The organism is Enterobacter sp. Res13-Sevr-PEC09-46 (genome assembly GCF_015672585.1).
GTDB classification, from domain to species: Bacteria; Pseudomonadota; Gammaproteobacteria; order Enterobacterales; family Enterobacteriaceae; genus Enterobacter; species Enterobacter hormaechei_C.
Map to the genome: position 1 here is coordinate 1 of NZ_JADABR010000015.1, position 57,671 is coordinate 57,671.

47 protein-coding genes (1 of these 47 running past the window's edge) are annotated in these 57,671 nt (G+C 58.0%); 30 read left to right on the top strand and 17 right to left on the bottom strand.

Annotated features, from left to right (window positions below; all coding sequences use genetic code 11):
* Positions 1-23: 23 nt before the first annotated feature.
* The 8 genes from fliE to IMQ56_RS08085 are packed head-to-tail and all read left to right on the top strand — an operon-like array spanning position 24 to position 6,905.
* Complete coding sequence (fliE, locus tag IMQ56_RS08050; RefSeq protein ID WP_196063836.1) at positions 24-281, top strand: flagellar hook-basal body complex protein FliE; 258 nt, start codon at positions 24-26, stop codon at positions 279-281.
* 15 nt (positions 282-296) lie between these two features.
* Complete coding sequence (locus IMQ56_RS08055) at positions 297-1,151, top strand: CheR family methyltransferase (RefSeq protein ID WP_015571622.1); 855 nt, start codon at positions 297-299, stop codon at positions 1,149-1,151.
* Positions 1,148-2,209, top strand: coding sequence for a chemotaxis response regulator protein-glutamate methylesterase (locus IMQ56_RS08060; protein ID WP_023295295.1), 1,062 nt, complete (start codon positions 1,148-1,150; stop codon positions 2,207-2,209). Before IMQ56_RS08055 ends, IMQ56_RS08060 begins: the two co-directional genes overlap by 4 nt.
* Positions 2,199-2,585 carry a chemotaxis response regulator CheY gene (gene cheY, locus IMQ56_RS08065; protein WP_015571623.1) on the top strand — a complete coding sequence of 129 codons (387 nt, stop codon included), beginning with the start codon at positions 2,199-2,201 and terminating at the stop codon, positions 2,583-2,585. Before IMQ56_RS08060 ends, cheY begins: the two co-directional genes overlap by 11 nt.
* Before the next feature lie 5 nt (positions 2,586-2,590).
* Positions 2,591-3,232: a protein phosphatase CheZ gene (gene cheZ, locus IMQ56_RS08070; protein ID WP_015571624.1), complete on the top strand. Its 642-nt coding sequence runs from the start codon at positions 2,591-2,593 to the stop codon at positions 3,230-3,232.
* An 18-nt stretch (positions 3,233-3,250) separates the two neighbouring features.
* The gene (gene flhB, locus IMQ56_RS08075) at positions 3,251-4,396 is read left to right on the top strand and encodes a flagellar biosynthesis protein FlhB (protein ID WP_015571625.1); all 1,146 of its coding nucleotides are present in this window, start codon (positions 3,251-3,253) and stop codon (positions 4,394-4,396) included.
* A complete protein-coding gene (gene flhA / locus IMQ56_RS08080) occupies positions 4,396-6,489 on the top strand; it encodes a flagellar biosynthesis protein FlhA (RefSeq protein WP_023295296.1) in 2,094 nt (697 codons plus the stop codon). Before flhB ends, flhA begins: the two co-directional genes overlap by 1 nt.
* Entirely contained in the window at positions 6,486-6,905 is a 420-nt protein-coding gene (locus IMQ56_RS08085) for a flagellar protein FlhE (RefSeq protein WP_023295297.1), read from the top strand. Before flhA ends, IMQ56_RS08085 begins: the two co-directional genes overlap by 4 nt.
* On the opposite strand, the gene IMQ56_RS08090 is transcribed toward IMQ56_RS08085, so the two are convergent.
* The 5 genes from IMQ56_RS08090 to IMQ56_RS08110 form a co-directional block, all read right to left on the bottom strand.
* The gene (locus IMQ56_RS08090; RefSeq protein ID WP_196063837.1) at positions 6,902-8,272 is read right to left on the bottom strand and encodes an amidase family protein; all 1,371 of its coding nucleotides are present in this window, start codon (positions 8,270-8,272) and stop codon (positions 6,902-6,904) included. The genes IMQ56_RS08085 and IMQ56_RS08090 overlap by 4 nt on opposite strands.
* 53 nt (positions 8,273-8,325) lie before the next feature.
* A complete protein-coding gene (gene hisD / locus IMQ56_RS08095) occupies positions 8,326-9,621 on the bottom strand; it encodes a histidinol dehydrogenase (RefSeq protein WP_017692810.1) in 1,296 nt (431 codons plus the stop codon).
* On the bottom strand, positions 9,622-10,764 hold the full coding sequence (locus tag IMQ56_RS08100) for an ester cyclase (protein ID WP_015571629.1): 1,143 nt from the start codon (positions 10,762-10,764) through the stop codon (positions 9,622-9,624).
* Positions 10,765-10,869: 105 nt separating this feature from the next.
* Positions 10,870-11,841, bottom strand: a complete 972-nt coding sequence (locus tag IMQ56_RS08105) for a nuclear transport factor 2 family protein (protein ID WP_015571630.1) — start codon at positions 11,839-11,841, stop codon at positions 10,870-10,872.
* Positions 11,838-12,908: a LacI family DNA-binding transcriptional regulator gene (locus tag IMQ56_RS08110; RefSeq protein WP_196063838.1), complete on the bottom strand. Its 1,071-nt coding sequence runs from the start codon at positions 12,906-12,908 to the stop codon at positions 11,838-11,840. The genes IMQ56_RS08105 and IMQ56_RS08110 overlap by 4 nt, the downstream gene beginning before the upstream one ends.
* Positions 12,909-13,216: 308 nt before the next feature.
* Here IMQ56_RS08110 and IMQ56_RS08115 point away from each other — a divergent pair, with 308 nt between their 5' ends.
* The 12 genes from IMQ56_RS08115 (at position 13,217) to IMQ56_RS08170 (ending at position 37,402) form a co-directional block, all read left to right on the top strand.
* Positions 13,217-14,455 (top strand): MFS transporter, encoded by a 1,239-nt coding sequence (locus tag IMQ56_RS08115; protein WP_023295299.1) that lies wholly within the window; start codon positions 13,217-13,219, stop codon positions 14,453-14,455.
* 75 nt (positions 14,456-14,530) lie between these two features.
* Complete coding sequence (gene hisD / locus IMQ56_RS08120; protein WP_017692807.1) at positions 14,531-15,853, top strand: histidinol dehydrogenase; 1,323 nt, start codon at positions 14,531-14,533, stop codon at positions 15,851-15,853.
* 3 nt (positions 15,854-15,856) lie between these two features.
* Positions 15,857-16,621: an SDR family oxidoreductase gene (locus IMQ56_RS08125; protein ID WP_023304287.1), complete on the top strand. Its 765-nt coding sequence runs from the start codon at positions 15,857-15,859 to the stop codon at positions 16,619-16,621.
* 8 nt (positions 16,622-16,629) lie between these two features.
* Positions 16,630-17,373, top strand: coding sequence for an alpha/beta hydrolase (locus IMQ56_RS08130; protein WP_063137301.1), 744 nt, complete (start codon positions 16,630-16,632; stop codon positions 17,371-17,373).
* Complete coding sequence (locus IMQ56_RS08135) at positions 17,355-18,146, top strand: aldolase/citrate lyase family protein (protein ID WP_023295301.1); 792 nt, start codon at positions 17,355-17,357, stop codon at positions 18,144-18,146. Before IMQ56_RS08130 ends, IMQ56_RS08135 begins: the two co-directional genes overlap by 19 nt.
* An 11-nt stretch (positions 18,147-18,157) precedes the next feature.
* Entirely contained in the window at positions 18,158-19,333 is a 1,176-nt protein-coding gene (locus tag IMQ56_RS08140; RefSeq protein ID WP_063137302.1) for a hypothetical protein, read from the top strand.
* An 864-nt stretch (positions 19,334-20,197) separates the two neighbouring features.
* Positions 20,198-31,621 carry a BapA/Bap/LapF family large adhesin gene (locus tag IMQ56_RS08145; RefSeq protein ID WP_196063839.1) on the top strand — a complete coding sequence of 3,808 codons (11,424 nt, stop codon included), beginning with the start codon at positions 20,198-20,200 and terminating at the stop codon, positions 31,619-31,621.
* Between the two features lie 82 nt (positions 31,622-31,703).
* Positions 31,704-33,107 carry a TolC family outer membrane protein gene (locus tag IMQ56_RS08150; protein ID WP_023304292.1) on the top strand — a complete coding sequence of 468 codons (1,404 nt, stop codon included), beginning with the start codon at positions 31,704-31,706 and terminating at the stop codon, positions 33,105-33,107.
* Entirely contained in the window at positions 33,104-35,296 is a 2,193-nt protein-coding gene (locus tag IMQ56_RS08155; protein ID WP_045328302.1) for a type I secretion system permease/ATPase, read from the top strand. The genes IMQ56_RS08150 and IMQ56_RS08155 overlap by 4 nt, the downstream gene beginning before the upstream one ends.
* On the top strand, positions 35,277-36,476 hold the full coding sequence (locus tag IMQ56_RS08160; RefSeq protein WP_017382757.1) for an HlyD family efflux transporter periplasmic adaptor subunit: 1,200 nt from the start codon (positions 35,277-35,279) through the stop codon (positions 36,474-36,476). Before IMQ56_RS08155 ends, IMQ56_RS08160 begins: the two co-directional genes overlap by 20 nt.
* Positions 36,477-36,726: 250 nt before the next feature.
* On the top strand, positions 36,727-37,026 hold the full coding sequence (locus tag IMQ56_RS08165) for a type II toxin-antitoxin system RelE/ParE family toxin (protein WP_015571638.1): 300 nt from the start codon (positions 36,727-36,729) through the stop codon (positions 37,024-37,026).
* Positions 37,027-37,036: 10 nt separating this feature from the next.
* Positions 37,037-37,402, top strand: coding sequence for a HigA family addiction module antitoxin (locus IMQ56_RS08170; RefSeq protein WP_015571639.1), 366 nt, complete (start codon positions 37,037-37,039; stop codon positions 37,400-37,402).
* A 26-nt stretch (positions 37,403-37,428) separates the two neighbouring features.
* Here IMQ56_RS08170 and IMQ56_RS08175 read toward each other — a convergent pair whose 3' ends face one another.
* Together IMQ56_RS08175 and IMQ56_RS08180 are read right to left on the bottom strand one after the other, a co-directional pair.
* Complete coding sequence (locus tag IMQ56_RS08175) at positions 37,429-38,610, bottom strand: PLP-dependent aminotransferase family protein (protein WP_017382758.1); 1,182 nt, start codon at positions 38,608-38,610, stop codon at positions 37,429-37,431.
* Positions 38,611-38,630: 20 nt separating this feature from the next.
* On the bottom strand, positions 38,631-39,518 hold the full coding sequence (locus IMQ56_RS08180) for a LysR family transcriptional regulator (RefSeq protein ID WP_196063840.1): 888 nt from the start codon (positions 39,516-39,518) through the stop codon (positions 38,631-38,633).
* 97 nt (positions 39,519-39,615) lie between these two features.
* Between IMQ56_RS08180 and IMQ56_RS08185 the strand changes: the two genes are divergently transcribed.
* A complete protein-coding gene (locus IMQ56_RS08185) occupies positions 39,616-40,218 on the top strand; it encodes a short chain dehydrogenase (protein WP_017382759.1) in 603 nt (200 codons plus the stop codon).
* Here the strand turns inward: IMQ56_RS08185 and IMQ56_RS08190 are convergent.
* From IMQ56_RS08190 to IMQ56_RS08220, 7 genes are all read right to left on the bottom strand, one after another.
* Positions 40,215-40,946 (bottom strand): methyltransferase domain-containing protein, encoded by a 732-nt coding sequence (locus tag IMQ56_RS08190; RefSeq protein ID WP_017382760.1) that lies wholly within the window; start codon positions 40,944-40,946, stop codon positions 40,215-40,217. The genes IMQ56_RS08185 and IMQ56_RS08190 overlap by 4 nt on opposite strands.
* 125 nt (positions 40,947-41,071) lie before the next feature.
* Entirely contained in the window at positions 41,072-42,451 is a 1,380-nt protein-coding gene (locus IMQ56_RS08195; RefSeq protein ID WP_196063841.1) for an amidohydrolase family protein, read from the bottom strand.
* A gap of 1 nt (position 42,452) precedes the next feature.
* Positions 42,453-43,409, bottom strand: a complete 957-nt coding sequence (locus IMQ56_RS08200; protein WP_017382762.1) for a carbamate kinase family protein — start codon at positions 43,407-43,409, stop codon at positions 42,453-42,455.
* Positions 43,406-44,986, bottom strand: a complete 1,581-nt coding sequence (locus tag IMQ56_RS08205; protein ID WP_017382763.1) for a hypothetical protein — start codon at positions 44,984-44,986, stop codon at positions 43,406-43,408. Before IMQ56_RS08205 ends, IMQ56_RS08200 begins: the two co-directional genes overlap by 4 nt.
* Positions 44,987-44,997: 11 nt before the next feature.
* Positions 44,998-46,413, bottom strand: a complete 1,416-nt coding sequence (locus IMQ56_RS08210) for a DUF1116 domain-containing protein (protein ID WP_017382764.1) — start codon at positions 46,411-46,413, stop codon at positions 44,998-45,000.
* Positions 46,413-47,954: an acyl-CoA synthetase FdrA gene (fdrA, locus tag IMQ56_RS08215; protein WP_196063842.1), complete on the bottom strand. Its 1,542-nt coding sequence runs from the start codon at positions 47,952-47,954 to the stop codon at positions 46,413-46,415. The genes IMQ56_RS08210 and fdrA overlap by 1 nt, the downstream gene beginning before the upstream one ends.
* A gap of 108 nt (positions 47,955-48,062) precedes the next feature.
* Positions 48,063-48,668, bottom strand: a complete 606-nt coding sequence (locus tag IMQ56_RS08220; RefSeq protein ID WP_196063843.1) for an ankyrin repeat domain-containing protein — start codon at positions 48,666-48,668, stop codon at positions 48,063-48,065.
* 320 nt (positions 48,669-48,988) lie between these two features.
* Here IMQ56_RS08220 and IMQ56_RS08225 point away from each other — a divergent pair, with 320 nt between their 5' ends.
* Positions 48,989-49,918, top strand: a complete 930-nt coding sequence (locus IMQ56_RS08225; RefSeq protein WP_023295311.1) for a LysR substrate-binding domain-containing protein — start codon at positions 48,989-48,991, stop codon at positions 49,916-49,918.
* Here the strand turns inward: IMQ56_RS08225 and IMQ56_RS08230 are convergent.
* Positions 49,915-50,073 (bottom strand): YqaE/Pmp3 family membrane protein, encoded by a 159-nt coding sequence (locus IMQ56_RS08230; protein ID WP_003862203.1) that lies wholly within the window; start codon positions 50,071-50,073, stop codon positions 49,915-49,917. The genes IMQ56_RS08225 and IMQ56_RS08230 overlap by 4 nt on opposite strands.
* Positions 50,074-50,415: 342 nt before the next feature.
* Here IMQ56_RS08230 and IMQ56_RS08235 point away from each other — a divergent pair, with 342 nt between their 5' ends.
* On the top strand, positions 50,416-50,595 hold the full coding sequence (locus IMQ56_RS08235) for a hypothetical protein (protein WP_032669335.1): 180 nt from the start codon (positions 50,416-50,418) through the stop codon (positions 50,593-50,595).
* Between the two features lie 37 nt (positions 50,596-50,632).
* Here the strand turns inward: IMQ56_RS08235 and stpA are convergent, their stop codons facing one another.
* Positions 50,633-51,037 (bottom strand): DNA-binding protein StpA, encoded by a 405-nt coding sequence (gene stpA, locus IMQ56_RS08240; RefSeq protein WP_022651717.1) that lies wholly within the window; start codon positions 51,035-51,037, stop codon positions 50,633-50,635.
* A gap of 496 nt (positions 51,038-51,533) precedes the next feature.
* Between stpA and alaE the strand changes: the two genes are divergently transcribed.
* Complete coding sequence (gene alaE, locus IMQ56_RS08245; protein WP_015571653.1) at positions 51,534-51,983, top strand: L-alanine exporter AlaE; 450 nt, start codon at positions 51,534-51,536, stop codon at positions 51,981-51,983.
* Between the two features lie 32 nt (positions 51,984-52,015).
* Here alaE and IMQ56_RS08250 read toward each other — a convergent pair whose 3' ends face one another.
* Positions 52,016-52,360, bottom strand: a complete 345-nt coding sequence (locus IMQ56_RS08250; RefSeq protein ID WP_006811693.1) for a DUF2002 family protein — start codon at positions 52,358-52,360, stop codon at positions 52,016-52,018.
* Positions 52,361-52,518: 158 nt separating this feature from the next.
* Between IMQ56_RS08250 and IMQ56_RS08255 the strand changes: the two genes are divergently transcribed.
* The 6 genes from IMQ56_RS08255 to proV form a co-directional block, all read left to right on the top strand.
* The gene (locus IMQ56_RS08255) at positions 52,519-52,845 is read left to right on the top strand and encodes a DUF883 domain-containing protein (protein ID WP_017382769.1); all 327 of its coding nucleotides are present in this window, start codon (positions 52,519-52,521) and stop codon (positions 52,843-52,845) included.
* Positions 52,846-53,088: 243 nt separating this feature from the next.
* Positions 53,089-53,328, top strand: coding sequence for a glutaredoxin-like protein NrdH (gene nrdH / locus IMQ56_RS08260; RefSeq protein WP_017382770.1), 240 nt, complete (start codon positions 53,089-53,091; stop codon positions 53,326-53,328).
* Entirely contained in the window at positions 53,325-53,735 is a 411-nt protein-coding gene (gene nrdI, locus IMQ56_RS08265; protein WP_015571656.1) for a class Ib ribonucleoside-diphosphate reductase assembly flavoprotein NrdI, read from the top strand. Before nrdH ends, nrdI begins: the two co-directional genes overlap by 4 nt.
* Positions 53,708-55,852: a class 1b ribonucleoside-diphosphate reductase subunit alpha gene (gene nrdE / locus IMQ56_RS08270; RefSeq protein WP_032669334.1), complete on the top strand. Its 2,145-nt coding sequence runs from the start codon at positions 53,708-53,710 to the stop codon at positions 55,850-55,852. The genes nrdI and nrdE overlap by 28 nt, the downstream gene beginning before the upstream one ends.
* A 9-nt stretch (positions 55,853-55,861) precedes the next feature.
* Entirely contained in the window at positions 55,862-56,821 is a 960-nt protein-coding gene (gene nrdF / locus IMQ56_RS08275; protein ID WP_017382773.1) for a class 1b ribonucleoside-diphosphate reductase subunit beta, read from the top strand.
* Between the two features lie 333 nt (positions 56,822-57,154).
* On the top strand, positions 57,155-57,671 hold the 5' end (the start) of the coding sequence (gene proV / locus IMQ56_RS08280; protein WP_047718539.1) for a glycine betaine/L-proline ABC transporter ATP-binding protein ProV. The gene runs 686 nt beyond the window's last position; 517 of the gene's 1,203 nt are visible here — the first part of the coding sequence; it begins with the start codon at positions 57,155-57,157; the stop codon falls past the right edge of the window.

Sequence of the window (57,671 nt, forward strand, 5' to 3'; positions counted from 1 at the left end):
CTCAGTCACAGCAAATAGCCGGCATGAGCCGAAACCAGCCTGCCGCGCTGAAAAACACGCCGTCGTTCTCTGACATTTTATTCAACAGTATCAATGAAATTAATGAAACTCAGGTTAACGCGAAAGAAATGACGCAGCAGTGGATGTCTGGCAGTAGCGATATTGGATTAAATGACGTAATGCTGGCAATGCAGAAGTCCTCAATTTCTTTTAGCTTCGGTGTGCAAGCGCGCAATAAAATGCTCAGTGCCTACCAGGAAATCATGAATACCCCGGTATAAGGCCTCGCCCTGTCTATGAGTGAATTTAAAGACATTCCCGTGCGCTTATCGCCAAATAAGCTTACGTTATCCGATTCTGAATTACAGCGTATTGGGCAACTGATCTATCGCCGCGCCGGGATTGTAGTCAACGCACAAAAACGAGAGATGATTTTTAATCGTTTATCACGGCGGCTACGGGCGCTGGGGATTGACACATTTCTTGAGTACATCAGCATTCTGGAATCCCACAGCGAGCATCCGGAATGGCAGAACTTTGTCAACGCGCTGACAACCAATCTGACCTCTTTCTTTCGCGAAACCTACCACTTCCCGGTGCTCGCAGAACACGCCCGTCAGCGGCCCAACGGCTACCGCGTCTGGTGTACCGCCGCTTCCACCGGGGAAGAACCTTGCTCCATCGCCATGACGCTGGACGAGACTCTGGGGAGCGCGACGGGAGGGCCACGCGTCTGGGCCTCTGACATCGATACCGAGGTGCTGGCCAAAGCGGAGGCAGGGGTATACCGCATGTCCGACCTACACTCGCTGACCCTGGTGCAAAAACGCCACTATTTTTTGCGCGGCTCGGGTGAGAACAGCGATCGGGTGAAGGTAAAGCCAGAACTGCTGGCCGCTATTCACTATCAGCGGCTCAACTTGCTGGACAACAGCTGGCCGCTACCCGGACCGTTTGACGCCATCTTTTGCCGCAACGTGATGATCTATTTCGATGCGCCGACGCAGAAGCGTCTGCTTGAGCGCTTTGCCCGCATGCTGAAGCCAGACGGCCTGCTGTTTGTTGGTCACTCTGAACATTTTAATCATCCGCACATTCCACTCAGGCTTCGCGGCCAGTCGGTGTATGAACTTACGGAGGCCTTACGGTGAAACGGATACGGGTGCTGACAGTTGATGATTCTGCGCTCATGCGCAACATCCTGAGCGCAGTGATCAATCAACAGCCAGATATGGAGATGGTCGGCACCGCGCCAGACCCGCTGATCGCACGCGAGATGATTAAGCAGTTGAACCCCGACGTGCTGACGCTGGATATCGACATGCCGAAAATGGATGGGCTGGAGTTTCTCTCCCGTTTGATGCGCCTTCGTCCAATGCCGGTGGTGATGATCTCCTCGATGACCACCCGAGGCTCGAAGGCGACAATGGCCGCGCTGGAACACGGCGCCGTCGATTTTCTGGCCAAACCCGATCAGCGTATCGCCGGAAATCTGGAACTGTGGGGTGTGCAGGTCGCAGAGAAGATCCGCATTGCCGCGAAGGCAAAACTGGGACGTCAGGCTGAAGTGGCCTCGCCGATACTGCGGGGCATTACCGTGGATCCACAAAGCATTGTGGCGATTGGCTCCTCGACCGGCGGGACGGAGGCGCTGCGCCAGGTATTAACGCCGCTGCCAGCCAGCGTCCCCGGTATCGTCATCGCCCAGCATATGCCTGCTGGATTTACCCGCTCCTTCGCCCAGCGTCTTGATTCACTTTGCCAGATAAAGGTGCATGAAGCGGATGACGGCGAACCGGTACTTCCGGGTACGGCATTGATCGCCCCCGGCGATAAGCATATGGAGATCGTCCGTCACGGAAAAGGGTACGCCGTCAGGCTGACCGACGCGCCCCCCGTCAACCGTCATCGCCCGTCTGTAGACGTTCTCTTTAACTCCGTTGCACAGCTGGTGGGCGCACATGCCAGCGCCGCCATCCTTACCGGAATGGGAGCCGACGGCGCACGTGGGTTGCTGGCGTTGCGGGAGTCGGGGGCGTTTACCCTCGCTCAGAGCGAAGCGAGCTGCGTGGTGTTCGGTATGCCTCGCGAAGCGATTGCCCTTGGCGCTGCCCGAGAAATCGTCGATCTCAATAAAATTAGCCAGCGTCTGCTGGAAAGTTTCAGCCATAAACCACGACGTTCAGGAGAGAACACACATGTCGGATAAAAACCTGCGTTTTTTGGTGGTGGACGATTTTGCCACCATGAGACGTATCGTACGTAACCTGCTTCAGGATCTGGGCTATTCAAATATTGAAGAGGCGGAAGATGGCCAGGACGCGCTGAACAAGCTGCGCGCCGGTGAGTTTGATTTCGTTGTGAGCGACTGGAATATGCCCAACCTTGATGGCCTTGAGCTGCTGAAAACCATTCGCCTCGACCCGGCGATGTCAAAGCTGCCGGTACTGATGGTTACTGCGGAAGCAAAGCGCGAAAACATTATCGCCGCCGCGCAGGCGGGTGCCAACGGTTACATCGTTAAACCGTTTACTGCCGCCACGCTGGAAGAAAAGCTTGGCAAAATTTTTGAAAAACTCGGGTGAATACTATGACCACTCAGCCTGGCGAGATCGCGGAACCGCCAAAGGATCTCTTTTTGCGTATCGGTCAATTAACCCGGCTGCTGCGCGACAGTATGGCAAATCTTGGCCTGGAGCAGGCCATTAAAGAAGTCGCGGACGCGTTCCCCAACACGCGTGACCGTCTCAACTACGTTGTTGGCAAAACGTCTCAGGCCGCCGATCGCGCGCTGACGGCCGTCGAGGTGGCACGACCGCTCCAGGAAAGATTAGGTGAAAATGCCGGTAAGCTTACTGAACGGTGGGACGCCTGGTTTGAAGAGCCACAGCCGCTTGACGAGGCGCGAGAACTGGTGAAAGAGACACGTACCTTTCTGCTGGACGTGCCGGCCACCGCTCAGCAAACCAACCAACAGCTCACCGAAATAATGATGGCGCAAGACTTCCAGGATCTCACCGGCCAGGTGCTACAAAGCCTGATGCAGGTGATTCAGACCGTCGAAACCGAGCTGATCAGCGTGCTGGTTGAAAACATGCGCGAACGTGACGCGGGTATCGAACAGAGCGGTGACGCCCATCTCAAGAACGGCCCGCAGATTGATACCAGCGTCGCCGGGATTGTCGCCTCTCAGGAACAGGTGGATGACCTGCTGGAGTCGCTGGGCTTTTGATGACCCCAGGCCAACACTATGTCTGAAGAGAGCGAGAGCGACAAAACAGAAGACCCCACACCCCACCGAAAACAGAAAGCGCGGGAGGAAGGTCAGGTTCCGCGTTCGCGCGAGCTGACCACCCTTGCCATGCTTCTGGTGGGCTGGGGGCTTATCGTCGGCGCAGGTAGCCATCTGGCGACGCAGCTTGAATCTATTCTGCACAACGGGCTGACCTTTGATCGACTGCTGATCCGCGACCCGCAGAATATGTTACATCGTGCAGCCTCGCTGTTGAGCATGGCTTTTCTCGCCATTCTGCCCTTCGCCGGCGGGCTGTACGTGACCGCAATAACGGCACCGTCGATTATCGGCGGCCTGAACGCAAGCAGTAAGGCGCTAAAGGTTAATCTTAAAAAACTTAATCCCGTCACCGGTATCAAGCGTCTTTTCTCTGCCCAAATGGTATCAGAGATGATCAAAAGCATCCTCAAGGTGCTGTTGGCCGCCACGGGGGGAGGACTGTTTTTACTGCTCAATAAAAGCAGGTTCATCAATCTAATGTATGAACCGTTGGGCGGCGCGCTAAACGACATCAGCAACCTGCTGATTGGCTGCATGCTGTACGTGATTTTGTCACTGATCCCCATGGTGGCCTTCGACGTGATTTATCAGCTCTGGAGCAACTTTAAGAAGCTGAGAATGAGCCGCCAGGAGATAAAGGATGAATTTAAAAACCAGGAAGGTGACCCGCACATTAAGGGTCGCGTCAGGCAGATTCAGCGCCAGATGGCACAAAGCCGCATGATGGCCGAGGTGCCCACCGCCGATGTGGTCGTCAACAACCCGACCCACTATTCCGTGGCGCTGAAGTATCAGGAAGGCACCATGGGCGCACCGATCGTCGTCGCAAGCGGCAGTGGACTTATTGCCCTGCGCATCCGCGAGATGGCTGAAGAAAATCGGGTTCCGATGCTGGAAGCGCCACCGCTGGCGCGTGCGCTTTACCGGCACTGCGAGCCGGGTCAGCCGGTGCCCGGTGAATTATATAACGCTGTTGCCGAAGTCCTGGCCTGGGTATATAGCCTGCGCCGGTGGCGTAAAGGCTTTGGCTTGCGCCCAACAGAACCTAAAGATTTGCCGGTTCCCCCGGCGCTCGATTTTGCACAAGAGAGTAAAGAGTAATGGCTAATATCGCCACCAAATTACGTTTGCCCGGCATCAAGGAGACCCAGTGGCAGGTACTGGCCGGTCCAGTCCTGATCATGACGATCCTTGCGATGATGATCCTGCCGCTGCCAACCTTCGTGTTGGACTTGCTGTTTACCTTTAATATTGTACTGGCGATCATGATCCTTCTGGTCGCCATGTTTACCCAGAATACGCTGGAGTTTTCCGCCTTCCCGACGGTACTGCTCTTCTCAACGCTGCTTCGCCTGGCGCTAAACGTCGCCTCAACGCGCGTTATCCTGATGCACGGCCATAACGGCGCTGACGCCGCGGGCCAGGTTATCGAGGCGTTCGGCCACTTCCTGGTAGGCGGCAACTTTGCCATCGGCATTGTCGTCTTTATCATATTGATAATTATAAACTTTATGGTCATCACCAAGGGGGCCGGGCGTATTGCAGAAGTGGGTGCCCGCTTTACCCTTGACGGTATGCCCGGTAAACAAATGGCAATCGATGCCGACCTGAACGCCGGTCTGATCGGCGAGGAGGAGGCCAAACGCCGTCGAAAAGAGGTGACTCAGGAGGCAGATTTTTACGGCTCCATGGACGGTGCGAGCAAATTTGTGCGTGGCGATGCCATCGCAGGCCTGCTGATCATGGCAATAAACATTATCGGTGGCCTGATTATCGGCGTAATGCAGCATGATATGACCCTCAGCGCAGCGGGAGAAGCCTACACGCTGTTGACCATCGGTGACGGCCTGGTTGCGCAGATCCCTGGTCTTGTAATCTCCACCGCGGCAGGTGTCGTTGTAACGCGTGTGGTCAACGAGCAGGACGTAGGCGAGCAGATGGTCGGCCAGCTGTTTACCTCGCCTCGTGTGCTTGCCCTCTCTGCGGCCGTAATTGGTTTGCTGGGGCTAATCCCAGGCATGCCCAATCTGGTCTTTTTACTCTTTACCTCCTCACTTTTAGGCATTGCATGGTGGCTGCGGGGCCAGGAAGGTAAGGCGAAAAAAACGGGCTCCGCCCCCTCCGCCCCTACCCGAGCTGAAGCTGACGTGGCGCAGGTTAATGAAGCGACATGGTCTGACGTGCAGATGGAAGATGTACTGGGGCTGGAGGTTGGCTATCGACTGATCCCTATGGTCGATCATGAACAGCAGGGCCAGCTGTTAACCCGCGTACGGGGTATTCGTAAGAAGTTCGCGCAGCAGATGGGCTTTCTGCCGCCAGCAGTTCACATTCGCGATAATCTCGACCTGCCGCCGACTCACTATCGTATTCTGCTAAAAGGGGTGACGATTGGTAAAGGCGAGGTCCAGCCCGATCGCTGGATGGCGATCGATCCAGGCTGTGCTGAGGGAGAAGTGCCCGGTACGCCCTGTAAAGAACCAACCTTTGGACTTCCCGCTCTATGGATCGATGAAGTCCATCGCGAGCTGGCGCAGACGCTGGGCTATACCGTAGTCGATCCATGTTCCGTCGTCGCTACGCACCTGAACCACCTTATCAGCACCCACACGGACGAACTTTTCGGTCGCCAGGAGGCGCAGCAGCTGCTTGACCAGCTCACCAAACAGTCGCCGAAGCTGATAGAGGATTTGATCCCCGGGGTAATCAGCCTGACCACGCTGCACAAAGTACTGCAAAATCTGCTCTCCGAGCGCGTGCCGATCCGCGATATGCGGACCATCATCGACACGCTGGCTGAGTATGCCACTCCTCAGTCTGACGCTGACGAGCTGACGGCCCGCGTGCGCGCTCGCCTCTCCCGGGCGATTACGCAGCAGTGGTTCCCTGGCGACGACGATATCCAAATAATCGGCCTTGATATGTCACTTGAGCAGTTGCTGGTACAGGCAACCCAGAGCGGAAGCGCTATCGAGCCGGGAATTGCCGAGAATTTAATGAAACAGACCGAGCAGGCGTTGCAGCATCAGGAAGCGCTGGGTGCGCCGCCGGTTCTGCTGGTGAACCCGGCGCTGCGTTTGATGCTGTCCCGCTATCTTCGTCGCATCTTCCCTCAGCTTGCAGTGCTCTCCAGCCAGGAGATAAACACTCAGCGCAACGTGAGAATGACGTATCTCATTGGAGGTAAATCGTGATAAGAGCCGCCTTGCTTGTTCTGCTGCTTGCGCCACCGGCGTTTGCTGCGGACGGTTCATGGAGCAGCCATAGTTTTGGCGGCACGCTGTCGCGCGGCAAGCAGGTACTGAAAAGTCGTCCAGTTCAGCCCGCCGCCCCCCTTCCGAAAGGGGTTACGCCGACGCATCTGCTGTGGAAGATTACACCGGACGGCCCCACGCCGCCGGGCTTTCGCATTCGCGTCTGTAACAACCTGCGCTGTCTGATGCTCAGGGAACTGGCGGGCGAAATCCCGTTGCCAGCAGGTTTCCCGGCCGCGGGCCCCTTTCGCTTTGAGTATCAGTCGGTAGCGCGCGGCGAAATGACGCCGCCGCTGACAATACTGAAAAATGAAATCACAATAAGGTATCGCGGCAAGGGGCCATCGGCGCTTTAAGAGAGGTCCTGACAAACGGTACCGCTCTGGCGATATCCTGCCTTAAACCTCAGCACCTCATTTATCCCGCCCAGCGCCCCCTCACACGCCAGCGCCAGCGTCATCAGCATCGTCTCATCCTCCTGCGCCGATAACATCTCCATCCCTACCGGCAGCCCGATACGGCTTACGCCACAGGGCAACGTAATGGCAGGCAGGCCGCTGATGGCGGCCAGTTCCGGCGCGCAGCCTGGCGGCATCTTCGCCATACTTTCTGGTAATCGTTGTACGGTGGGATACACAAATCCGTCGATGCGCTGCACCTCCGCCACCTGGCAAAGGTTCTGCCGCAACAGGCGCTGAAAGCGACGCCCCGCCAGCCAGAGCGGGGTTTTCAGCGTGTTACTCGCCAGCATCTGACGTAGAAACGGCGCAAACTCTGGCAGGAAAGCGCCGGAGTCCACAATGCTTGTCAGTCCGGAGGGAGCGCCAGGCTGTTTGCTAAGCCAGTCGTCAATCGCCACGCGAAATTCATACAGACTGAGGCAGGTGGCCTGCCTCACCTCTTCAAGGAAGGGGAGTGAAACCTCCACCAGCGTCGCTCCGGCACGGCGCAACGTGTGCAGCGCCGACTGCCAGACCTCCAGCTGTACCTCATCCTCTCCCTGTAACGCGGTCACCACGCCAAAGCGAACGCCTTTCAGCGAACGCACAGGAAGCGCAACCGGCGGCAGGCCATGGATCACCGCATGCAGCAAGGCGGCATCCTCAACGCTATGTACCATTGGCCCAACGGTATCTTTGCTGGGCGAGAGCGGCGCCACGCCGTCCAGCTGTGAACGGCGAAAGGCAGGCCGTAGCCCCACCAGCCCGGTATAGCTACTGGGAATGCGGATAGAGCCGCCGGTATCGGTACCCAATGCGCCATCCGCCATTCCAGCCGCCACCGCCGCGGCGCATCCTCCGCTGGAACCTCCGGCGGTGAGTGTCGGGCAAAGTGGATTCGCCACATCACCCCCCAGCGAGCTACGCGAGCGCACATCGAACGCGAACTCGGACATATTGGCCCTGGCAAGAATAATCGCCCCCGCTCTGCGCAATCGCTGCACGACCCGAGCATCCGCTGTCGCGTTAAGTGAGGCCAGCGCACGGCAGCCAAGGGTGATCGGCATCGGCGCGCAGGCAATATTATCTTTGACGATCAGCGGCACGCCGTGCAGGGGGCCGATCGGCTCTCCACGCCGACGCTGCTGCTGATGCTGTTCCGCCTGAGACATGGCGTCAGGGTTAACCCCGAGGATCGCGTTGAGCGCCCGGTGCTGCTGTATGACGTCGAGACGGCGGGCAATTTCCTCCGGACAGTCGTCTGGCGGTATCAGGCGCTTCATAGTCTCAGGCTCCCCGTGCTGAAAACCGGGCAGAAGGCTGCCCGGGATACGTTTTAGTCCCGCATGCCGGTAGTAATGGCATCAATGTCCTGCGGACGCAGACGAATTTCCGCCGCCCGTCGGTGCCCCTGCATCCCCTCGGTACGGCTCTGGCGGATCGCCGGTTCTGCGATTGCCGGGATACCCTGCTCGTCAATCCACTGATGGGTACAGATTTTGACGTATGCCCCTACCCACAGACCGCCGGTATAGCGTGCCGCCGCCATCGTCGGTAACGTATGGTTGGTGCCGCAGCATTTATCGGAGAACACCACGCTGGCGTTCTGACCAATAAACAGCGAGCCATAGTTGCGGATCTTCGCTGCCGTCGCGTGCGGATCGCGGGTATGCACCTGCAAATGCTCCGTCGCCATATGGTCAGCAAACGCAATCAGCTGCGCTTCATCTTCGCAGAGCACAATCTCACCCTGCCGACGCCACGCCTCGCCCGCCGTGGCGGCCGTTGGCAGAGTCGCAAGCTGACGCTCAACCTCCGCCAGGGTACGCTCAGCGATATCCCGGCTGGTTGTCGCCAGCCCGACGCGGGTATGAATATCGTGCTCTGCCTGCGCCAGCATATCGGCGGCCAGAATGCGCGGATCGGCGCTGTCGTCGGCGATAGTAAAAATCTCGCTCGGCCCGGCGAGGGCATCAATGCCGACTCGACCAAACACCTGGCGTTTCGCTTCGTTAACGAAGGCGTTGCCTGGCCCAACGATTTTGTCCACTGACGGAATACTCTCCGTTCCCCAGGCCATAGCCGCAATGGCCTGCGCGCCGCCAACTTTGAAAATGCGGTGCGCGCCCGCCAGATGGCAAACGGCAATCATCGCCGGATGCGCGCCCGGGGGCAGACAGGCGATAATCTGTTCACAGCCCGCCACCGTCGCAGGAACAATCGACATCACGGGTGCGGAGAGAATCGGATACCGTCCGCCCGGCACGTAGCAGCCCACCGTCTGCACCGGGATGATCCGGTGACCGAGATGCACGCCAGGCAGCGTCTCTACCTCCAGCGGCAGCATGGTCGCCAGCTGCGCCTGCGCAAAACGACGCACCTGATTAATGGCAAACTCACTGTCGCGGCGCGTCTGGGCATCCATCCCCTCCAGTGCTTCGGCAATCTCCTGCTCGCTCACCTCAAACTGCGCCGGTACGACATGATCAAACTGCTGCGAAAAGGCTCTTAGCGCCGTATCGCCCTCGGTTTTCACGCGCTCGATAATGGCGCTGACCTTCTCCGTCAGGGAACGATCGGCCTGCGCATCCTGCCCCTGCGGGCGCTTAATCCAGCTCACCTGATTTAACATTTACGCGTCCTCCATCTGGCCGAGTTTGATCTGCGCCAGCAGCGCCAGATGGTCATAAACCACCCACTCATCAACAATTTTTCCGTTGACGATGTGGTAGTGCGACATGCCCATCACGAACAGTCGTTCTCCGGTCGGCTTGCCGAGTTCGCCGTAACCCAGGTGATGTCCTTCGATAATCCAGCGTACGGCCACTTTGACGCCGCCTTCATCGCACGGGTTGGAACAAATATGCTGCGGCAGCCACGCGCCGTCAGGGATCATCCCCACCAGCGCCAGCGTCTGATGGGTTACCGCCGCGGTGCCGTACAGCTCTTTCATCAGCGGACCGTGCCACTGTACGTTAGGCGCATACACTTCTTTGATCTTGCCAAACATCCGGCGGTTGTAGATCTCATGCAGCCAGCGCAGGCACTGCTCCTCCGTATCGGTGTGCGCAATGGAAACATCGCACTCCATCTCCGGCGGATATTGCCCCAGCATACGGCCGTTTTCGCCGATGTCCATCACGCGGAAGCCTTTATCGAACTGCTCCTTTGCCATATTAAATGCGATTTGATCGGTATTCAGGCCAAGCTGTTTCATCAGTGACATATTGTCGCTGACCACCCACTCCCGATAAATTTTATTCTCGTGGATCATGCAATCCGCCACGGTACGCGTCACAAACGTACGGTTCGTCGGCTTACCTAAATGGCTGTGCTGGGTATGCCGCCCGCTTCCCGTCACCAGGTGAGAGGTATAAAAACCGTCAACATCATTTCCGTTCCAGATAACCTGGGTTGCCATTCCGCGCCGTTCCGGGAAGGCAATTAAGCGTTGCAGCGTATCCTGTACCACCTGTTCGCGGTTATAGAGTGTCCCCAGCGCGTTATACAGCACGCAGTTATGGGTATAGTGAGAATAAATTAAGCCAACATCGCGCTCGTCCCATATTTTATGGGTGCAGCGAACGATATAATCGACAATATCGGTATAGCAGTCATCAAAGCCGCGTAATGATTGCACGCGCGGTCTTTTTTCCGGTACCAGATCGACAAAATCACGACGTTCCACCTGTAATACAGGTTCCTCTTTCAGCGATTTCACGCTGCTTTTTTCGGGTACGGCTGGTGCTTTATTTGTTGCTTCGGTGGAAGACATATAAACTCCTGCTCTGTTTTCAGACAATAAGAACCCGCACCCGTAAGTGAGGGTGAATTAAACACGGTTATTTTTTGCAGCCGGAATAAGGGGGCTGCCGCCCCATTAATTAAATATTTGCGACCAAATCGCTAATTCATCGATCCCCAGATATTCACGGAAAATTAAACCATCACGTAATTCAAGCTGGCTGATACCGGTAATTGATATGGGTTTACGGGTCGGCGCACCAAATTTGCCGTAACCGTCATGCCAGGTTAACAACGACCAGCGCAATGAAAGTCGAATCGGCTCATTAGGATCTTTACGCACAATCAGGTGATGAAGCTGCGTTTCGCTGTCGGCAAATGAAGCGCGATAACCGGAAAGCTGTGCGCCAATTTCCTGTTCGCCGGTGCAGAGGCAGTGCCCCGGCGCGTACAGCGTCGCCGCCGGGTGATAGAGACCGGGCACCACGCCGCTGTTACCGCCCGCCCACATCGTTAAGTAGCGCTCAACGACCCCGGCAAGCGCCCCTTCCACGTCGTCGCCCTCAGGCCCACCCGCCCAGCGGGCGTCCAGCGTCTCAGCAGACACAGATTCCAGCCCAAGCTGCTGGCGCATGGTCGCCAGGTTAAAAGCAAAGTCGCGGACATCCAGCCCCAGTTGCGCCACAATCGCGGCACGATCCTGAAGCAGCCACTCCTGGCGTACGGCACCATCAACACAGATGCGATCGGCCCAGGTGCGGACCCAGACATTTTTCCCGGTCGGCGGGCCAAAAAATCCCTCCCCCTGGTGCTGAATGCGGGCTACGGTACGCTGCGCCGCATAGTACTCGTCCCCCGGGTTCTGGCTGCACAGAATATCCTCCGTCAGCACCGCTCGCTGCGGGAAGCTGTGCATCGCCTCAAGCGTCAGGCGCATAAACTGGGAAAGCTCATGCAGCTGTTTTTCGGGGGTAGTGAAAACCACCGGCGTGGCGTAAAAATCCGCCAGCTGGCCGATATCTTTCTGCTCCCACACCACGTGCGTCAGCGTCAAAATGAACTGCTGGATAGAGTCGAATTGAGGGCTGAAGCCCCGCAATCTGGTCATGTGCGCTCCTTAGACTGGAATAGCGTTAAACCATTGGTTTCGATAACGCCGCTGCGTGGGCGACGCGCCGAGTGGCGTATCACCAGCGTACCGGGCACCGTAATCTGTTCAGGCTCTATGGTTCCGCTGTCAATTTGCTTCATTAACAGTTCCACCGTGGCATCCACCATCGCGCCGACCGGCTGCGACGCCGAGGTCAACGCATAAGAGGGCCAGCCGGAAGGGCCGATGTCGTCATAGCCGACAACGGAGACCTCCTCCGGAATGCGCAAACCAAACTCATAGCGCGCCACATCCATTACCGTGACGGCCATATGATCGTTGGCGACAAAGACCGCATCCGGCGCTGGCGACGTCGAAAACAGGGTATAGGCTGCCCGGGTGGTTTGCTGAGCGTCGTAATTCCCGTGCACCACCCGGACATCGGTGATGCCATGTTCTTCCAGCGTGGAAATGAACCCGCGCTGGCGGGCGATATTGACCGGGGAATCGGCCACGCCGGCCACGTAGGCAAAACGCTTGTGCTCCCCCGCCAGCAGAAACTCGGCAATCTGCCGCGCGGCCGCTTCGTTATTACTGTTGACGCTGGAGGCCATGCCACTCTCTTCGCTGCGGTTAAACAGCACTACCGGGATCCCGGCGGCAAGGCACTCCTCGGATAACTCCAGCGACAGCGTCACCGAGGCCAGCACAATGCCATCCACCCGGTACTGCATAATCTGGTCAAAAATACGGTCTACGTTACCTTCCCGATCGCCAACGAACAGCAGCAGGTGATAGTTCAGCGTATCCAGCTTTTGCGCCAGCGCCTCCAGCACCTGCGAGTAAAAGGGGTTATCAAAGTAAGAAATGACGACACCGATAATGCGCGAACGAGCCGTGTTGAGCGAACGGGCGATCGCATTCGGGCGATAGCCCAGCTCGCGCGCTGCCTTCAGCACTTTTTCACGCGTTGCCGGTGAAATGCTGGCCCCCGGCGTGAACGTTCGCGACACCGCAGATTGCGATACCCCCGCCAGCTGAGCGACCTGTTGGGATGTGACTGCTGCAAAAGTCTTACGTTTCATTACCCCTGATTCCTTATCAACGTCCTGCCCATTTGCACGTGCTTCAAACGCCTCAGCAAGTGGGTGTTTTTTATACTTACACCACCTTTGCATGCGTATGCAACACAAAAAATTAAAATTCTCACAACAAGATCGAGATCACTTTACAAATGTGAAACCTTTTCGTAACTTCAAATCTTGAATACGTATGCAAAGAGTTTTCATACCGTCAATGGTACCGGAGAGAACAGGAGTCGCCCAAAGGATTGAACCGGTAAACGTCGTCCCTGACTGGTTATAACCCATTAATTCTTAAGAGGTTCAAAACCATGTTTCAAGCACTGTTACGCCGTCGGGAAGCCCGGCTCTTTTTCATCATCAGCATCCTGTTCTTTATCTGCATTCATAGCATTGATGCATTCCTGGCCCCCATGATGATCAACCAGGGCATTGAGCCACAGATCATGGGCATCATCATGGGCGCGTCCGGTCTGGCAACCCTTCTGATACGCTTCCCGTTAGGCATTATTTCCGACGTGGTTAAAAGCCGCAGGATCTTCATCCAGATTGGCCTGCTGCTGCCAATTATCGCCTGGCCGATTGCCTGGCTTGAACCCAACGCCATTACGCTGTATCTGGCGAAAGCGGCAGACGGTGTCACGGCGGCGACCTGGGTACTGTACAACATCCTGTTCATGCGTTACTTCGGTCGCAACGAAGCGCCTGCCGCCGTCGCGCTGCTGGCGCTGGCAGGGCCCATCGGCGTGTTTCTCGGTAACTGTATTGGCGCGGTGCTGATTCACTATTTCGCCAATAACATCGCCTTTTTTGTCTCCTGCATCTCCGCCCTGGTGGCGTTATTCCTGACGACCCGCATTCAGGACGTGCACGACCCGGTTCAGGCCCCCACGCTTAAAGCCTGCATTACCGGCGCGCGCCAGCAGCTGGCCGACCGTTCCGTCTGGCTGATTGGCATCCTGGCGACCGTCGTCATTCTGGTGCCCTTCGCCACCCGCGACACGCTGACGCCGGTCTATGCCGAGCAGCTTGGCGCCCGGGCAGGGATCCTCGCGCTGCTGGGTAACATTCACCTTCTTTTTTACGGGCTGGCCATCGCCCTGTGCAGCTCGGTGTTTTATCAGCGCCTTGGGCTGGTAAAAACCGCCGTGCTCGGCATCGTTTTACAGGTGATTTCCACTTTCGGCATTCCCTTTACCAGCAATATCTATGTGATTTACCTGTGGCAGGCGCTGGCGGGGTTCTCGTTCGGTATGGCCTTTGCCGCATTCATGTCGCTCAGCGTAGTGAATACCTCGTCTGATGAACAATCCACGCGAATGGGACTATTCCAGACCATTTATTCCTGCGGCATGTTTGTCGGGCCGGTAATGATGGGCGTAATGATGCAACATATTAACCTGTCGTCCGGTTATATATTGATTGCCGCCCTTTCCGTTGTGGCCGCTATTGCCACGCCGCTGTCCGCTCGATGGGTATATGCCCGTAAAACGCAAACCTCAGCCCAATTATTAAAAAACGGTGCGTACGCTGCCGCGCCGGATCAATAACTCTTTCTGAAGTAAACACCCTTTCCCGGCTCGCCGGGAGGACAACTGACATCTGAAAAAGGTAAGGAGAAGCGAGTGTCCTGGAAATTAAAAACCGGTAAATCTACCGAAGAGCGCCAGCAAGCCAACCAGCAAATAAGAGAAACGGTTGAACAAATACTTGCGGATATTGAAAAACGCGGAAATAAAGCCATTCGCGAATTATCCATTAAATTCGATCGTTATGACCGTCAGGATTATCGTCTGACGTCCGCGGAGATTGACCGCTGCATAAAACAGTTAAGCCGCCAGGATATTCAGGATATTGAATTTGCCCAACAGCAGGTGGCGAATTTTGCCCGCGCGCAGAAAGAATGTCTGCGGGACCTGGAAATTGAAACGCGTCCCGGGGTGATCCTCGGACATAAAAATATTCCGATTAACGCCGTAGGATGTTACGTGCCTGGCGGAAAATATCCCCTGCTCGCCTCCGCGCACATGTCGATCATCACTGCCAGCGTGGCGGGGTGTTCAAGAATCATCAGCTGTGCCCCGCCGTTTAACGGTCAGCCCGCCCCGGCGATTGTCGCGGCGCAAAAAATGGCTGGCGCAACGGAAATCTATGCCCTTGGCGGCATTCAGGCGATAGGCGCCATGGCGCTGGGCACGGACTCGCTGGCACCGGTCGACATGCTGGTCGGGCCCGGTAACGCCTTCGTCGCGGAGGCCAAACGCCAGCTATTCGGCCGGGTAGGTATCGATCTGTTTGCCGGTCCGACGGAAACGCTGGTGATTGCCGATGACACTGTTGACGCGGAAATGTGCGCCACGGACCTGCTGGGCCAGGCCGAACACGGCGTCACCACCCCTGCCATCCTGCTGACGAACTCGCTTCAACTTGCCAAAGAGACGCTCAGCGAAGTGGAACGGCTGCTGGAAAAGCTCCCTACCGCCGACATTGCCCGCCAGTCGTGGCAGGACTACGGGGAAATCATCGTCTGCGACAGCCACGAAGAGATGCTGCTGGAGGCAGATCGTATCGCTTCCGAACATGTTCAGGTGATGACCGACCGGGACGACTGGTTCCTGGCTAACCTGACCAATTACGGCGCGCTGTTCCTTGGACCGCGTACTAACGTGGCCTACGGCGATAAGGTGATCGGCACCAACCACACCCTGCCCACGCAGAAAGCCGCACGTTATACCGGCGGCCTGTGGGTGGGCAAGTTCATGAAAACCTGCACCTTCCAGAAAGTCCTCAGCGACGAAGCCACTGCCGAAATCGGCAGCTATTGTTCCCGTCTGTCGCTGCTGGAAGGGTTCGCCGGACATGCCGAGCAGGCCAATATTCGCGTGCGCCGTTATGGCCAGACGGAAGTTCCCTACGCCACACCGGCCCCGGTCAGGGAAAAGGTGTAAGTCATGACGCTTTTGCAAACGCCCTCTTTCACCCTGCACGGCAAACGCGCGCTGGTGACCGGCGGGTCAAGAGGGATTGGCTTCGCCGCCGCCGTCGCCCTCGCACAAGCGGGAGCAGAGGTATGGATCGCCGCCCGGGGCCGCGAGGCGCTGGCGCATGCCACAGGTCTGGCAGCGGAACACAGTCTCGCATTTCACCCGCTGGAACTGGATATTACCGACACTCAGGAGGTGGCGCGTGTGCTGGCGACGTTGCCCACGCCCGACATTCTGGTGAACAGTGCCGGGCTGGCCCGCCACCAGCCGTTTCTTGAGGTGAACGAGGAAAATTTCGATGCGGTGATGGCGCTTAACCTGCGCGCCACCTTTTTTATCAGCCAGCATGTGGCGCGCAGAATGCGGGCGGACGGTAAGGGGGGATCGATTATTCACATCTCATCGCAAATGGGACACGTTGGTGGCCCCGAGCGTAGCGTGTACTGTGCCTCCAAATTCGCGCTTGAAGGGTTAACCCGAACGATGGCGCTGGAGCTGGGCGATGCGGGGATCCGTGTCAATACGCTGTGCCCGACCTTCATTGAAACCGACCTGACGCGTTCGTCGCTCGCCGACCCGGCATTTCGCCGCTATGTGCTGGACAACATCAAACTGCGCCGGCCAGGCAGGCTGGAGGACATTATGGGGCCGGTAGTGTTCCTCGCCTCTGAGGCCGCCGGGCTGATCACCGGCAGCGCCCTGATGGTTGACGGCGGCTGGACGGCTACGTGAGGGATGCAATGGAATATCCGCTTCTGGACAATACCGATCTGCCGCTGGTTCTGCTTGGCGGCACGCTGTGTAACGCCCGGCTCTGGCAGCCCGTCATTGAACGGCTGAACGTCTCAGCGGTGCTGTGCATCACGCTGACGGGCGCAGAGTCCGCGCCGCAGGCGTCACGGCGGTTGTTAAAGGTTCTGCCGCCGCGCTTTCTGCTGGCGGGCTTTTCGCTCGGCGCGATTGTCGCGCTGCAAATGGCCGCCGACGCGCCAGAAAGAGTGAACGGGCTGACGCTGATTTCCGTTAATCCGTTGCCCGTTGCGCCAGACACCCTTGCTTCACGCCGGGAAGCGGTACACACCGCACAGGCGCGGGGCCTGGCCGACTGGCTGGTCTCCTCGCTGTGGCAGAGCTATGTCGCCCCGTCACGTCTGTCCGATCGGATCCTGCAAGAGACTATTTGCCGAATGGCGCAAGAGTGCGGCATTGAGACCTTTGCGGAGCAAACGGAAATGGCCATTCACCGGCAGGACAACCGGTCTGCGTTTAACGCCCTCTCCTGCCCCACATTACTTCTAAACGGCGCGCAGGACGTTATCTGCACGCCCCATCATCATCAGCTACTGGCAGCAGGCAACGCGAACGTGACCAGGCATACGGTGGAGGCTGGCGGGCATTTTATTCCGCTGGAAACCCCGGATGAGATCGCGCCGCTGCTGCGTCAGTGGATAACGGAGTGCATACAGTGCGCAAAAACAGTTTAAAGACCGCATTTCTGGAAAATACCCCGATCGTTAACGGCTGGCTGGCGATCCCGTCCGGGTATAGCGCGGAAATTATGGGCCATCAGGGTTACGACGCCGTCACCGTCGATTTGCAGCACGGCATGATTGATTTTGCCAGCGCGTTGTCGATGCTACAGGCGCTATCGAGCACGCCTGCCGTGCCGCTGGTGAGGGTGGCAGATAACGATCCGGCGCAAATCATGCGCGTATTAGACGCCGGCGCGTATGGCGTAATCTGTCCGATGATCTCCAGCGCGGAACAGGCTCGCCGTTTTGTCGCTGCCTGTCGCTATCCACCGCTGGGTGTTCGCTCCTTTGGTCCGGCCAGAGGTCTACTCTACGGCGGCAGTGATTATCCACAGCACGCTAACGACGAGATCCTGACGCTGGCAATGATCGAAACCCGCGAAGGGCTGGCGGATCTTGACGCCATCCTTGATACCGAAGGGCTGGACGGTGTGTTTATTGGCCCCAACGATCTCTCGCTGACGCTGACCGGCAGCGCCAGCGCCGAATCCCAACATCCCGAAATGCTTGCTGCTATTGAGCGGGTGATTCACTGCTGCCGCCAGCAGCAGAAGATTGCCGGTATTTTCTGCACTTCCGGCGCGGCCGCCGCAGCGCGTATTGCACAGGGTTTCCAGTTTGTTACCCCTGCAAACGACGTTATGCAGCTGGGTCGCGCCTCACGTGAAGCAATTGCCCTCGCCCGCGGCAACGCCATCCCTACCACCGGTGCATCCGGTTATTAAAAGGAGAAATGATGAAAACTATCCATCTTAGCCAGAGCCAGGCACGAACACGGTTAATCGCCCCCGACGATATGGTTTCCTGCAATCTTGCTTTTATTGATTGCAAGCTGCCCGGTTCGCATCTCAAACAAAACTATTCCTTCATCGGCCCGGGTGTAACTCAGTCCAGCGAGCAGATTGTTAATATCCCCGAGCCGCACGGCTTTAACATTGGCGCGGCGGCTATGCCGAAAGGGGTAACCAATAACCTGCATCTGCATTTCACCGCAGAAGTGTTCCTGATCCATGAAGGGACATGGCGTTTTCGCTGGGGCGCCAACGGCGAGCATGAAGCGGAATTTAGCGCGCCCACCATCCTCTCAATACCGACCTGGATCTTCCGCGGTTTCACCAACGTCAGTAGAGAAGATACCTGCGGCATGGTATTTACCGTGCTCGGCGGGGACAACACGGGCGGCATCATCTGGCACCCATCAGTGCTGGCGGCCGCCAGCGAGTACGGTATGTATCTCAGCAAGGATAATATGCTGATTGCGCAGGAGGCAGGTGAACCAACGCCCGATCCCGCCACGCTGCTGACGCCGCTGTCAGAGCAATATATTGCCGGTCTGCGTGACTACAGCGTTGAGGAGATGCGCCAGCGTGCGGTAACCGGCGATGATCGCTGCTGGTCAGCGCAGGGACTGCTGGACTCGGTGCTGCCGGGACACGGCGGCGAAATTGCGCCGGTTATCGGTTTCGGCATTTCACAGGATCGGGATTCCGCTCCCGCTATCCTGAGCCCGCACGGTTTTTCCGTCGAATGGCTGCGGCTTGCTGACGACCACATTGTCGGTCGCCATCTCTGCCCGGATATTCAGGTGATCATGGTCTTTAAAGGCCAGCTGGAGGTGACCTGGAACGAGGCGGGTAAGGAAGTCAGCATTATCGCCCCGGAACGTTCGGTGATCTCCATTCCGGCAAACAGCTGGCGCCGCTACCGCGCGGTTGATGGCAATGTGGAGTTTATTCTGACGACCCGGGGCGATCAGCGTAAGCGCCTGTACTGGGACGAAGCGATCCTGCACCAGGCGAGAGAACACAATCGCTGTCTCGATCCTGATGGCTACGTGGCGGATGCCGACATCCTGCCAGCCACGGCCCGTCGGGCCGGAGAAAAAGTAGAAAAAGTGCCAGCAGCTAACTGATTTTTACGGCAAAGTGGCGCAAAATAGGGGGGCAGGGATCGCCTGCACCATCATCAATAATGATGCACATAAAACGGATTGCATGATAAACATGGATGGAAAATCAAATGTACAGACCCATAGTCGTTATCCTCTTTATTCTTCTGACGCTCGCCGCACTGATTGAAATGGGGATTATCTCTTTCGGCTAAACCTCCCCCCTCAGAAAGGCCATTTCTTCGGCCTTTTTATTTATGAAATATGTGAAGTCGACAGTTTATTTTTATGCGTAGCAGAATCCAAACCCAAACCGAAAATATATTTTATTAATGCGATTCTTTGAAATATATCATACAGCAGATGATTTACCCTAACTTAAATCATAATTAAGCAGTCATTAATATTCTCTGGAATTATAAATAAAGCCTGTGTATTCAGTATTATCCCCCTATCATCTCTTCCACTACCTAATCCCGACCGCCTGTACGCCAACGCCTCTGTGGCGCGGTCCGCATAGCCAACAAAATATATTCGCGCTATCAATTAATTTTCTCTGCAATCACAGTGCAGGGTTTACAGACACTTAATTTGCACATTCAGATATTTATAGCTATATCATTTTTACAGCAAAATAAATAATACCTGCACAAATAATAAGGCTTATAAAACACGAAAATATAAATAAATAACAGTTTCTCATGTAAATAATTAGCTTCGCCCTGATGTTGCCACGTTGATTGCTGGCGGATCTCGGTCGCTCTAAAGAAAGCAACGGTAAATACTGTTTTATTCACAGTATTTTCGCCGGGAGCGCCCTCATCCCTTCAGAAAATATGGCCACGTCTGACACGCCGTAAACAATAACTCTGCTGGAGTAATAACTGTATGAGCCAAATATCTGTTATATCGAAACTAACTGGCGTGGAAACGACCACGGAAGGGACACAGATAACACTCGATCACTCCTCAATCGTTAAACTTAACGTGGATCGCGCCGACATCTCAGGTTACTCCCGCAGCGGAAACGATCTGGTGATTACCCTCAACTCGGGCGAAGTGATTACCCTTAAGAATTTCTACGTCACCGACGCGCAGGGCGTGAGCCAGCTGGTGCTTGAGGAGAGCGACGGTGCGCTGTGGTGGATTGAAGATCCAACCGGTGCCGCCACCTATGAATCCATCGCCTCCACGGACGCCCTACTGGCGGCGTCAGGGAGTGATACCGGCGGCGCCGCAGCGTGGCCCTGGGTGCTGGGTGGCCTGGCCGTCGCAGGTGGGATTGCCATTGCGGCGGGAACCGGCGGTGGAGGTGGCGGGGATGACGATAACAACAGCCCGAATCCCGGCAATCCGGGAAATCCTTCCGAGCCAGATACCACGCCTCCGGATGCCCCCACCAATCTACAGGTCTCACCTGACGGCAAAACCGTCACCGGTACCGCTGAGCCGGGCAGCACGATTACCCTGAAAGATGCCGATGGCAACACCATCGGAACGGGCAAGGCGGGTAGCGACGGGAAATTTACGATTGATCTCGGTACGCCACTCACCAACGGGGAACAGATCACCGCCACCGCCACCGATCCGTCCGGCAATACCAGCCAGGGCGGTCAGGTTACGGCACCGGATCTCACCGCGCCGGATGCCCCGGCCAATCTGGAGGTCTCTCCTGACGGCAAAACCGTCACCGGTACCGCTGAGCCGGGCAGCACCGTTACCCTGAAAGATGCCGATGGCAACACCATCGGAACGGGCAAAGCGGGCAGCGACGGGAAATTTACGATTGATCTCGGTACGCCGCTTACCAACGGAGAACAGATCACCGCTACCGCCACCGATCCGTCCGGCAATACCAGCCCGGGCGTTCAGGTCACGGCACCGGATTTAACCGCGCCGGATGCACCCGAGATTGTCACCGTCATTGATAACGTGGGCGCCGAAACAGGCCCGCTGAGCAACGGACAACGCACGGACGATGCCCGTCCGACGTTCAGCGGCATCAGTGAAGCCGGCACCGTCATTACCTTCTATGACAACGGGAAACCGATTGGCACCGCCACAGCCGATGCCACCGGGAAATGGAGCTTTACCCCGTCGACCAACCTGTCTGAAGGCAGCCACGCCATTACCACCACCGCGACCGATGCCGCAGGCAATACCAGCCCGGCGTCCACGGCGGTAACCTTCGTGGTCGATACCGTCGCGCCTGGCGCGCCAGCGATCGTCAGCATCACCGATGATGTTGCGCCTGGCACCGGCACGCTCGGGAGTGGAAGCAGCACCAACGACCCACGGCCACAGCTCACCGGCACGGCGGAAGCGGGCTCGACGGTCACCATCTATGATAACGGCATTGCCATTGGCACAGCGGTTGTGGGCAGTAACGGAAGCTGGAGCTTTACGCCGTCGGTGAACCTGAGCGAAGGCAGCCACCAGCTTACCGTGCGCGCTACCGACGTCGCCGGTAACACTGGCCCGGCCTCGCCGGTCTTTACCGTCACGGTAGATGTCACCGCGCCGCAAACGCCTTCCGGATTTATCATTAACGACGACACGGGCGTACTGAAAGGGGCGATCGGTGCCGGGCAATTTACCGATGCCTCAGAGCCGCGCCTGACGGGCAGAGGCGAACCGGGCAGCACGATCACGGTTTACGATAACGGCGTTGTTATCGGCACCACCACCGTTCTGCCGAACGGTACCTGGAGCATCACGCCGACGAGTCCACTGGCAGAAGGCGCACACTCGATTACCCTGCGGGAAACTGATGCGGCAGGCAACCAGAGCGGTCTGTCTCAGCCGATCAACTTTACCGTCGATCTTACGCCGCCAGACATGCCGGTTGCGACGCTCAACTCCGCAGGCACCCAGATCACCGGTACCGCCGAGCCGGGCAGTAAAATCGTCATCACCAACAATGCCGGGCTGCAAATCGGGACCGCCACTGCCGACAGCAACGGCAACTATGTCGCCAACCTGAACCCTGCGCAGACCAACGGTGAGATTATCTCCGTGGTCGCCTCCGATGCCGCAGGCAACCAGAGCTCACCGGCGCTGGTTAACGCAGCGGATATCACCCCGCCTGCCGCACCGGGCAACCTGGTGGTGGCGGAAGACGGGGCCAGCGTCAGCGGAACCGCCGAGCCAAACAGCACAATCATCATTAAAGCGCCGGACGGTACGATCATCGGCCAGGCCACCGCCGGTCCGGACGGCACATTTACCATCCCGATTTCGCCAGCCCAGACCAACGGCGAAGCCCTTGAAGTGACGGCCACCGACGGCAGCGGCAACACCAGCCCGTCTGGCTTTGCCGACGCGCCAGACAGCACGCCACCGCTGGCGCCGGAAAACGTGGTGATCTCTGCCGACGGCACCACCGTAACCGGTACAGCCGAGCCGGGCAGTACCGTCACCATTCGTGAAAATGGCGTGAAGGTCGGGGAAGCGGTCGCCGACGATCAGGGGAATTTCAGCGTAGATCTGATCCCGCCGAAAGCCAACGGCGAAGCCCTGACCGCCGATGCCACTGATACCGCCGGAAACACCGGTCCGACCGCGCCGTTTGACGCGCCGGACATCACCGCGGCACAAACCCCGGTCATCACGGGCGTGGTGGATGATGCCCCCGGCGTCACCGGTCCTGTCAGCCAGAACGGTCTCACCAACGACAGCACGCCAACCATCAACGGAACGGGCGAGCCTGGCACCACCATCACCCTCTACAGCGGTACTACCGAAATTGGCACCGCAGTCGTGTCGGCGAACGGTCAGTGGTCCATCACGCTGGAAACCGCGCTACCGGACGGCGGGCACGTACTGACGGCGACGGCGGTTGACGCCAACAATAACCTCAGCGGGACATCGAACACCTGGAGCATCACGGTGGATACCGCCGCCCCGGGCGCGCCGGCCATTACGCAGGTCATTGATGACGTACCGGGCCGCACGGGTGCGCTCGACACCAATGAAACCACCAACGACACGCTCCCGACGCTGAACGGTACCGGCGAGCCGGGCTCCACCGTGACGATCCGTCTGGACGGACAGGATATTGGTACTGCCGTTGTCAACAGCGGTGGCGCATGGACCTTCACGCCTACTACCCCATTAGTGAACGGGCAGCATACGTTCACCGTCGTCGCGAGCGATGCGGCGGGCAACGCCAGCGCACCATCAGCCGGCTTTACCTTTACCGTCGATACGACTCCGCCACCGGCGGCCACCATTGACACCGTTTCCGATAACGTGGGGCCCGTGCAGCTTCCGCTTAACAGCGGGGACACCACCGACGACACGCTGCCGCAGTTGCAGGGAACCGCACCGGACGGCACCACCATCACGATCTATGACGGAACCACCCTGCTCGGCACGGCGGTGCTCGACGGCAGCGGCGGCTGGAGCTTCACGCCAACCACGCCGCTGACGGACGGCCCGCACTCGCTGACGGTCCACGCAACGGATGAGGCGGGTAACACCACCATTTCGCCGCCGTTTGAACTGGCGATCGACACGACAGCGCCTGCAACGCCGGATATTCCTGAGATCACCGTCAACCCGGACGGCGGCACGCCGGGGACGGCCCTGAATCCTGGGGAGACCACCCGGGATACCACGCCAACCCTGAGCGGCTCGGGCACGCCGGGCGATACCGTCAACATTTACGATGGCGACACCAAAATTGGTGAAGCCGAGATCGATGGCGACGGTAACTGGAGCTGGACACCCACCACTCCGCTGCCTGACGGCACCTACGATCTCTCCCTGACGGTGACCAACCAGGACAGCGCCGGGAACGAAAGCGCCCCGTCCACGCCGGTGACCATTACCATTGATACCGACGCGCCTGCCCAGCCGGGAACCCCAACGGTGACAGACAGCGTAAGCCAGATCACCGGTCCCGTGCTGGATGGCGAATCCACCAACGATCCGCGTCCGGTCCTGAGCGGCACCGGTACGCCGAATGACGTCATTACCATCTATGACCAGGTGGGTACAGGCGAGCCGCAGGCCGTGGGCAGCGTTACGGTGGACGGTAACGGTAACTGGAGCTGGCGTCCTGAGAGCAACATTGGCGAAGGGACGCATGAATACACGGCGACCGCCACCGATGAAGCCGGGAACGAATCTGTGCCATCAGCCGGTATCACGATAACGGTCGATACCCTCGCCCCGGACACCCCTGTTATCAGCGACATCGCCGGCGCGCAGAACGGCGGGTCCACTAACGACACCACACCGACCCTGAGCGGAACCGGCACCACCGGCGAGACGGTGATCATCTACAACAACGGCGTGGAAGTGGATCGCGTTGAAGTCGTCAATGGCGGATGGTCCTATACCCTGCCGACGCAGACCGACGGCCCGCTGAATATCACCGTCGCCGCGGTGGACGATGCCGGTAACGTTAGCCCGGTAAGCCCGGTCTTTACGGTGGAGGTTGATACGCAGGCGCCAACCGTGCCGCAAATTGACGCCGTCTCTGACAGCCAGCTGACCAACAGCGTGCTTTACACCCGCGACGGTACGCCAACCCTCACCGGGATTGGCGAGCCGGGTTCGAGCGTCACCGTTTCTGTTGATGGTGTCGCCTCGCCGGTGGTCGTGGAGGTTCAGCCGAACGGGACATGGTCCTGGACCGCCGACCCTGCGCTTACCGAGGGGCCGCATACCTTCTCAGTGGCCGCGAGTGACGCGGCGGGGAATACCTCCGCCAGCTCCGGGGATCTCAGCGTGACGGTGGATACCCTGCCGCCTGCAACGCCAACTAATATCACCATTGCCGCGGAGGGCACCCCGCTGACCGGGACGGCAGATGACGGAACCACGGTGACGGTTCGTGACGCCAACGGCAATGTCATCGGGACCGGGGTCGCGACGGGAGGCACCTTCTCCATTGCCCTCTCCCCGGCCCAGTTGGATGCCGCGACGCTGACGCTCACCGCCACGGACCCCGCAGGCAATGCCAGCCCGTCAACCACCTTTGACGTGCCGGACTCTCCGCTCGAGCTGCCTGCGGTACCGGTGATTACGGCGATCAACGATGACGTCGATCCCGTCACTGGTGATGTGAAAGATAAAACCACCAATGACGTCACGCCTACCCTTACCGGCACCGCCGATCCGGGCAGCGTGATCGCCATTTATCAGGATGGGGCGCTGGTTCCGCTGACGAACGTTGTTGCGGATGATAACGGCAACTGGAGCTACACGCCGCTGTTGCCGCTGACGGAAGGGCCGCACACCTTTGCCGTGACCGCCACAAACATCACCACCGGCGAGACCAGCGGACAGTCGCCGATCGCGACCGTGACCGTCGACCTTACCGCCCCGACAGCGCCAGCCATCGGTGCGGTGACTGATGACGTAGGTCCGATCACCGGCCCAATCGCCGACGGGCAGAGCACCAACGACAACCGTCCTACCCTGACCGGGACAGGCACGGCCGGGGACACCATTACCGTGTACAATAACGGCGACCCGCTGGGCACCGTTGTTGTCGGTCCGACCGGCACCTGGAGCTACACGCCGCCTGCGCTGGACGACGGCAGCCACACCCTGACCGTGACCGCCACCGACCCGGCAGGCAATGAGAGCACCCCGTCGGCCGGGATCACCATTGTGGTCGACACCGTCTCCACCACGCCGGTGATTACCAGCGTGACGGATAACGCAGGCAATGCGGCAACGCCTGTCCCAAGCGGCGATCCAACCAACGACACCACGCCAACCCTGACCGGTACCGCCGAGCCGAACAGCGTCGTCGCCATTTTTGATGGCGCCACGCAGATTGGTACGGTGGCGGCAGACGGTACCGGCGCCTGGACATTTACCCCTGAAACCGCCCTCGGAGAAGGAACGCATGACTTTACCGTCAGAGCGACGGATCCGCAGGGCAACGTCAGCCAGCCGTCCGGCGTCTGGAGCATCAATATCGATCTGACGGCGCCACAGGTGCCGACGATCGATACGGTCAGCGACAACGCTCCGGGTGGCGTAACCGGCCCGCTTACCGCCGGGCAGGTCACCAATGACACCACGCCAACCCTGAGCGGCACCGGCCAGGCGGGTACCACCATTCACGTTCTGAATAACGGCGTGGAGATTGGTACCACTACGGTCGACGGCAACGGTAACTGGACCTTTACGCCGGATCCGGTTCTGACAGACGGGACATATAACCTGCGCGTCAACGCCAGCGATGATGTCGGAAACGTCTCCGCCAACTCGCCAGTGTTCGCCTTTACGGTGGATACCACCGGCCCTGCGGCCCCGGTGGTTACCACGGTGATAGACGATGTCAGCCCGGGAACGGGAATCATCGCCAGCAACGGTTCCACCAACGACACCCGTCCAACCTTCAACGGTACGGGGGAAGTGGGCGCAACGGTGCACGTTATTGTCGATGATGTGGAAATCGGCACGGCGGTCGTCAACGCCCAGGGTAACTGGACCTTCACGCCGACCACCGCGCTGGGTGAAGGGCCGCATACCATTACCTTCAACGCCACCGATGCCGCAGGCAATACCGGGGTCACCTCGCCACCGTTCAACCTGACGGTGGATACGTCGGTGCCCGACGCACCGGTCTTTACCCCTGCCACCGACAATGCCGGTCCCGTGCTGGGCCCGGTCGCCTCGGGACAAAGCACAGACGACACCACGCCAACGCTGAACGGCACCGCGGCAGCCAACGCGACCATCACCATCTATGAGAATGGTCAGCAGGTGGGCACCGCCGTGGCTGATGCCAACGGCGTATGGAGCTTCACCACCGGCACGCTGGCAAACGGCAGCCACACCTGGACCGCCACGGCAACCGATGCCGCGGGCAACGTCAGTCCTGCCTCACCAGGCTTTACGCTGGTTGTGGATACGACTGCGCCTGCCGCGCCGGTTATCACCCAGGCGATTGACGATGTTGGCACCATCACCGGGGCGATTGGCTCCGGCCAGACCACGAACGATCCTCTCCCGCGCCTGGTGGGGACCAGCGAGCCGCTGGCCACCGTGAATATCTACGAGGGCACGACGCTGGTGGGCACCGGTACTGCCGATGCTAACGGCAACTGGACCGTGGATATCACCGTGCCGCTGGGCACCGGGTCACACACCTTTACCGCAGAAGCAACGGATCAGGCGGGGAACACCGGCGCGCCGTCCGCCGACTTCAGCCTGACCATTGACACCACGCCGCCAGCGCTACCGGTGCTGACCAGCATCACCGACGACGTCGGTAATGCTGCGACGCCTGTCGCCAACGGCGGGTTAACCAACGATGCACGTCCAACGCTCACCGGTACGGCAGAAGCCGGCGCGACGGTAACCATCTATGACAATGGGGTACAGATTGGCACCGCGGTCGCCACCGGCGGCGCGTGGAGCTTTACGCCGTCCACCCCGCTGGCTGACGGGCCGCATAATCTGACCTTCTCCGCCACCGACGCCGTGGGCAACGCCAGCGCGCAGACCGGGGGTTACACCATCAATGTGGATGCCACCGCCCCTGTCGCACCGGCAATCACCTCGATTGTGGATGATGTGGGAACCGTCACCGGCCCTGTCACCGGCACCAACCCAACCAACGACACCCGTCCGACCTTAAACGGTACGGCGGAAGCCAATGCCACCGTACGTATTTACGACGGCACAACGCTGGTGGGAACCGTCACTGCCGATGCCAACGGCAACTGGACGCTGCCGCAAACCAGCACCACGCTGACCGAAGGCGCGCATAACTTCACCGCCACCGCCACCGATGCCGCGGGCAATACCAGCGCGCCATCGCCGATTATCACGATCAACGTTGACCTGACGCCGCCACCAGCCCCAACCGGGCTGGCGGTGATCACCAACGGGACGCAGGTTACCGGTACGGCGGAAGCAGGAAGTACCGTCACCATTACCAGCAGCACCGGAACCGTGCTTGGTACCGCCGTCGCAGACGGCAGCGGAAACTTCAGCGCCACCCTCACCCCTCCACAGACCGGCGGGGAGTCACTGATTGTCTTTGCTACCGATAAGGCCGGTAACGCAGGTATCACCACCTCCGTGATTGCCCCGATCACCACGATCCCGAACGCGCCGGTTATCGCTAACATCGACGATAACGTTGGCACGGTGACGGGCAACCTGACCAACGGGAAAACCACCGATGACACCACGCCAACCCTGAGCGGCACGGCGCAGCCAAACGCGACTATCACCCTCTATAACAACGGGGTGCTGATGGGCACGGTCACCGCAAATGCCAGCGGCAACTGGAGCTTCACCACGCCGGTGCTGAGCGAAGGGCCGCATGCCTTCACCGCCACGGCGAGCAACGGCTCGGGCACCAGCCCGATTTCCACCTCGACCACCGTCATTGTCGATCTCACTGCGCCAACGGCCCCGACCGGGACCTTCAACGCAGACGGCAGCGTACTGACCGGTAGCGCCGAAGCGGGCAGTACCGTCACCATCCGTCTGGCGGATAACTCAACGGTCACCGCCACGGCAGACAGCAACGGCTCCTGGAGCTACACCTTCCTCAATAAACAGACGGAAGGCCAGACGCTGCAAATCACCGCCACCGACGCGGCAGGCAACGTCTCGCTGCCCGGCTCAGCCCTTGCGCCGGTGGTGCCGCTCTCAGCCAGCACCAACGTTGAAGAGCTGGCGCTGACAACCACCGCAACGGTGACCAACTCGCAGTACAGCGACTATGGTTTCCTGCTGGTGGGCGCCGTAGGTAACGTGCTGACGCTGCTCGGCAACGACACCGCGCAGGTAGGTTTCACCGTCGGCAGCGGTGGCAGTGCGGATATTGCCGTGAACGCCAACGCCACGGGGGCCGTTCTTTCCCTGCTCAATACCCTTGAGCTGGTGGTACAGCGCTTTGACGCCGCCAACAACACCTGGACCACCGTGGTCGACACCGGACAGCCGCAGTTCGCTGACCTGCTGACCCTCGGCGCGACGGGGGTGTCGCTGAACCTGACCGGCCTGGCGGATGGTCAGTATCGCGTCCTGAGCTACAACACTAACCTGCTGGCAACTGGCTCTTACACCAGCCTCGATGTGGCGGTGAAAGAGACCAGCGCAGGCACCGTGTCCGGCGAGACCAGCGTTGTCGGGAACGTCATCACCGACGTGGATCCAACCGCAGGCAGCGACAACGCCCCGGCGGGCACCACCGTCACCGCTGTCACCAACGCCCAGGGCACCACCACCAGCGTCACGGCCGACGGCACGGTGATTCAGGGGCAGTACGGCACGCTGACCATCAACCTGGACGGCAGCTATACCTATAACCTGACCAACACCAGCGCCGCCGTCATTGGGCGCACGGAGAACTTTACCTACACCATCACCCACAACGGCACCAGCGCCTCGGCAAATCTGGTGCTGTCGCTGGGCGAAGGCACCAGCAGCAGCGGTATCGTGGCCGTGGACGATACCGCCTCGCTGACCTTCGATACCACCGTGGAGGCGATCAACAACGGCACCTCGTCGCAGGGCGGCTTTACCCTGGTGGGGATCAACCTTGGCAATACGCTGGGGCTGAACCTGCTGGACGATCTGGCCAACCCGATCATCTACTCCGTAGAAGAAGGCACCACCCGCACCATGACCGTTCAGGCGTCCGTGGGCGGCGTGGCGCTGGCCTCGGTGTTCGACCTCTACATCTATAAGTTCAACAATGCGACGCAGACCTTCGAGCAGATGCGCGTTGAACCCGGCTGGCTGCGCGCGCCGCTGCTGGGCGGCACCTCCTCGCAGCTGACGCTGAATCTGCCCGCCGGCGAGTACCTGTTCCTGCTCAATACGGCGGCGGGGATCACCGCGCTGACGGCCTACACGCTGAACGTCTTGCAGGATCATGTCTACAGCGTGGCAAGCGTGAGCGAGAGCACGACCGGGGATGTGCTGGCGGATGATATTGCGCCAGCGGGTACCGTAGTCTCCGACGTTAACGGCATGGCGGTGAACAGCAGCGGCCTGACGGAGATCACCGGCGAGTACGGTACGCTGCGGATTAACGCGGCCGGAGAGTACACCTACACCCTGAACAGCGGGGTCGGGGCGGACCATATCAGCACGCCGGATACCTTCGTCTACACCATCACCGCGCCTGACGGCTCGAAAGACACGGCTTCGCTGAACATCACCCCAACCGCGCGCCCAATGGATGCGGTAAACGATGTCAGCACCGCGATGGACGTAACGTCGGTTCACCATACGTCAACCTATACGGATACCTCCGTCGGCACCGCCAGCTGGACTACCGCCCTGTTGGGGTCAACGCAGGGCAGCGGAAGCGGAACCTTCGTGGTGGATGCAAACACCGCGCTGCATAACGCCTCGCTGCACTTTAACGTGGCCTCGCTGCTGTCGCTGGGCGGGCTGACGGTGAACTGGTCAATCACTGACGGGACGAATGTGATTCGCAGCGGCTCCTTCAGCGGAGGCTCACTGCTGGGCGGCAGCATCGACGTTCCGCTGACCGGGCTGGATCTCAACGCCGGGACCTATACGCTGAACTTTACCGGCAGCGTACCGGGGCTGAGCGTGGGGAACATCACCATTACCCCAAGCGTAAACGGCACGACCTACTCCCTGTCGCAGTACGACGCGACGGGCACCCACACCGTTGACGGTAATATCTTCGACGGCACCGGCTCCGCAGGGGCGATGGACCAGCTACACTCGGTTGATACCCGCGTGAGCATCACCGGCTTCGACGGCATGACCACCACGCTCGATCCGTACACCGGCAGCACGATGTCCAACATCACGGGCCACTACGGGACGCTGGCGATTGCCGCTGACGGCAGTTACACCTATACCCTCAACCCGGGGATCTCGCTCTCTACCATTACCAGCAAGGAGGTCTTTAACTACACCCTGACCGATGCCAGCGGCACCACGGATACCGCGTCGCTGACCATTGACATGGCGCCGAAATTTGTCAGTTCGGAGCATAACGATGTGATTAGCGGCACGGCCTACGGCGACACGCTGATTTATCAGGTGTTGAACAATACGGCGGGTAACGCTACCGCAGGTAACAGCACGGGCGACCACTGGACGAACTTCTCCCTCACGCAGGGAGACAAGATCGACATTGGCGATCTGCTGGTGGGCTGGAACGGTAGTGCGTCGACGCTGGGGAACTATGTGTCTGTTTCACAAAGCGGTAACAATACTGTGATCTCCATCGACCGTGACGGCACGGGAGCCGCCTACACTAAATCTGCGCTCGTTACGCTGGACAACGTTCAGACCACCTACGACGAGCTTGTAAACCAGCAACACATCATTACCTGATAGCACCTGCAATAAATGACCCGGGCGCGCACAGCGCCCGGGCATAAACAAAAAAGCAGTACTTTTTTATTAGGGACAAGACATGGGAAAGAAGATGCCTTACTGGTGGCTCTCGTGCTGCCTGATATCTGTGCCCGCTATCGCGGCAAACCCTGCGGCGATGATTAATACCGGACAATTAAGCGAAACGCAGGAACTCCCCTCTTTAAATGGTCGCGTGGCGCCCGTAGCCAGCAAAGCCGCCCCCGGCACGCTACAGCTGAATGAAGCGGTTAACCGCGCCGTGACCTGGCATCCGGCCATCAGTGAAGCCGTCGGCAAACTTTATCAGCAGAGCGAAAATGTGGACGTCGCCAAATCGAAATATTATCCGCAAATTAACGCCGGCATGGATAACGGCTATAGCCACGACGGTGACGATAATGGCTTTACCCCTTCGCTGGTGCTTTCTCTTTCGCAAATGCTTTACGACTTCGGCAAAGTCGCAAGCCAGGTACGCGCGGAAAACGCGGGCGTCGCCCAGCAGCAGGCCAACGTGCTGGTGAGCATCGACACCATCGCCCACGATACCGCCATCGCCATGGTGCAGGTGCAGACCTGGCAGCAGATGGTCGAGACCGCCAAAGAACAGCTGGATGCCCTGTCCTCCATCGGCACCCTGACGAAACAACGTAATGATGAAGGCGCAACGTCACTCTCTGACGTGGTGCAGACCGACGCCCGCATCGAAGGGGCGCGTGCGCAGCTGATGCAGTATCAGGCCAGCCTCGACAGCTCGCGCGCCACGCTGATGAGCCTGCTGGGCTGGGACAGCCTGAACGAGGTCAGCAATGACTTTCCGCAGAGCCTGGCCCGCAGCTGCGACATCGCCGAGCCGGACGATCGTCTGGTGCCCTCGGTATTAGCGGCCTGGGCGCAGGCCAACGTCGCGCAGGCTAATCTCGACTATGCCAACGCGCAAATGACCCCTACCGTTTCGCTGGAGCCGGAAGTTCGTCACTACCTGAACGACCGCTACGCCGGCAACGAAACGCGGGACCGCACCCAGTACTCCGCGTGGGTAAAAGTGCAGATGCCGCTCTATCAGGGCGGCGGCCTCACCGCCCGGCGTAACGCTGCCGGACACGCGGTGGAATCCGCCCAGTCCACCATCCAGCGCACCCGTCTTGAGGTGCGGCAAAAACTGCTGGAAGCGCGCAGCCAGGTGATGAGCCTGATGAGCACGCTTCAGATCCAGGGCCGTCAGGAAGCGCTCAGCGCCCGCACCCGCGAGCTGTATCAGCAGCAGTATCTCGATCTTGGTTCCCGCCCGCTGCTCGACGTGCTCAACGCCGAGCAGGAGGTGTATCAGGCGCGCTTTACCCAACAGCAAACCGCCGGACAGCTGCATCAGCTTCAGCTCAACTGTCTGTACAACACCGGGCGCCTGCGTCACGCGTTCGATCTTGAAAACCGCACCATCCAGACCGTGGAGATCCAGCCATGAAGCAACGCGATATTCCGCAGGGTGAAAATATGACGGATGAGGCGCTGGAGCAGTGGGCGCAGGCGTTTGGCTATGTGGCGACGCGCTATCGCGTTGCCTGCTCGCCAGGCTCGCTGATCGCCGGCGCGCCGTGGCTGAAAGGCAAACCGATGGTGCCCGCGCTGACGCAGCTCGCCCGTGAAGCCGGGCTGACATTCCAGCTGCTGACGGCCGATCAGCACGCCATCAACAGCTGGCGTCTGCCGGTGGTGGTGGAGCTGAACGACGGTAAAATCGGCGTGATCGACAATTTCGACGGCGAGGATACGCTTGAGGTCAGCTTTTTCGACGACAGCACGCACACCAACCGCCTGTCGATGAGCGCGATGCTGCCTGCCATCCGCCACGTCATCGCCCTGCGTCCGCTGGCGGCGCTGAAGGACAGCCGCGTGGATGCCTATATCTCAAAATACCGCCCGGACTGGCTCTACCGGCTGGTGATGCGCGACCTTCGCCCTTACAGCTGGGTGATGCTGGCTGCACTGTTCATTAACGTGCTCTCCCTCTCGGGCATCGTCTTTTCCATGCAGGTGTATGACCGGGTGATCCCCGCCCAGTCCTATCCGACGCTCTATGTGCTGACCATCGGGGTGCTGATCGCCACGCTGTTTGGCTTTGTGCTGCGCGTGGCGCGCGGACACATTATGGATCTGCTGGGTAAACGCTCGGATCTGCGCGTCTCGGATCGGGTGTTCGGCCACGCGCTGCGGCTGCGCCACAGCGCCATTCCGCGATCCACCGGCAGCTTTATCTCCCAGCTGCGCGAGCTGGAGCAGATCCGCGAGATGGTCACCTCCTCCACCATCTCCACCATCGTCGATCTGCCGTTTTTTATCCTGTTTGTGATTGTGCTGGCGATCATCGCCCCGCAGCTGGCGTGGATCGCCCCGGTGGCGGCGGTGATCATGGTCCTGCCCGGCCTGCTGCTGCAAAAGAAGCTGGCGGAGCTGGCGAAGCAGTCGGCGCATGAATCGACCCTGCGCAACGCGGTGCTGGTGGAGAGCGTGCAGGGGCTGGAGGACATCAAGCTGATGCAGGCGGAGAACCGCTTTTTGCAGCAGTGGAACAGCTATATCCAGATCACCGCCGAATCCGGCCTGCGCACCCGCGAGCTGACGCAGAACCTGATCAACTGGGGGATGACCATTCAGAGCCTGGTGTATGCCGGGGTGATCGTGGTGGGCGCGCCGATGGTGATCGACGGCACCTTAACCACCGGTTCAGTGGTGGCCGCCTCAATGCTCGCCTCACGGATGATCGCCCCGATGGCGACGCTGTGCGGCGTGCTGGCCCGCTGGCAGCAGGTGAAGGCGGCCAAAGAGGGGCTGGACAGCATTATGCAGCTGCCGACCGAGAATCAGCGCGAAGAGACGCCGATCCGTCAGGACGTGCTGCGCGGACATTACCTGTTCGAGCAGGCGCAGTTCCGCTATCACCCGGAAGATCCGCGCATGGCGCTGCGCATTAACCGTCTGGAGATCAAAGCGGGCGAGAAAGTGGCGATCCTCGGGCGCAACGGCGCGGGCAAATCAACCCTGTTGCAGGCGATGGCGGGCGGGATGGATCTGGCGGGCGGTGAACTGCGGCTCGACAACCTCAGCCTGCCGCATCTGGACGTGGCTGACGTGCGGCGAAACGTCGGCTTTATGACCCAGAACGCCCGGCTGTTTTACGGCACCCTGCGCGAGAACATCACGCTCGGCATGCCGCGCGCCACCGATAAAGAGATCTTCGAGGTGCTGGAGATGTGCGGCGCGGCCAGCTTTGTGCAGAAGCTGCCGAAGGGGCTGGATTACCCGATTATGGAGAACGGTGTCGGGCTGTCCGGCGGGCAGCGGCAGTCCATCCTGCTGGCACGGATGCTACTGCGCGATCCGAATATCGTGCTGATGGATGAACCGACCGCTTCCCTTGATGAGCATACCGAGCGGGAATTTATTCAGCGCCTCGGAGCGTGGCTTGGCAACCGCACGCTGATTGTCGCGACCCACCGCGTGCCGGTGCTGGAGTTGGTGGAGCGCGTGGTGGTACTCAAAGATGGCATGCTGGTGATGGACGCGCCAAAAGCCCAGGCGCTGAACAACAGCCGAATGCAGCAACAGCAGCAGGCAACCGGACGGGAGTGGAAAAATGAAAATCAGTCAGCGTGACGTTGCCGCAGTAGAAGATCTGGATAACGCGCTCGACTCCGAAAGCGGTTATACCGGTGCCCGGCGCATTGTTTTCTTCTCCCTGCTGATGTTTGTGGTGCTTGGCGTCTGGGCGTGGTTCGGGGTGCTGGACGAAGTCTCAACCGGCACCGGGAAAGTGATCCCCAGTTCACGCGAGCAGGTATTGCAGTCGCTGGATGGGGGCATCCTCACCGAGCTGAACGTGCACGAAGGGGATCAGGTGCAGGCCGGACAGGTGCTGGCGCGGCTGGATCCTACCCGCTCGGAATCCAACGTCGGCGAAAGCGCGGCGCGTTACCGGGCATCGCTGGCCTCCAGCGCGCGTCTGTATGCCGAGGTGAACGATCTGCCGCTCAAATTCCCGCCGTCCCTGGCGAAATGGACCGACCTGACCGCCGCTGAAACGCGGCTCTACAACTCGCGCCGCGCCCAGCTTGAGGATACCCAGCGGGAGTTGCGCGCCGCGTTAGATCTCGCGAACAAAGAGCTGGCGATCACCCAGCGGCTGGTGAAAACCGGGGCCGCCAGCCACGTGGAAGTGCTGCGCCTGCAACGGCAGAAAAGCGACCTGGAGCTGAAGCTCACCGACGTGCGTTCCCAGTATTACGTGCAGGCCCGTGAAGCGCTGTCGAAGGCCAACGCCGAGGTGGATATGGTGTCAGCGATCCTGAAAGGCCGCGAGGATTCCGTTACCCGTCTGACGGTGAAGTCTCCGGTGCGCGGGATCGTGAAAAACATCAAAGTGACAACGATTGGCGGTGTGATCCCGCCCAACGGTGAGCTGATGGAAATTGTGCCGGTGGACGATCACCTGCTGATTGAAACCCGCCTCTCGCCGCGGGATATCGCCTTTATCCACCCTAATCAGGAGGCGCTGGTGAAAATCACCGCCTACGATTACGCGATTTACGGTGGGCTACACGGGGTGGTGGAGACCATTTCGCCGGACACTATTCAGGACGAAGCGAAGCCGGAGGTGTTCTATTACCGGGTGTTTATCCGTACCAGCCAGGATTATCTGGTGAATAAGGCGGGCAGGCATTTCTCGATCGTGCCGGGGATGATAGCGACGGTGGATATTAAGACCGGGGAGAAAACGGTGCTGGATTATATGATCAAACCGTTTAACCGGGCGAAGGAGGCGCTGAGGGAGCGGTAGTCAAACGCCGGGTGGCGGCTGCGCCTTACCCGGCCTACATTCTCGCAGGCCCGCGCAAGCGCAGCGCCGCCGGGCATTAATCCGCACGCAAGACGTGGAATCCGCCTCGAAGAATTAACCTTTAGTCATGCATCACACTTCCCTTCAGCCATGACCAGGGTAATATTACTCGCAGACAAAACGCACTTGCGCACAGTGCAGGAGTGCATTACTATCCACTCAGCTTCAAGGACTGGAGCTTACCAGCATTATGATTAATCATTTTCGGGATCAATGGCTTGAGGATTTTTTTCTCTACGGGAGATCGAGCAATGTTATTCCTTTGAATCTGGAAACAGCGCTTGCAAGAAAGCTCGACATCATCAATGCGGCCATGTCGCACCTGGATTTACGATCGCCACCGGGCAATATGTATGAAGCATTGAGTCCTCCGTTGAAGGGATATTCCTCTATCCGGGTAAACAGACAATACAGGCTTGTATTTCGCTGGTCAGAGGGAAAAGCAGACGATCTCTATCTCTCTCCACACAAGTACACGCAACACAAGTGAGGCATCACCTATGACACTTCAACAGGCACTCCGCAAACCCACCACGCCGGGCGAGGTGTTGCAGTATGAGTATCTTGAACCGCTCAATCTGAAAATCAACGATCTGGCAGAGATGCTAAATGTACACCGCAATACCGTAAGCGCGTTGGTCAATAACAATCGCAAACTTACTGCCGATATGGCGATCAAACTGGCAAAAGCCTTTAATACCACTATTGAATTTTGGCTGAACTTACAGCTAAACGTTGATATCTGGGAAGCGCAATCTAACTCCCGCACGCAGGAGGAGTTAAGCCGGATAAAAACCGTTGCGGAAGTCATGGCGAAGCGAAAATCCGGCAAGCCAGACGTTACCCTGCACGGGAACAGCGCATAACGGCATCTGCCATTATGCGCATCCTGTTACAGGGAAATTTTGAGGCGTCGAACCGCTTCTTTAAGCTGCTCATCCGTTGGGGTAACGAAAGACATGCGCAGCGTGGTATGGTCCGGCTCGTTGCAGTAGAAGAACTCACCCGGCACAAACACGACGCCGTTGCTCAACGTTTTTTCCAGCCATTTCGTCGTATTGATGCCGTTGTTCATTTTCGCCCACAGGAACATGCCGCCCTTTGGCTTGTGGAACGACATCACATCGCCCAGCTCCGCTTCCAGTTCCGTTGCAAAGGTCTGGTATTTCTGGCGATAGGCTTCGCGGATCATTTTAATCTGATTCGCCAGACGACCGGTTTTCAGATACTCGTACGTCATCAGCTGCGACAGCGTGCTGGTGTGCAGATCGGTGGTTTGCTTGAGGTTCACCACCGCGCGCTTCAGCCACTCCGGCACCAGCACCCAGCCCACGCGGGTGCCCGGCGCGAGGATTTTAGAGAAGGTGGAGGTGTACACCACGTTATCCTCATTGCCGATATCTTTGGCATGAGCAATCAGCGGGCGGAACGCTTCGTCGGTGTAGTTGATCTCGCTGTACGGGTCGTCTTCGATAATCACGAAGTCATAGCGCTTCGATAATTCCACCAGCTGTTTACGACGCGCTTCGGAGAGCGTCACGCCGCCCGGGTTACCAAAGGTTGGCACGATATAAACCGCTTTGATGGTTTTGGTGGCTACCAGCGCTTCAAGTTCATCCACTTTCATGCCGTCGCCGTCGGTGCCAACGGATTCAAAATTCGCCTGCGCCAGGCCAAAGACCTGCAACGCGGCGAGGTAGGTAGGCCGCTCCACGACGACCGTATCGCCCGGGTTAATTAACGCCCGCGCCAGCACGTCAAGCGATTGTTGCGAGCCGGAAGTAATGACCACGTCATCGGCTTTACAGGCGATGCCGCGACCTTCACAGATGCGTTGGATCTCTTCGCGCAGCCCCGGGACGCCTTCCGTCAGGCCATACTGGAACGCTTCGCCAAAATGCTGAGACAGCACGGCATCAGCAGCGATTTTTAAACCCTCATGATCGAACAGGTCCGGATTTGGAATACCGCCACCCAGCGAAATCACGCCTGCCATTTTGCTATGTTTTAATAATTCACGGATGGCAGAGGATTGCAGGCCCTGCGCGCTGCTGGCGAGTTTGTTTGCAGACATTCTTTACTTACCTTCTTTTTTTATATTGTGCCCAATCTTAGCAGAATATGGGCAATAAATTCCGTTAGCTTAGGCAGCGGCCGCAAATCCTGACGCCACAGTAAATGCACCGGCCTCGGCGCGGGCGTAAACGCTTCCAGAACCCGAACCAGCCTGCCGCTCGCCAGCTCTTCCGCCACCAGCACTTCCGGTTGCAGCAGGAGTCCCGCCCCGGCTCGCGCCGCCATGCGTAAGCCGTAGCCGTCATTGCATCGTAAGACGGCATCACGCTTCCAGCGCACTTCGCCTTCCACTCCCGGCAGCCGCCACTCGTTACGCGCCGTCCAGACCGTGTGCGACAGGCACAGGTGATCCACCAGATCGGCTGGCGTTTGCGGCGTACCGTGACGCGCCAGATAATCCGGCGCGGCGCAGATCACCATGTTGTAGGGACACAGATATTTCGCCACCAGATCCTCATTACGGATCTCACCGATACGAATGGCCAGATCGACCCCTTCCTCTACCAGATCCACCATTCGGTTGGTGAGATCCAGTTCGATGCGCACTTCCGGGTAACACTGCAAAAACGTGGCCGTCAGAGGCGCGATAACGCAGCCGCCAAACGAGGTAGGCGCCGTCACGCGCAGGGTGCCGGCGGGCGTGGCTCGCAGACGCTCAACCGCGTTTTCAGCAATCGAGACCTGCTCCAGCACGCGCCTGGCCTCTTCGAAATAAACGCGTCCGGCATCCGTCAGGCTCTGGCGACGGGTGTTGCGCTCCAGCAGCCGCGTACCGAGCTGCGATTCCAGCTGCGCAATATACTTCCCGACCATTACCGCCGACATCTCCAGCCGGGCCGCCGCGCCGGTAAAGCTGCCGCTTTCCACCACCGCGATGAACGTCTCCATGCCGCGAAGCTTATCCATATTACGAACCTCTGGTTAGCAATCTTCTAACATCAGCCCAGTTTATCTGAATTTTTATTTATTAAAGAATGAAGGCTCACAACATAAGGAGTCTTCTATGAAAATCGTCATTATTGGTGCCAGCGGTACCGTCGGTCGTGCTGTGACAGAAGAGCTAAGCCGTCGCCACGAGGTGATCCGCGTGGGTCGCACGCAGGGCGATCATCAGGTGGATATCACCTCGCAGGCGAGCGTGCAGGCGCTGTTCAAAAAGATCGGTCCGGTGGATGCGATTGTCTCCGCCAGCGGAGGGTTGCACTTCGGCCCGCTCTCAACCATGACCGACGGCGAGTTCAACCAGGGTTTGCAGGATAAGCTACTGGGGCAGGTTCGTCTGGCGCTGACCGGCCAGCACTACCTGAACGAAGGTGGCTCGATTACGCTGATAAGCGGGATTGTGGCGCACGAGCCGATTGCCCAGGGCGTGAATGCCACCACGGTTAACGCCGCGCTGGAAGGGTTTGTGCGCGCCGCGGCCTGTGAACTGCCGCGCGGTATTCGCATTAATCTGATCAGCCCGACGGTGCTGACCGAATCCGCCGAAGCGTACGACGGCTTCTTCCCGGGCTTTGAAAGCGTTCCCGCCGCGACCGTTGCGCAGGCTTACCGCCGCAGCGTCGAAGGGGTGCAGAGCGGGCGGGTGTATAAAGTCGGTTATTAAGCCTTACGGGCGGCGATCAGCACCAGCATCGGGCGCTCTGCCTCTTCTGCCAGCGCGGGCCAGGCGTCAATTTGCGCCTGCGTTGGTCCCCACTCATTGACTTCGCTTATTGTTAATCCGGCCTTGATCAGCGCGTTAAGCGTGGTGCCCAGCGTACGGTGGTATTTAATCACCCCGTCTGCCAGCCAGTTGCTGACGCGCTGGCTTTCGTCCTGATAATGGTTCACGCCCCAGAACCGCTCGCCGCTGTTGTCCGTCAGCCAGCCCTGACGGGAGGCGCAGGTGTAAATCGGGTGCTCCATAGAGAAGACCAGGCAACCGCCGGGTTTAAGCGCGCGCTGAACGTGGGCAAATAATGTGTTCAGTTCCGGCAGATAGTGCAGCGCCAGCGAGCTATAGACCAGATCGAGGCTGTTCTCGTTGAGCTTGAGAGACTCCAGATCGCTACGCTGATAGTGAATCTGTGGATCGGCGGTGAGCTCCACTGCGCGAGCGAGCATCTTTTCGGAGATATCCACGCCCGTGACGTCAGACGCGCCCAGCTCACGCGCCGCGCGGCAGAACCAACCATAGCCGCAGCCGAGATCGATAACCGATTTGCCGGTTAAATCCGGCAGCATCGCCCTGAGCGCAGGCCACTCCGGCGCGCCGTCCAGCCCCTGCACCGAGCGCGGAAGCTGAGCGTAGCCTTCGAAAAACGCCGGATTGTCGTAGATGTTTTGTGCCATGGCTGATCCCTCTTTAAGAATGTGCATAGCAGTATACTGCATTGTCGGGTGGCGGCTTCGCCTTACCCGACCTACAAAATCTCCGAACCGTAGGCCGGGTAAGCGCAGCGCCACCCGGCACCACATTAACCCACAGAGCCCCAGACCAGATTCCCCTTATGGAACGTCGCGGTACGCGGAGAGATGCGTGCCACGGCCTCGGCGGAACAGGAGGCATCCACCAGCACAAAGCTGGCGTCATCCTGCGCTTTCGGCCACACGCGCTCACCTTTATCGTTTAGCGGCAGCACGTCGCCGGTGGCGATGCCTAGCGCGCGCGAAAGCGTCTGCTCATTCGGGCGAATATAGAGCTGTGCATAGAGGTTGGCTTTCTCCAGTATGTCCCCCAGACCGTACGGCGACCAGTGGTCGATCACGCTGTCGGTACCGGTCATGACAAACACGCCTTTATCACGCAGCTGCTTCAGCGGCATGTGCAGAGTGCCAATCGGCACGGTGGAGGCGATGGTCACCTGTTGTGCCGCCATGCGGGTGGCGATCTCATCCACCTCTTGCTCGTTAAGCGTCGCCAGGGCGAAGGCGTGGCTGATGGTCAGCTTCCCCTTCAGCGCCGGCGTTTTCTCCACGGTTTCGACCATGTAGTTCACCGCCGCCACGCCCGCCGGGCTGGTTTCATGCAGATGGATATCCACCCCTTTGTCATAATCCAGCGCAATCTGGAACATGGTGTCGAGGGATTTCTCCATCGCGCCGTCGACGTTGGTCGGGTCTAGCCCGCCCACGTAATGCGCCCCCGCCTGCATCGCCTCGCGCATCAGCTTTTCAGAATGAGACAGCAGCAGGCCGTGCTGCGGGAAGGCAACGATTTCACAGTCAAAACCTGGGCTTCGGCGCGCCAGTACCGCCTGCAAATTTTCCAGGTTTTTCAGGCCGGAAACCGGCTCTATGTTGCAGTGGCTGCGGGCGATGGTGGACCCTTTGGACTGGAGCAGGTCGATCAGCTTTTCGGCGCGTTCTTGCGTGTAGGGCTGTAACTCCGGCAGCAGCTTCTGCTCCAGGCGGATCATGTCCTGAATGGTGGTGCCCGCCGGACGGTTCAGGGAGCGCCACGGGCCGCCGTAGAAGGTTTTATCCAGATGGATGTGCATGTCGCGCATCGCCGGGAGCATCAGCTTTTTGCCCGCGTCGAAGTGCGGCAGGGTCGCGTCCGCGTGGCTGTTGTTGTCGCGCAGGGCGAAGATTTTCCCGTCTTTGATTTCCAGCGTTTTCAGCTCGGTGCGGGTACTTGTCGCCACGCTGCCGTCGAAGTTAAACCCGGCTTCCAGCAGCACGTTGTCGAGATAGTAATGTTTTGCGGTGATGTTCATCGGTTTACCCGTCTCGCAGGTTGCCTTTGCTGAATCGGCAGCATACGCGACGGAACCCGTGGCGCCAAACAGCGCGCAGGCGGTAACCATTTTGCCGCTCTGGCTGATAAACTCGCGGCGGCTTTTATTCTCACTCATCTTATCTTCCTTCATTAATAATGTGGGTACCCGTTTCACCGCGCAGCGCCGCGGGCAGGCAGTCCGGCGAGGTAATGATTACCCTCCTGCCGCCATGGCGTAAAAATTCCAGCGAGGCGACGATTTTCGGCAACATGCTGCCAGCCGGAAAATGCCCTTCTTCCATGTAGCGCGTCATCTGCGCCACGTTCACCGTGCTCAGCGCCTGCTGGTTTGGCTTGCCGAAGTGGATGCACACTTTCTCCACGCCGGTGGTGATCACCAGCACGTCGGCGCGGATCTCGCGCGCCAGCAGCGCGGTGGAGAGATCTTTATCTATCACCGCGTCCACGCTCTGGTAATCGCCCTGTTCACTGCGCACCACAGGAATGCCTCCGCCGCCCGCGCCGATCACCACAAATCCTTTCTGCGTCAGCGCCTTGATGGCATCCGACTCAACGATGCGCCGCGGCTGCGGTGAAGCCACCACGCGGCGATACCCCCGGCCTGAATCCTCAACAAAATGCCAGTCCGGGTGCGCAAGTTGCAGTTCGTCGCGCTGCGCCTCGCTGAAGAACGCGCCGATGGGTTTTGTCGGGTGCGTAAAGCCAGGATCGTTTTTATCCACCTCCACCTGGGTGACGACCGTGACCGCTTTTTGTTCCCCGCGCGCCGCCAGGCGGTTGTTGAGCGCCTGCTGGATCAGGTAGCCGATCCCGCCCTGGGTATCCGCCACGCAGTTTGCCAGCGGGGTCAGCGGCAGCCCTTCCCGCTCGTGGGCGATTTCGGCGCGGCGCAGATCCAGCCCCACCTGGGGGCCATTGCCGTGGGTGAGCACGATGTCATAGTCCGAGGCCAGCATTTCGAGCACCGACTCAGCCACCGCTTTGACCGCCTGCGCCTGATGCTCAATCGACTGGCTGGCGTTGTCTTTGATAATGCTGTTGCCGCCGATGGCGACGACCATAAGCTCTTTCATTTTGTTTCCTTTAGAAGGTGCGTTCTGGTGCCCTCATCCCGGCCCTCTCCCACAGGGAGAGGGGGATTAACAGAGGTATCCAGCACATGCTTCACCACAAACATCCCGCCCATCATCAGGTAGGCCGTGACGAACATCAGGGAACTGCCCTCGGCAAAGCCCACCACCGGCGCGTGGATCACCCCAAACAGCGCCAGCAGCGCTCCACCGGCCGCCGCGACGGCCCCACGCAGCGGTTTGTTGAGGATGGCGAAAATGGCGATACAGCCCCAGAGCATGCTGGCGAGCGGCGCGCCGTTGCCGAGATGCATCAGGCCTTCGTAGTAGATCCCCTTGCTGTGCAGCACGTCGGTGCCGATTTTCGCCGCGCTGGTCCCCGCCGCGCTCATCACGCTGTTCATCATGGTCAGCGCCCAGTTGGCGATCCACGGGAACAGGCAGATGAAGATGACGGGCACCTCCACTTTCGGGGTCTCCCTCACCACCTGGTTGGCGGTGACGACGCCGATAAACACCAGAATCGGCACGATGGCGGTCATCGGTATGATGGCGAGCATAAAGGCCCCCAGCCCGAACAGCGGCACGATGAACATGGTCACGCCGGACGCCAGGGTGTAGCCGATGCTGGCGCCCATCGCTTTCCAGCCAGGATGGCCGACGTAGACCGTGACCGGGAACGGATTGCCCATCAGGCAGCCGAGCATCGAGGCCAGACCGTTCGCCAGCATTACCTTGCGGGTCGGGTATTCATCCCCCGCCGCGTGGGCGCTTTCGATGTTCTCCAGGTCAAAGATGTAGTTCGCCAGCCCCAGCGGTACGGCGGACGCCAGATACGGCAGCGCGTGCGGCAGTCCCTGCATGAAGCTGTCCACGTGCACTTCTGGCGGGTTAAAGCCGAATGATGACATGGACGTTTTAATGGCATCCGGGCTTTGCAGGCCGGAGATCCACGCAAGCAGAGTACCGGCAATTAACAGCAGCAGGCCGGTCGGGATTTTGGCAAAAATCGGCTTTTTACCGAACCAGTTAATGAAGATCAGCAGCAGGACGATAAACGACACGGTCGGCGCTTCGAACGCCTGCAACATCGGGTTCATCGCCAGCAGCAGCAGGCCAAGACCGGACAGGCACGACAGCAGCACGGTACGCGGGATCATCTTGCGGATGGTTTCCCCCAGGAAGGAACCGCCCGCGAGGATCATCGCTTCCACAAAGCACCACACCAGGCCAATCTGAATCGCGAAATCCGCATCGCCGGTTTGCTGGTAAACCGGCATTAAGACCAGGAAGGTCACGGTAAAAATCGACGGCGCGCTTGGGCCGGACGGCAGCGCGGTGACGTCCGTTCGTCCGGTGGCGCGCGCCATTTGCAGGCCAAACCACGTATAGCAAAGACTCGCCACCAGCACCGCCAGCCCGAAGGCTGGCGCGATGCGTCCATAAACAATCTCCTTCGGGATGCCGACGACAAAAATGAGCAGCCCCATCATGGTCAGCAAATTGGTCAGGTTGTTGGTCATCAACCCGAAATAAGCTGCCCAGTCACCTCTTTTCCACTCCAGTTTCATGTTTTTCATGGATGCATACCTTATAGAACGTAGCGATCGCGGAAGGTTAACAGCGCCTTTTCAAAACAGCTAAACGGCGGGTGAACGATGCCCGCCCCAATCATGCCGATCCCGGCGTCCTTGTGGGCAATGGCGGTATTAATGACCGGCAGAATGCCGCTGCCCGCGACCTTCATGATGTCGATGGCGGTCGGGATGCCCATAAACGACAGCAGCGGAATGGTGACGTTCGGGTTTTCGCCGAGGGTGATTTCGCGCATCTGGCGAGAAAAATCGATGGCTTCCTCCACCGTGCCGCCCACCAGCGCAACGATGGCCGGGGCCGTCGCCATTGCAAAGCCGCCGATGCCGTAGGTTTCGGTAATCGCGCTGTCGCCGATATCCAGCCCGGAGTCTTCCGGCTTATAGCCCGCGAACATCGGGCCGATCACCTGCTGCGCCGGGCCGGTGAACCACTGCCCCGGCAGGCCGGAAACGCGCAGGCCGAACTCGTAGCCGTTGCGCGCCATGGTGGTGACGACGGTGCTGTACTCAATGCCGTGGGCGGCATCCAGCGCGGCCTTACACATCGCCATCCACGTCGGACCGGAGAAGTAGTCGCTGCTGGCGACAAACTCGAACACTTCACGCTGCTGCGCCACCGGATAGCCCGCCTGGATCAGCCCCGGCGTCAGCGCCTGAATAAGCAGCGTGGTGCCCGCGTTGTTGCGGTTGTGGCACTCGTCGCCCATGTGCAGCGCCTGGGCCAGCATCAGGCGCAGGTCGATTTCGCCGATAATCTTCATCGCGTCGCGCAGCATCGGGCCGAGCACGTCGCGCATCCAGTTCAGGCGCTCGATCACGCTCTGGTCGTTAGCCCCCATGCGCAGGATCTTCGCCATCTGCTCGCTGAGGTTGGTGAAGGCGCGGTTGCCGTAGGTTTTGTTCTCAACGATGTGCATAAACATCGACGCGGAGGTGACGCCCGCCATCGAGCCCACGCAGTCATGCTCGTGGCAAGGCGAGAACGTAATATCTCCGGAGGCGGCGATCCTTGCCGCATCGTCCAGATCCGTCGCCAGCCCTTCAAACACCAGCGCCCCGGTGACCGCACCCTTCATTGCCCCGCACATGTTCTCCCAGGTAACAGGCGGACCGGCGTGCAGAATGGTGGTGCGGGTCATGCCCGGCACCACGTTGATGGCCTGGTCATAGCCCACCAGCACCGGATGGGACTGAATAATCCGCTCAAGGGCAATTTTGTTCGCGGCGGCAATTTTCTCCGCCAGCGGTTTTTCCGCCAGCCGATCCAGCGCGTCCACCACCTGCATATTGCCCTGCCCCGGCGGCGTCCAGTCGAGCTGGGTCACGGGAACGTGCTGTTTTTTGAGGTCGTCGCTGAACATCGCAATCCCGACGTTAATCACGTTCAGCGGCTGGTTGAATAAGGTCGTCATTATGCTCTCTCCCCTTTGCAGACAAATTCGCGTGCCAGTAATCCGGTATTGGTGCTGCTGCTGGCCCAGATGACGCCTGCGTCAGTCAGCAGCTGGCACTGCTGCGCCAGCGACTGCGGATCCTGATCGGTGCCGAGCACGTAGCCGAGAATTTCCAGCGGACGGTTGTCGGCTTTTGCGATCGCCTGTGCCTCTTTGATCGCCTCGATCATCACCCCCACCGGATCGTCATGCGCGCCAAAGCCGAGCACGAAATCCATCACGATCACCCCCACCTGCGGATCGCGCGCCTCCTGTAGCAGGCGGCTGATGCGGTTGGTCGGGTCGATCATCGGGTGTGGTTTGCCGTTGGTGAAGTCATCGTCACCGAAATCAAGGAAGGTGTGGGCCTGGCTGACGCTGATATCTTTCAAACGCCTGGCCGGGTCCGGCTGGATGTTGCTGTAAACATCGTCAAACTTCTCCAGCGCGGCAAACATCGCTTCGTCGCACAGGGTGCCGCCGCAGAACAGGCCGCGAATGTACTTCTGCTGCGGCGTCAGGCGAGCGCGTACCTCTTCGATCAGCGGCCAGTTGAGCGGATGTAAATCCAGGTCGTCTTTTTTAATGCCGGTAAGCAGCACCGCTTTCAGGGCCGCCTCTTTGGTGCCACGAGCAAACTGTAAACCGTCTTCATCGGCTGGCGGTTCGTTGCGGCCCAGGAAGCACACAACCACAGGCTTGCGGCAGGCGCGTGCCCGGGCCAGTACTTTCTCAGCCACCGCGGGTGCAGGCGGTTTGGAGATGAGCGCTATCACCCGGGTCGCGTCGTCAGCCTCCAGCATGTCGATGGCATCGAGCATCATCAGGCCGCCGATCTTCTCGCTGAGATCGCGTCCGCCGGTGCCGATCAGCTGCGACACGCCGCCGCCGAACTCATGAATGCGCACGCTCAGCTCCTGGCTGCCGGTGCCGGAGGCGCCAACGATGCCAATCGGCCCGCGACGCACCGCGTTGGCGAAGCACAGCCCCGCACCGTTGATAATGGCGGTGCCGCAGTCTGGCCCCATCATCAGCAGACCCTTTTCATGCGCCAGCTGCTTCAGCGCCAGCTCGTCGTCGAGCGAGACGTTATCGGAGAACAGCATCACGTTAAGATCGTTTTCCAGCGCCTGGCGCGCTTCCCGGGCGGCGAAGGTGCCGTTGACGGAAATCACCGCAAGGTTGCTGTCCGGACGATGGGTTTTGGCGCTGGCAATCGTCGCGTAGCGTGCTTCATGGGAGCCCGTGCGCTCTTTATGCGTGAATAACGCTTCAATGGCGCCGAGGGTTTCCTCATTCGCCGCGTCGCCTTTAATCACGATCATCAGGTCGCCGTTTTTCGCGTCCGCTAATTCCGGCGTTAATAGCCCGAGGTTTTTTAATACGCCTTTGTTCATTTCCGTCGCCATCGCCACAAACGCCTGCTCGACGCCCGGCAATTTATTGGCTTTGGTGGAAACCGACATTAAGGAAACCGAATCGAAATACGTATTCTTTTTTATGACGATTTTGGTTGGCATTATTTTCACCTGTTTAAGATAAAAGGGGGCCGCCGTCGTGCTAAATGCACGTCGGTAACAATGCGTTTATTGATTAACGGCCAGCCAGGGGAAGGCTGACCGAATGCACTATGCGCCTGCCGCCAGCAGCAGGTCTGCGATCGCGTTGAAGCCTTTTTCCCGCGCCAGTTCGAGCGGGGTTTTGCCGTATTTATCGGTCATGTGCGGGTTCGCGCCGTAATCCAGCAGCAGCTTCACAATTTCCTGCTGCTTTGCGCCGCCGTCATTTAATACGATGGCCTCCAGCAGCGGCGTCCAGCCGACAAAATTGGTGTGGTTGACGTTGATGTCGGTTTTTTCCAGCAGCTCACGCACGATTTCAACGTGCCCTTTTTCACTGGCAGGGGTAATGCCCACGCCGCCAAAGCGCGTCAGACGGTCGAGATCCGGATTCGCCGGAAGGACAATGCGCAGCAGGGTTAAATCATTGGTCAGGCAGCCGATCAGGAAGGGGTTAAAACAGGTCTGGTCCTGTTTATCAATATCCGCCCCGGTGGCAATTAAAAACTCCACACAGGCGTAATGCTTTTTCAGGCTGGCAATAATAATGGCGGTTCTTTTCTGGCGGTTGGTCGCGTTAATATCCACGCCTTTCTCCAGGCAGGCTTTTAGCGCGTCGATATTGCCCTCTTCTGCCGCCAGCAGAAATTCTGTAACCAGTGCAGTTGCAGACATATTCAGACTCCCTATGTTTCACTTCTGATGACCTGAGAATAGCAACAGCCTGGTCATAAAAGAATCCGCTTAAAAATGATTCATCGACACGCAATTCATTGTTGAGTTAAATTCAACAGTCCGGGAGATATGTGCGTCTGTGCAACCTTTTTCTTATGTTTCACCGCTTTTACGCGCTTCAGGCTGCATTATCCTTATGGCTGAAAAAGCCTTACACAGCGCGGTTCTACGTAAAAATCCAGAACTGTGATCGACATCAACTATGATGTAACGCCGCTGTTAAAATATGTTCAAAACTGATGGTCACCAGGAGCCATAATATGAATTCCATCTTTACCGAAGAGAATTTGCTGGCCTTCACCACCGCGGCACGTTTTGGCAGTTTTAGCAAAGCGGCTGCCGAGCTGGGCGTAACCACCTCCGCCATCAGTTACACCATCAAACGCATGGAGACCGGGCTGGACGTGGTGCTGTTTGTACGCAACACGCGCAGCATTGAGCTGACAGAATCCGGTTTTTACTTTTATCGTAAAGCGACCGACCTGCTGAATGACTTTCATGCCATCAAGCGCGGGATTGATACCATTTCTCAGGGCATTGAGACGCGGGTACGCATCTGCATAAATCAGCTTTTGTATACGCCACGCCATACCGCGCGTCTGCTCCAGGTGCTGAAAAAACAGTTTCCCACCTGCCAGATCACGGTGACGACCGAGGTGTATAACGGCGTCTGGGATTCCATCATTAATAATCAGGCCAACATCGCCATTGGCGCGCCGGATACGCTGCTGGACGGCGGCGGCATTGATTACACCGAGATAGGCGCGATCCGCTGGGTATTTGCCATCGCGCCCACCCATCCGCTGGCGTTCGCCCCGGAGCCCATTTCCGAAAGTCAGCTGCGTCTGTATCCCAATATCATGGTCGAGGACACCGCGCATACCATCAACAAGAAGGTGGGCTGGCTGCTTCACGGCCAGGAGGCGATTCTGGTGCCGGACTTCAACACGAAATGCCAGTGTCAGATCCTGGGGGAAGGTATTGGCTTTTTACCGGAATATATGACGCGTGAGGCGGTGGAGGAAGGGCTGCTGGTAACGCGGCGGATCAATAATCCACGTCAGGATTCGCGCATGCTGCTCGCCACGCAGCATGCGGCGACCGGTCAGGTCACGCGCTGGATCAAACAGCAGTTTGGCCCGGAAGGCGTGCTGACCCGGATCTACAGTGACTTACTGTGGCGTACCTAGCTCTTCGTCTGAACCCAAAACGCGTGGATAAGACCGGGGAAGTAGCCCAGGATGGTCAGAAGGATATTCAGAATAAACGCCCAGCCCAGCCCCTTGCCAAGCAGCACGCCCAGCGGCGGGAGAATAATCGTAAAAACAACGCGCCAAAAACCCATAAAAAACTCCGTGCAAGCTAACCAATTGAAAATTATAAAAGACACTTCTCTAAGCGTAGCCAGTTTACGGTTAACTGCCATGCGTCTCTCGCGCTTTTACCTGCCTTTACCCTCTTTACACTGGCTTAAACCCCCGCCTTAAATGCTCTACTGTTCTGAAATTGACCGTAAGGAAACGCAATGTCTCTTCCTCTTATTTCGCCGCAGCAGGCAAACGCGCTGATTGCTGAAAGTGATGCCGTGGAACCGACGTACCTGATAAGGAGTATCTGAAAGATTAGGCTGTACCCCGCCCCCGGACGTGGGCTATGGTGAAGATCATGACAATGATGAGGAGGTGCTATGTTTTCTGTCGGTGATTATGTCCAACCGCGTCAGGGCGGTCCGAAACTGAAAGTGCTCGAAGTGAATGGTGAAAACATTGTGGCTGTGCAGGCCAGCAATGAGCAGGGCGAGAAATATCACCTGAAATCGGCGGACGTGGTTCTGTACTCCGAAGACGGTGACTTTGGCGTCTGCTAAGTCAATAATCGGGCGGAATACACCGCCCGAATAATCATCAGATCAGGAAATCGTCCAGCGATTTACCGTTTGCCAGTGCGGTTGCAATTGGCTTTGGCGTACGCCCCTGGCCAGTCCAGGTTTTTTCTTCACCGTTCGCGTCAATAAAACGATATTTCGCCGCACGCGCTTTACGTTTTTTCGTCGGCTGACCCGCCTGCGCCAGATCACTGCCTAACAGATCGCTCGGAGAAATACCGTCAGCTTTCATCAGTTCCAGCAGAGCATTAATTTTATCCTGCTGTTCAGCGCGTTGACGCTCTAATTCAGCCTGCTCGCTGCGTTTTTCTTCAGTGACAATCCGGAATTTTTCCAGCACTTCTTCCAGAACATCCATGGATAATTCACGTGCCAGCGCCCGGAGGGTACGAATATTATTAAGATTCTGTAACGTTAAAGCCATAATAATGAAAAACCTTTCTTCGTGTGTATAACATAAATCAGGCAACAGAATAATTGATTTTGGTTCTGATATCTACCCACCCTGACGTTTTGACATTATTGTAAATGTTTTAGAATATCCCGTTAATATAACCCCGAAATATATGTCTGTTTTAATGTGTAATATACCGCCCTTCCCCTGACCACAAGCTCCTGTTTAAAACAGTTCAAAAAACCGCCTCCACTCTCCCACACAACAGAGGTTTCACACGCACACAGACAAACTAATCCATTGATATATTTCACTAAAATAGGCGCGAGGAGAGAAAATAACGAAGCGCGCAAAAAACGCACAACTTTAGAGAATTTTATGGCTAAAGCGCCAGTAAATAAAAATTAATCACTACTTGTTAGTTAAAAGCCAGAGATATACGCTATACACTCATAACAAACCAACCTAAAGCACTAAAGGCCGCAGGTAAAACGCCACTTTTTTGTCCTGTTCGAGGAGTTCAGACATGTTCTCACCGCAGTCTCGCCTGCGCCATGCGGTAGCGGATACGTTCGCGATGGTCGTTTACTGTTCCGTCGTGAATATGCTGATTGAAATTTTCCTGTCGGGAATGTCCTTTGAGCAATCCCTCTCGTCGCGCCTGGTGGCCATTCCGGTGAATATCATGATTGCCTGGCCGTACGGCCTGTATCGCGATGCAGTGATGCGTTTAGCCCGGCGTATTAGCCCGGCGGGTTGGGTAAAAAACCTGGCGGACGTGCTGGCTTACGTAACGTTCCAGTCCCCGGTGTATGTGGTTATTTTGCTGACGGTGGGCGCAGACTGGCATCAAATCGCCGCTGCGGTAAGTTCAAATATCGTGGTATCCATGCTGATGGGTGCGGTGTACGGTTACTTTCTTGACTACTGCCGCCGCCTGTTTAAAGTCAGCCCTTATAGCCAGGCAAAAGCGTAAGGTAAGGCGACTGGCTCAGGCCAGTCGCAGAGTTATTGTACGTCGCCAAACAGCCCTTTCAGGAACCGCTCCAGCGCCATACGCGAGCTGAAACCGTGCGGAATACCATAATGTTCATGCGTCTCGCCGCCTAAATAGAGCGGAAATTGCTGATAATGATCGCAGGTTTTAATATCCGAGGCGGGCTCAGCAAATGACAGGCTTCTGTCTTTGAGTGTCGGGTGAATAATGAGAGCAGTACGCCCCATTCTTGCTTCACGGTTGACGTAAACATAATTCTCACCACGGCGATATCCGTACGCTTTTGATGTTACCTCATCCATGGTGAACCCTTCTTTTTCAAGAACGCGCGCCACCTCATCGGGTCGTAAATACATATCTTTTCCTCATTATCATTCCTGCCCGGCAACCTTACAGTATTCAGCATTAGCAGGGCTTTCAGAATATTCCATAAACTGCCCGATAAGCCGTGACTCGCTTCAGATATTACATTTCTGGACTAAACTAAACGGGAACACAAATTATGGAGGATCGTATGTTTAACAGACCGAACCGAAACGATATTAATGACGACACACAGGATATTCGTAACGATGTCAGCCAATTAGCGGACACGCTGGAAGCCGTATTGAAATCCTGGGGCTCTGACGCGAAGGATGAAGCAGATGCCGCGAAACGTAAGGCTCAGTCTCTGCTGCGTGAAACGCGGGCAAGGATGAATGGCCGCTCACGTACCACTCAGGCGGCCTGCGACATGGCCAGCTGCGCCACCACCTTCGTACGTGAAAAACCACTTTGTACGCTGGGAACGGTCGCGGCGGTCGGGATTTTTGTCGGCGCCCTGCTTAGCCTGCGTAAGTAAGCGCGCGTTCTCAGCCCCGGTCGCCTCAGGCGCCGGGGCTTTTCTTTGCCTGACAGCCTGAAAAACCCGCACAGCCCACCCTGCCCCGCCAGGCTCATCGTTGGGGCCTTATTAATCTGTATTTCCCATATCTTGTGTGGTTGAAACTTATCGCAACTACATCTAGTATTCCCTTTAGCAAGACACACACAACATGACGCGTTTACTCGCGCCGTTCTCTCATTCTAAATGGAAATACGAATCATGAGCATTATTATTTACACTCGTAACGATTGTGTTCAGTGCCACGCCACGAAACGGGCGATGGAGAGCCGCGGCGTGGCATTTGAGATGGTCAATATTGATCAGGTACCCGACGCGGCAGACACCCTGCGGGCGCAGGGTTTCCGTCAGCTTCCGGTTGTCGTTGCCGGCGACACCAGCTGGTCTGGCTTCCGTCCGGACATGATCAACCGCCTTGCCGCTCAGGGCGTCAGTGCATGAGCACGCTGGTCTACTTTTCCAGCAGCTCGGAAAACACGCTTCGGTTTATGGAGCGTCTCGGGCTGCCCGCGATACGCATTCCGCTGAACGAGCGGGAGCGTATTCAGGTAGACGAACCCTACATTCTGGTGGTGCCCAGCTATGGAGGTGGCGGCACCGCAGGGGCTGTGCCTCGTCAGGTGATCCGCTTTCTAAACGATCCCCATAACCGGCAGCTGATTCGCGGCGTGATCGCCGCAGGCAATCGCAACTTCGGCGAGGCCTTTGCCCGCGCCGGGGATGTCATCTCTCAAAAATGCGGCGTGCCGTATCTCTATCGTTTTGAACTGATGGGGACACAGCAGGACGTAGAGAACGTGCGTAAAGGAGTGAACGAATTTTGGCAACGACAACCGCAGAACGCGTGATTCAGGCGACGCCGGATTACCACGCATTAAACGCCATGCTAAACCTCTATGACCGCGAGGGGCGCATTCAGTTTGGCAAAGATCATGAGGCGGTGGACGCCTTTTTTGCCGCTCATGTACGCCCGAACAGCGTCGTCTTTGGCAGCCAGCAGGAACGTCTCGACTGGCTGGTAAAAGAGGGTTATTACGAAGAGCGTGTCCTGACACGCTACGACCGCGCCTTCGTGGTGGCATTGTTTGAACGGGCGCACGCCAGCGGTTTTCGCTTCCAGACGTTTCTCGGCGCGTGGAAGTATTACACCAGCTACACCCTGAAAACCTTTGACGGCAAACGCTATTTAGAAAGCTTTGAAGATCGGGTGGTGATGGTGGCGCTGACGCTGGCGCAGGGCGATGAAGCGCTAGCCGAAAGACTCACGGAGGAGATCCTCTCCGGTCGCTTCCAGCCCGCCACGCCAACGTTCCTTAACTGTGGGAAAGCCCAGCGCGGCGAACTGGTCTCCTGCTTCCTGCTGCGTATTGAAGACAATATGGAGTCGATTGGCCGTGCGGTGAATTCGGCGCTACAGCTTTCGAAACGCGGCGGCGGCGTGGCGTTTCTGCTTTCGAACCTGCGGGAAGCGGGCGCGCCGATTAAGCGCATCGAAAACCAGTCTTCCGGCGTCATCCCGGTGATGAAGATGCTGGAAGATGCCTTCTCATACGCCAACCAGCTTGGCGCACGTCAGGGCGCGGGTGCGGTTTATCTGCACGCGCACCACCCGGACATTCTGCGTTTTCTGGATACCAAACGTGAAAACGCCGACGAAAAGATCCGCATCAAAACCCTGTCGCTCGGCGTGGTGATCCCGGATATCACGTTTAAGCTGGCTAAAGAGAATGCCGACATGGCGCTCTTCTCACCGTATGACGTTGAGCGGATTTACGGCAAAGCCTTTGGCGACGTGGCGATAAGCGAGCTGTACGACGAGCTGGTGGCCGACGATCGCATTCGCAAAAAAACCATCAACGCCCGCGATTTCTTCCAGACGCTGGCTGAAATTCAGTTTGAGTCCGGCTATCCGTACATCATGTACGAGGACACGGTGAACCGCGCGAACCCGATTGCCGGGCGCATCAACATGAGCAATCTGTGCTCGGAGATTTTGCAGGTCAACAGCGCGTCCAGCTACGACGAGAACCTCGACTACGCGGACGTGGGCAAGGATATCTCCTGTAACCTCGGGTCGCTGAATATTGCCCATACCATGGATTCACCCGATTTTGGCCGCACGGTAGAGACCGCCATTCGCGGGCTGACGGCGGTATCGGACATGAGCCACATCCGCAGCGTACCGTCCATTGAGGCGGGCAACGCTGCGTCGCATGCCATCGGCCTTGGGCAGATGAACCTGCACGGCTATCTGGCGCGGGAGGGCATCGCCTACGGTAGCCCGGAAGGGCTGGATTTCACCAACCTTTATTTCTACACCATCACATGGCATGCGCTGCATACCTCGATGATGCTGGCGCGCGAACGCCACCAGCGGTTCGCAGGCTTTGAGCAGTCCCGCTACGCCAGCGGAGAGTATTTCAGCCAGTACCTGGAAGGCGACTGGCAGCCGAAAACCGAAAAAGTACGCGCGCTGTTTGCCCGCGCTGGCATCACCCTGCCGACGCGTGAGATGTGGCAACAGCTGCGTGAAGAGGTGATGCGCTACGGCATTTATAACCAGAACCTTCAGGCGGTGCCGCCAACCGGCTCCATTTCCTATATCAATCACGCCACGTCGAGCATCCACCCCATCGTGTCGAAGATTGAAATCCGTAAGGAAGGCAAAACCGGGCGTGTCTACTACCCTGCCCCGTTTATGACCAACGAGAATCTGGCGCTGTACCAGGACGCCTATGAGATTGGCCCGGAAAAGATCATTGATACCTACGCCGAGGCGACTAAACATGTGGATCAGGGGCTGTCACTGACGCTCTTCTTCCCGGACACCGCCACCACGCGGGATATCAACAAAGCGCAGATCTACGCCTGGAAGAAAGGCATCAAAACGCTGTACTACATTCGCCTGCGCCAGCTCGCGCTGGAAGGCACCGAAATTGAAGGCTGCGTGTCCTGCGCGCTGTAAGGAGAAAGGATGAAACTGTCACGCGTAAGTGCCGTTAACTGGAACAAAATTCAGGATGATAAAGACCTGGAGGTCTGGAACCGCCTGACCAGCAACTTCTGGCTGCCGGAAAAGGTCCCGCTCTCCAACGATATTCCGGCCTGGCAAACCCTGAGCCATGCCGAGCAGCAGCTGACAATCCGCGTCTTTACCGGCCTGACGCTGCTGGACACCATTCAGAATACCGTGGGTGCGCCCGCGCTGATGAGTGATGCGCTGACCCCGCACGAAGAGGCGGTAATGTCGAATATCAGCTTTATGGAGGCGGTCCATGCCCGCTCCTACAGCTCGATTTTCTCCACCCTGTGCCAGACCAGAGACGTGGACGCGGCCTACGCCTGGAGTGAAGAGAGCGCGTCATTGCAGCGCAAGGCAGATCTGGTGCTGGAATATTACCGGGCCGACGAGCCGCTGAAGAAGAAGATCGCCAGCGTGTTCCTGGAATCTTTCCTCTTCTATTCCGGCTTCTGGCTGCCTATGTACTGGTCGAGCCGGGGCAAGCTCACCAACACCGCCGATTTGATTCGCCTCATCATCCGGGATGAAGCGGTACACGGGTATTATATCGGCTATAAGTACCAGAAAGGGCTGGAGAAAGTCAGCGCGGAAAAACGCGAGGAACTCAAAGGTTTTGCCCTCGATTTACTGATGGATCTGTATGACAACGAGCTGAGCTATACCGAAGAGCTGTACGCCGGAACGGGCTGGGAAGAGGACGTAAAAGCTTTCCTCTGCTATAACGCCAACAAGGCGCTGATGAACCTGGGCTACGAAGCGTTATTCCCACCAGAAATGGCGGAGGTGAACCCGGCGATCCTCGCGGCGCTGTCGCCCAACGCCGATGAAAACCACGACTTCTTTTCCGGGTCCGGCTCGTCGTACGTGATGGGTAAAGCGGTGGAGACGCAAGACGAGGACTGGGATTTTTAATGAATGAATTAACGTTCATTAATTAACTCTACAGTTCATTATTTCCAGCCGAATATTCCACGACGTACTACACTGTAATTTCCCCGTCATATTCGCCTGAATCACACCGATTCAGGCGAAATTCTCCCATGCAACAGCAAAAAATTGAGAAAAATTCAAACCGCCCTCAGCCCTTTATTCATGGGAAATTCAGCCGTTTCGCTTGCGGCAAAATTCCGGCCTCAGGCCGGTCCAGGGTTGTCTCAGATTCTGAGTATGTTAGGGTAATGCCAGTTAACTATTTACCATGGTAATCATATCGACATAAACAAATAACAGGACACTCTCTATTGCATGGCAATTAAATTAGAAGTGAAAAATCTTTATAAAGTATTTGGCGAGCACCCGCAGCGCGCATTCAAATATATTGAGAAAGGCCTTACGAAAGAGCAAATTCTGGAAAAAACCGGGCTATCGCTTGGCGTTAAAGACGCCAGTCTGGCCATTGAAGAAGGCGAGATTTTTGTCATCATGGGATTATCCGGTTCGGGTAAATCCACTATGGTTCGCCTTCTCAATCGCCTGATTGAACCCACCCGCGGACAGGTGCTGATAGACGGCGTGGATATCGCCAGAATATCAGACGCAGATCTCCGCGAGGTGCGCAGAAAGAAAATTGCGATGGTGTTTCAGTCATTTGCACTGATGCCGCACATGACGGTACTCGATAATACCGCCTTTGGCATGGAGTTAGCCGGCACGCCCGCTCAGGAACGTCAGGAAAAAGCCCTTGATGCACTGCGTCAGGTCGGGCTGGAAAATTATGCTCATGCGTATCCGGATGAACTCTCCGGCGGTATGCGTCAGCGTG

Coding starts and splice junctions, on each gene's coding strand:
- IMQ56_RS08210 (WP_017382764.1), bottom strand. CDS start 46,413: ATGACGACCTTATTCAACCAGCCGCTGAACGTGATTAACGTCGGGATT.
- nrdH (WP_017382770.1), top strand. CDS start 53,089: ATGAGCATTATTATTTACACTCGTAACGATTGTGTTCAGTGCCACGCC.
- IMQ56_RS08180 (WP_196063840.1), bottom strand. CDS start 39,518: ATGGATAAGCTTCGCGGCATGGAGACGTTCATCGCGGTGGTGGAAAGC.
- IMQ56_RS08130 (WP_063137301.1), top strand. CDS start 16,630: ATGGAATATCCGCTTCTGGACAATACCGATCTGCCGCTGGTTCTGCTT.
- IMQ56_RS08090 (WP_196063837.1), bottom strand. CDS start 8,272: ATGAAGCGCCTGATACCGCCAGACGACTGTCCGGAGGAAATTGCCCGC.
- IMQ56_RS08160 (WP_017382757.1), top strand. CDS start 35,277: ATGAAAATCAGTCAGCGTGACGTTGCCGCAGTAGAAGATCTGGATAAC.
- IMQ56_RS08250 (WP_006811693.1), bottom strand. CDS start 52,360: ATGTATTTACGACCCGATGAGGTGGCGCGCGTTCTTGAAAAAGAAGGG.
- fliE (WP_196063836.1), top strand. CDS start 24: ATGAGCCGAAACCAGCCTGCCGCGCTGAAAAACACGCCGTCGTTCTCT.
- IMQ56_RS08175 (WP_017382758.1), bottom strand. CDS start 38,610: ATGTCTGCAAACAAACTCGCCAGCAGCGCGCAGGGCCTGCAATCCTCT.
- IMQ56_RS08115 (WP_023295299.1), top strand. CDS start 13,217: ATGTTTCAAGCACTGTTACGCCGTCGGGAAGCCCGGCTCTTTTTCATC.
- IMQ56_RS08165 (WP_015571638.1), top strand. CDS start 36,727: ATGATTAATCATTTTCGGGATCAATGGCTTGAGGATTTTTTTCTCTAC.
- IMQ56_RS08225 (WP_023295311.1), top strand. CDS start 48,989: ATGAATTCCATCTTTACCGAAGAGAATTTGCTGGCCTTCACCACCGCG.
- IMQ56_RS08155 (WP_045328302.1), top strand. CDS start 33,104: ATGAAGCAACGCGATATTCCGCAGGGTGAAAATATGACGGATGAGGCG.
- IMQ56_RS08190 (WP_017382760.1), bottom strand. CDS start 40,946: ATGGCACAAAACATCTACGACAATCCGGCGTTTTTCGAAGGCTACGCT.
- IMQ56_RS08235 (WP_032669335.1), top strand. CDS start 50,416: ATGTTTTCTGTCGGTGATTATGTCCAACCGCGTCAGGGCGGTCCGAAA.
- IMQ56_RS08110 (WP_196063838.1), bottom strand. CDS start 12,908: ATGAAACGTAAGACTTTTGCAGCAGTCACATCCCAACAGGTCGCTCAG.
- IMQ56_RS08150 (WP_023304292.1), top strand. CDS start 31,704: ATGGGAAAGAAGATGCCTTACTGGTGGCTCTCGTGCTGCCTGATATCT.
- IMQ56_RS08140 (WP_063137302.1), top strand. CDS start 18,158: ATGAAAACTATCCATCTTAGCCAGAGCCAGGCACGAACACGGTTAATC.
- cheZ (WP_015571624.1), top strand. CDS start 2,591: ATGACCACTCAGCCTGGCGAGATCGCGGAACCGCCAAAGGATCTCTTT.
- IMQ56_RS08055 (WP_015571622.1), top strand. CDS start 297: ATGAGTGAATTTAAAGACATTCCCGTGCGCTTATCGCCAAATAAGCTT.
- IMQ56_RS08105 (WP_015571630.1), bottom strand. CDS start 11,841: ATGACCAGATTGCGGGGCTTCAGCCCTCAATTCGACTCTATCCAGCAG.
- IMQ56_RS08255 (WP_017382769.1), top strand. CDS start 52,519: ATGTTTAACAGACCGAACCGAAACGATATTAATGACGACACACAGGAT.
- IMQ56_RS08200 (WP_017382762.1), bottom strand. CDS start 43,409: ATGAAAGAGCTTATGGTCGTCGCCATCGGCGGCAACAGCATTATCAAA.
- nrdI (WP_015571656.1), top strand. CDS start 53,325: ATGAGCACGCTGGTCTACTTTTCCAGCAGCTCGGAAAACACGCTTCGG.
- nrdF (WP_017382773.1), top strand. CDS start 55,862: ATGAAACTGTCACGCGTAAGTGCCGTTAACTGGAACAAAATTCAGGAT.
- IMQ56_RS08195 (WP_196063841.1), bottom strand. CDS start 42,451: ATGAGTGAGAATAAAAGCCGCCGCGAGTTTATCAGCCAGAGCGGCAAA.
- fdrA (WP_196063842.1), bottom strand. CDS start 47,954: ATGCCAACCAAAATCGTCATAAAAAAGAATACGTATTTCGATTCGGTT.
- IMQ56_RS08145 (WP_196063839.1), top strand. CDS start 20,198: ATGAGCCAAATATCTGTTATATCGAAACTAACTGGCGTGGAAACGACC.
- IMQ56_RS08220 (WP_196063843.1), bottom strand. CDS start 48,668: ATGTCTGCAACTGCACTGGTTACAGAATTTCTGCTGGCGGCAGAAGAG.
- IMQ56_RS08170 (WP_015571639.1), top strand. CDS start 37,037: ATGACACTTCAACAGGCACTCCGCAAACCCACCACGCCGGGCGAGGTG.
- flhA (WP_023295296.1), top strand. CDS start 4,396: ATGGCTAATATCGCCACCAAATTACGTTTGCCCGGCATCAAGGAGACC.
- alaE (WP_015571653.1), top strand. CDS start 51,534: ATGTTCTCACCGCAGTCTCGCCTGCGCCATGCGGTAGCGGATACGTTC.
- hisD (WP_017692810.1), bottom strand. CDS start 9,621: ATGTTAAATCAGGTGAGCTGGATTAAGCGCCCGCAGGGGCAGGATGCG.
- IMQ56_RS08100 (WP_015571629.1), bottom strand. CDS start 10,764: ATGTCTTCCACCGAAGCAACAAATAAAGCACCAGCCGTACCCGAAAAA.
- IMQ56_RS08205 (WP_017382763.1), bottom strand. CDS start 44,986: ATGAAAAACATGAAACTGGAGTGGAAAAGAGGTGACTGGGCAGCTTAT.
- IMQ56_RS08185 (WP_017382759.1), top strand. CDS start 39,616: ATGAAAATCGTCATTATTGGTGCCAGCGGTACCGTCGGTCGTGCTGTG.
- IMQ56_RS08230 (WP_003862203.1), bottom strand. CDS start 50,073: ATGGGTTTTTGGCGCGTTGTTTTTACGATTATTCTCCCGCCGCTGGGC.
- flhB (WP_015571625.1), top strand. CDS start 3,251: ATGTCTGAAGAGAGCGAGAGCGACAAAACAGAAGACCCCACACCCCAC.
- stpA (WP_022651717.1), bottom strand. CDS start 51,037: ATGGCTTTAACGTTACAGAATCTTAATAATATTCGTACCCTCCGGGCG.
- IMQ56_RS08125 (WP_023304287.1), top strand. CDS start 15,857: ATGACGCTTTTGCAAACGCCCTCTTTCACCCTGCACGGCAAACGCGCG.
- cheY (WP_015571623.1), top strand. CDS start 2,199: ATGTCGGATAAAAACCTGCGTTTTTTGGTGGTGGACGATTTTGCCACC.